Here is a 57198-nt window from a genome sequence, read left to right as displayed (position 1 = left end):
TCGTCAGCACGCTGGGCGAACGGTTATCGCCGATCTGCGCCGCGACGCTGCGGCAAGCGCACGCCTCCGTCGAAAAAGGAAGCGCGCGCGGCAAGATCGTCGTCGAGGGTTGGAACTGATCGCTCGTCTATCGAAAGCAACTCAAGACTGGAATGAACACCATGCCGACCACCATAGCAAAACTGATTGTGCGCACCCTGGCGGATGCCGGTGTCGAACGCATCTGGGGCGTGACAGGCGATAGCCTCAATGCGGTGAACTGGGAACTCAGCGAGGATGGCCGCATCGCCTTCATGCATGTCCGTCACGAGGAAGCGGGCGCGTTCGCGGCCGGCGCCGATGCGGCCGTGACCGGCAAGCTCGGTGTCTGCGCGGGAAGCTGCGGGCCGGGCAGTCTTCACCTCATCAACGGCCTGTTCGATTGCCATCGCAACCGGGTGCCCGTCCTTGCCATTGCCAGCCACATTCCGTCGAGCGAGATTGGGCTCGGCTATTTCCAGGAGACGCATCCGACGGAGCTGTTCCGCGAATGCAGCCACTTCTGCGAGATGGTGACCAACCCGCTGCAAATGCCCGAACTGCTCCATCGCGCAATGCGCGCCGCGCTCGGGCAGCGTGGCGTCGCCGTATTGGTGCTGCCGGGCGATGTCTCCCTGCTTGAAGTCACAGGGGACATCCCTGCATTCGTCCCGCCTACCACCGCGGCACTCGCGCCCGCCGCCGACGATCTCGCGCATGCCGCGCAGATTCTCTCGACTGCGAAGCGTGTCGCCATTCTCGCGGGATCGGGCTGCGCCGGCGCGCATGACGCGCTCGTGGCGCTGGCCGACCGGCTGGCCGCGCCGATCGTCCACGCCTTTCGCGGCAAGGAGCATGTCGAATGGACCAATCCGTTCGACGTCGGCATGACCGGGCTGATCGGCTTTTCCTCGGGCTATCACGCACTCATGGAATGCGACGCGCTGTTGATGCTCGGCACCGACTTCCCCTATCGCAACTTCTACCCTAAACACGCGAAGGTGATTCAGGTCGATCGCGAGCCGGGCGCGCTTGGGCGGCGTGTGCCGCTCAGTCTTGCAGTCACCGCCGACGTCGGCAAGTTTGTGGCCGAACTCGCGCCGTTGATCGACGAGGGCCGCAACCGGGCCTTCCTCGACAAGGCCCGCGAGCACTACACGAGCGCCCGGCGCGGGCTGGACGAGCTCGCCCAGCCGCGCAAAGCCGGCGAGCCGCTCCACCCGCAATTCGTCGCGGCCACGCTGGACAAAGTCGCGGCGGACGACACGATCTTTGCCGCCGACGTCGGCACGCCGGTCATCTGGGCCGCGCGCTATCTCCACATGAACGGAAAGCGGCGCCTGCTCGGCTCGTTCAATCACGGCTCGATGGCGAACGCGATGCCGCAGGCGCTCGGCGCACAGGCGGCATTCCCCGGCCGCCAGGTGGTCTCCTTGTCCGGAGACGGCGGCCTCGCCATGCTGATGGGCGAACTGCTGACCGCGGTTCAACTCAAGTTGCCCATCAAGATCGTGGTCATCAACAACGGCACCCTCGGCTTCGTGGAAATGGAGATGAAGGCGTCCGGCTACCCCGGCACCAATGTCTCGCTCGACAATCCCGACTTTGCCGCCGTCGCGCGAACGATCGGGCTGCACGGCGTGCGTGTCGAGAACTCCGCGGAGCTGGAACCTGCCCTGCGCGAAGCCTTGGCGCACGACGGGCCGGCGCTCGTCGATGTCGTCACCGCACGTCACGAAGTCTCGATACCGCCCACGATCAAGGTCGAGCAGGCCAAAGGCTTCAGCCTCTATATGCTGCGCGCGCTGCTGTCCGGACGCGGCGACGAAATCATCGAACTGGCCAGCACCAACCTTTTCCACTGAGAGGCCCATGATGCGCGTTGCCCTGTTCGTGCCGTGCTACATCGATGCTTTCGAACCGCAGGTCGGCATCGCAACCCTGAACCTGTTGCGCCGTTTCGGCATCGATCCAGACTATCCGTTCGATCAGACCTGCTGTGGACAACCCATGGTCAATTCAGGGTGCCACGCGGAAGCCAAGGCGACCGAGGAACTGTTCGTGCGCAACTTCGCGGGCTTCGACTATGTCGTCGTGCCCTCGGGAAGCTGCACGCACCAGATACGCTGTCACATGACCGCAGTGGAGCAGACGGAAGAAGTACGGCACCTGCGGGAACGGACCTATGAACTCGTCGAATTCCTGCATGACGTGCTCGAGGTCGACGGCTTTCCGTGGGCCGAATTTCCGCACAAGGTCAGCTACCACAACAACTGCAACGCGCTGCGCGGCATCTTCCACGGCAGCATGTCCGAACGGCGCGAGCCGGCGCACTCCAAGCCGCTCGATCTGCTGCGCATGGTGAAAGGACTGGAACTCGTCGAGAAGGCGCGCCCCGACGAATGCTGCGGCTTCGGCGGGACATTCAGCGTATTCGAGCCGGCTGTCTCGGTGAAAATGGGCCAGGACAAGGTGCGCGACCACACGGCTGCCGGCGCCGACTATGTGGTCTCCGCAGACAGTTCGTGCATGCTGCATCAGAAAGGATGTGCTGACCGGCTCGGGCTGCCGCTCAAGTTCCGGCACATCGCGCAGGTGTTGAACGGAGACCGGACATGAGCGCTCAGGAAACACCGCGTCGCGCGGAAGACGGTTCGCCGGCCCTCCTTCACGAGGAACTGCGAACCGGGGACGATCACGGCGCAAGAAGTCCGGCCGGCGAACGCCTGAGTCATGCCGAGGGGACGTCGCGCCCGCTTCAGCCGCCTCCGCACGAGCCGCAGCCGCGCGGCGCCGTGCTCTACCATCGCCGGCCCATCGATCACAACGAGGCGGCGCAGCGCTTCATCGACGCGCCGCGCCACGAAAAAATGCACGACGAGCGCCTCTGGGATCTGCGCCAGAAACGCGATCAGCAGATGCACGCCATTCCCGAATGGGAGGCATTGCGTGAACTCGCCTCCACCATCAAGCAGCACACGCTTGCCCATCTCGGCGACTATCTCGAACAGTTCGAGACGCAGGCGCTTGCCAACGGCATCCACGTTCACTGGGCACGCGACGGCGCCGAGCACAACCGCATCGTCCACGGCATCCTGGCCGACCATGGCGCGAAGCGGTTGATCAAATCCAAGTCGATGTTGACCGAAGAGACGGGCTTGCGCCACTACATGGCGGGTGTCGGTATCGAGGTGGTGGAGACCGATCTCGGCGAGCGCATCCAGCAACTCGACGACGAACCGCCCAGCCATATCGTCGTGCCCGCTGTGCACAAGCTGCGGACCGACGTGGCGGAAGTGTTTGCGAGAACGCTGGGCACCGATCCGGCCAACGACGATGTCCACTATCTTGCGGAGCAGCAGCGCGAGAAGACCCGCCCGCTGATTCTCGATGCCGATGCGGGAATGACCGGCGCCAACTTCGCGGTGGCCGAAACCGGCACCTTCGTGGTGTGCACCAACGAGGGCAATGCCGACCTTTCCGCGAATGTGCCGCCGCTGCACATCGCGTCGATCGGGATCGAGAAGCTGATCCCGCGCGTTGCCGATCTGGGTGTGTTTATCCGCCTGCTATCGCGCTCCGCGCTGGGCTCGCCCATCACGCAATACACTTCGCATTTCCGCGGACCTCGGGACGGCGGCGAAATGCACATCGTGCTGGTCGACAACGGCCGTTCGGCGCGGCTTGGCGAACCCGAATTCTGGCAAAGCCTGAAATGCATTCGCTGCGGCGCGTGCATGAATACCTGCCCGGTCTACCGCCGATCCGGCGGACTGTCCTATGGCGCCACCTATTCAGGGCCGATCGGACTCGTTCTCGATCCGACGTTCGACCGGCGCCGCTATTCCACGCTGCCCTTCGCATCGACGCTCAACGGTTCCTGCACCAATGTCTGCCCGGTGAAGATCAACATTCACGAGCAGATCTTCGCGTGGCGCAAGGTGCTGGCGGAAAGCCATGACATCGGACTGGGCAAGCAGGCGTTGATGAAGGCGGCGGGGACGGTCCTTGCGCATCCCACGCTGTATCGCGCGGCCATTTCGGCCGCCGACAGCGCACTGAAGGTGCTGCCGAGCTTCGCGGTCGCCAATCCCTTCAACACCTGGACCGCGCCGGGGCGCGACATGCCCGAACCACCGAAGGAAACCTTCCACCAATGGTACGAGCGGACCAACGGCGGACGCGAGGACGAGCAATGAGCGCACGAGACGAAATCCTGGCAGCGGTACGAGCCAACCGGCCGCAGGGCGAACATGCGCTGCCCGACTTACCGGCCTTCCCGTTCGATGACGGCGGCGCACTCACCGCGTGCTTCCTCCGAAACCTCGAAGCCATGGGCGGCAATGGCCTCGAGAGCGGCGACATTGCCGATCTCCTGCGGGAGCGCTTTCCCGCCGCGACCACCATCGCCTCCGCGGTTCCTGAATACCGCGGCAATCGCGATCTCACCTCCATTGCCCATCCACGCGACCTTGCCGATGTCGATGTGGCAATCGTACGCGCAAGGTTTGGCGTGGCAGAGACCGGTTCCGTGCTGCTGACCGACGATGCACTGATAACGAATGCGGTGGCCTATCTCGCGCAACATCTGGTCGTTCTGCTCTCTCGAGCCGATATTCTGCCGACGCTTCAGGAAGCCTATCGCCGGGAGGAATTCCAGAAACACCGTTATGCGAGTTTCCACACCGGACCCTCTGCAACGGCTGATATCGAAGGCGTGCTGATCCACGGCGCGCAGGGCGTCAGATCTCTGACAGTGGTACTCAGCAAGCGCGGTAAAGCCGTTCCCTCTGAAATTCGCGTAAACGACTAGGGCTCGCTCTTCCCGTCGGGCTGGGCGGATCGCAGCCCTGACCGCCGCCGCCCCTGCTCTCGCGCGTAGACCGCCGGGGTGCACCCGACATGACGGTGAAATCGCCGTGTGAAATGGCTTTGATCGACAAAGCCCACCGTCAATGCAATTTCCGCGAGCGGCAAGTCAGTGTCGGTAATCAGCGCTTGAGCCCGGCGGATTCGACACTGCTCCACGAAGCTGATGGCCGTGCTGCCGATGCTGCGCTTAAACAGGCGGCTAAAATGAAACCGGCTCACGTTCACTATCGACGCCAGGTCTTCAAGGCTGATCGTTCGATCGAGATTGTCTTCGATAAATTCGGTTAATCGAGCAATTTCGAGCTTGCCGAGTGAACGCTCATGTGAACACTCCACCATCTCGAACGCGTTGTAGCTTCGGAGCATGTGGGCGGCCAGGGCCGTTGATACAGCATCGACGATCAACACCTGAACGGGATGCGCTTTCTTCTCAATCTCTACGAGCAGTGTTTGCGCAAGACGCTCGATCATGGGATCGAGCACCTGAAACACGTTGCGGATTTCCACCTGACCGTTGCCGCGACCCAGCTGCTCTGCCGCTGAAGCGACAAGCGATATCGGCATGCGCAGCCGCGCGGACAATCCTGAATCCCCCTCCCACGTCGAGGGATAACCAGCGGGCATGATATAGGAGGTGCCCGCCGTGATCACGCTCTTATGCACGACTCCGGCGCGACTCTGAACCAGCTTTGCGCTTCCCGAGGGGCAATAACAAATCAGGTGATGATCGAGGCCCGCGTAGCTTTCGGCACACCCGAAGTAGGGTCGATGAAGATCGACCGTCACGCCGTTCCAACCGCGTGCGCGGGTGGTCGCAATCGGCTGCTGGGGTCGTGCGGTCAGGATTTCGTCGATCGATATCAATTTCGGACGGCCTGGCGATTGCAGGATGTTCTCTGCGATGGTGCTACCCACTGGCGATAGACCGCCCATGCCCTCGCGCGGTCGCAGAAGACCTTCCATGGCGGTCGCTCGTACTCCTTGGGACTGCCGCCTTGCGGCCGTGTTTGATGCGAAGCTGCTGACCATCCGTGCCTCCCGTGTCAACACACCGAACTCCGGTTTCCGGCAGCTATCCTGCTGTTTTATTGTGTCACAAATTACAGACTCCGGACAATGAGGCTACCACGCGCGAGCTTTCGCCGCCGTTGGGCGTCAACGCGGCTTGAAATCGACCGGCGGATCGGCCCGATAACCACCGCCGAGCGCCTTCACCAGCGCGATATCTCCGCTAAGACGCTGTCCGTCGATCTCGAGCAGTGCAACCTGCTCGGCGATCACCGGCTCGCGCGCCTCCATGGCCTTCAGCCTGTCAGCGAGTCCGCGCCGGTAGTGTGCTTCGGCGCTGTCGCGCGCAAACGAGACCGCCTGCACCTTCTGCGTTTGCAGTTGCGCTTCGGTATTCAAATCCTGCAGGCGGCTGCCGGTTTTCGCGACGTCGCGTACCGCGTTGAGTACCGCCTGGTCGTATTGCTCGATCAGCAGGTTACTCGCCGTGCGGGCTCCGTTCAGGTTCGCGTTCAGGCGGCCGCCGTCGAAAATCGGCAGGTAGACACCCGGGAGAAGATTGAACTGCTGACTGGCGTGAGTAAACAGCTCGGCGAGATGCAGCGCGTCGACGCCGAAAAACGCCTTGATGTCGAAGCTCGGATAAAACGCGGCTTTCGCGGCGTCGATCCGGTCGAACGAGGCCTGCACGTACCAGCGCATTGCCTGCAGATCGGGCCGGCGCGCGAGCAACTCGTACGACAGCGTCGACGGCAATGCGGCGCGCGACGCCGGCAGGGGTACGGGCTCGATATCGGGCAGGTTGTCCGCGCCTGCGCCGATCAGCGCGCGCAGCGACTCGCGGAACTGCTTGATCTGCGCCCGCGCGTTGACGATGCGCCGCTGCACGGCTAGCTGCTGCGCCCGCGCGTCTTCGACGAAGGTGCGCGACTCGAGGCCACGCGACGCGCGTGCCTCGTGTGCATCGATGGCAAACGCCGCCACCTGCTGTGACTGTTCGAGAAGATCGATCAGCTGGTAAGTGGTCTGGATTCCATAGTAAATCTGCGCGACATCGGTCGAGATCTCGAGCTCGACCGCCGATGTTTCCGCGAGCCGCGCGTTCTGCACGCCGAGCGAGGCCGCGACCTGCGCGCGCTGTTTGCCCCAGATGTCGATGTTCAGGCTTGCGCCAACCCCGACGATGCCCTCGGTGTACCACGGGCCGGAGAAACCCAACGCCGGGTCGTTCATGGCGTACGGCCCAAGGAAACCATTGGCCGATACATGCTCGCGGTCGATCAGGCCAAGCGCGACGACCTGCAGGTTGGAGCCCGCCTTGACGAGTTCGACGTCCGACTTCGCCTGCGCTACGCGCGTGCGCGCGATCACCATCGTTGGCGCATTGGCGAGCGCGCGATCAATCAGCGCGTCGAGCTGTGCGTCGCCGTAACCGCTCCACCAGCGTGCCGACGGCCAGCCGTCGCGCGCGAGGTGAATGTCGTTGGCGAGGCGGATCTCATCAGGCGCAATCGGCACATAGGGCGCGCTATCGTGGTGGATCAACGCGCAGCCGGCCAGTACGCCGACGAGGCCGGCCAGAAGCACGCCGTCGCGCCACAACGAACGCCAACGCGAACGATCCGGTTTAATCATGTTCGGGCAACGTACGCAGGACGCCGACGCGCGGCGCCGCAAGATTCCAGGCCGGCAAACCGGCCACCTCGTCCGCGAGTCGGCGCGCGCCGGCCCAAAGCGATGCCTCGGGCGCGTCGTACGGCCTCACGGGGACCTCGATGCGACGCGGGCGGTCGGCCGCGGGTGGGTTGACCGACAGGTTGTCGGCGTAGTGGTCGAGACACGCGGCAATCTGTTCCTGGACGGCGCGTACCGCGTCGACGGTCTCCCGGGTCACCCGGGCGTCGTACGCATCGAGCGCCTGGTGAAGCGCATCGCCGGCCAGCATGATCTCGCGGCCTTGGGCAAGAACCGTTTGTGCGCGCATCGTCAAGTGCGCCTGCTCGCCTTCCTGCCAGTTCGGCTCGAGGGCGACACGCGCGAGTATCGCCTCGCACTCGTCCAGGGCGGCCCAGGTCCGCAACTGTTGCTGAGCGTAGGACACTGGCCCGCTCGCGGCCGTGCCGTCTCGATCGGCGCGCAACAGAGCGGACACAGGCCGCAGCATCGACGCCAGCTTCAGGCGCAGCGCGTCGCCCTCGCCTTCCCGCCAGAACGCCAACTGGATGAGGGTCGCGACACCCACGCCCAGCAGAATCCCGACCATACGGTCACGGATTTCGGTGAGATTGGTCGTGGGGCCGAATTGACCTAGCACCGCCAGCGAGAAAGTGAATAACAACTGCACGCCGGCATAGCTGATGCGCTCCGATCCGGCCGCAATCCACGCAGCGAGCGCGGCGATCGGCAACGCCATCAACAGCAGCCCGACCACACTGTCGAGTTGAGGAATCACGAACACCACCACGAAGAGCGCAAGCATGGTGCCGCCGAGCGCACCGGCTATGCGCAGCAACGCACGCTGCGTCGACGCGCCGAGGCTCGGCAGCGCGACAATCAGGCAGGTCAGCATGATCGTATGGATGCCTTGCCAATCGGTCGCGTTGTAGAAGACATACGAGATGAGCACCGCGAGCAAGGTTTTCAGCGAAAAGCGTGCATAGGCGGGGTTGGTCCACGCGTCCTGCGCGAGTAGCGGCTCCTCCGCAGACGGCTTGCCGGACGACGCCCCGCGCGCGCCGAAATCGTTCAGGGCATAGAGCGCGCGCTGCATGTCGACCACCGTACCCGCAGCGTCCGGCGATGCCACGCGCTCGATGCCGATGCGGTAAGGCACGTCGGCGGCAAGCGCGGTGGCGAGCATGCGGCAGTTCTCGCGCAGCTCGTACAGCATCGGCCGTTGCGCGGCCGTCAACTGCGGGACGTTGGCCGACAGCTCCTTCGCCCCCAGATAGAGACGCGTCACCGTGGCGATCGACGCAAGGTGCCACGCCTGTGTGTCACGGTAGTGGGTATCGCGCATCGTGGCGAATTTGAGCAGCTTTTGCAGCGTCAGTGCGCCTCTCTGGACATCCTGCAGCGTAATCGGCGCAGGCGCCGGGCCGCCGTCGATCACGTGTGTCAGACAGGCATCGACGACCGTCAGTTGCCGTTCGATCTCTTCCTTCAACTGGCGTGCCGGCTCAGCCGGCAAAAGCAGCGAATTGATCACGAGCGTCAATGCAATCGGATAGTTCACCGCGACCCACACCCACAGCACGGCGCGGATCAGCAACTCGGCCTGGTCCGTCTGGTCGACGAAGGTTTGCACGTAGATGATCACGATCGCGACGATGAAGAACACAACGCCGATCTTCAGCACACGCATCAGATAGACACTGCCGAAGAACAGCACACTGGCAACCACGATGCGGACCAACGGATAGTCGAACGTGAATTTCAGCAGCAGGATGGAGCTGCCGATTGCAAGCGTCGATCCGACGATGAACATCAGACCGACGAGCCGCGTGATCACCACATTCGATTGCGTGACGTAGAACACCACCAGCAGCGACAAAGGCAGTTCGGGAACTTCGAGCGTCAACGACGTGACGATCACAATCGCGCTGGTCAGCAGCGCGCGCAGCATCACGTTGACACGGCCCGGAAACGGCGCGAACTCGGCGCGCAGAAAGTCGCCCACATCGCGTGGCATGTCGAACAAGGCTTCCGTGAATCTCATGTCCGCGCCTCAATGCCGGCCGGCATCGCTGCCGCGCCCGGGATACAGCACGGCGACCGCGGAAGTGCCGATGCGGAACAATTCCGGGTCCGGGTTTTCAACCCGGATTTTGACCGGAAAGCGCTGCGCGACATGAACCCAGTTGAGCGTGCGCTCAATATGCGGCAGACCACCCGGCAACGCGATGCCGCCTTCGTTTGGCAGTACGCCGTAACTGATCGAATCGACCGTGCCGCGAAAGCGTTGGCCCGAGTCGCTCAACAAGTAGACGGTGGCCGGCGTCCCGACGTGGATACCCCTCAACTCGGTCTCGCGGAAATTGGCCACGACATACCATTGGCGGGTATTGATCAGGGTGAACACGGGTTTGAGCGCGGACGCGAATTGCCCGGTCGACGTCTTGAGCGACACCACCCGGCCGTCGAACGGCGCACGCACCGTTGCGAATTCCAGATTCAGTGTGGCAATCGCGATCTCGGCCTCGACTATCGCTCGCTGAGCGACCAGCGCATCGACACCGCTGACCGCCGCCGCGGCCTGCCGCGCCTGCAGTTCGGCGGCGGCGAGTTCGGCCTGCGTCGCTCGTTGCGCCGTGCGGGCAAGATCGACGTCTTGCGCCGACACATACCCTTGCGATAACAGCGGCGCGGTGCGATGCAATGTGTCCGCCGCCTGGGCCGCGGCGGCCCGCGCACGCTCGACCGCGGCACTCGCGGACTGCGCGTTGTATTGCTGCGCGTTGACGGTGCGTTGGGTCAGCGCGATCTGCTTGTCGAGCGCGACGAGGCTCGCCTTGGCGCGCGCCAGTGCGTCCTCGTAGGGACGCGGGTCGATCTGGAACAGCAGGTCGCCTTGCTTGACCGCCTGGTTGTCGCGGACGGCCAGTTCGGCGATGCGCCCGTTGACTTCAGGCACCACGTCGATTGTGTCCGCATAGACGTACGCGTCGTCGGTGCGCGGCTCGCGATCGACGAGGTGGATCACGAAGAGAAGCACCAGTAGGGTCACCGCGACCAGCGCGATGACCAGATATTTTTTGTACGGGGCTGGGTTGGTTGCCGGCGTCGTCATGGTGTATCTGTACTCAGGCGCGTTGCTGGAAGAAGATCAACCAGACAACCAGTGACAGGAGGATGACGAGCGTGGGATAGACCACCGCGGCGGGCCCGAAACGGCGGCTGCCGGGCAATCCTGTCAGAACCAGATAGATCACAACAGTCAGCACAACGCCCGCGACGATACAGAACAGCCAGTCCGGAAAGTAGGCGCCGAGCACGTTGACCGACGGCGACTGCACGCACCCTGTCGCTAGCCAACCAGCGAGGGCAGCGGTGCTGGTCGCGCGTACAGTGCTTTGCCTTCTCGAAACCGGCATGCAATCACTCCAATGTCAAAAGTTACGCTCGGATCGGGGCCTCGTTCGATTTGAACGTGGTCCCGACGAGCTCCTGATGCCTCACCGCCGCAGCAAGGCTGCGTCCTCGCGCCATCCTGACGCGGGGGCGCAAAGCGGCGTCGGGCATCTAGCAGGAGTGACTCTGACATCGCCGGCCGTTGCTGCGGTTAGTACAGCGTGGCCGGACACGACGGTGCCCGGCCACTGAGCGATCTTAGGCCTTGGGCGTCAGACTGCCGGCTCCGTTCGGCGTAGAGATGGTTGTGCAGGTTCCCTTGGGCACCAGCCTGAAGGCGTTGCCCTGATAGTCGACGCTGCTCGTGCCGGCGCAGGTGGTGCCAGCGCCTGCATAGCAGTCGTTCTTGCCTTTCAGCGCGGTGCCGAAACAGGGTTCGACCTTGCCGGATTTGACGAGGGCGGTGTGCTCCGCCTGAATCTTCTTCTGTGCATCGGTGAACTCCTGCGCGCTCGCAGGGGTGACCGAAATGGCAGCAAGGGCGGCTGCGAATGCACCGGCGACGAGAGTGGTGGTTTTGTAATCGGCCATGCGATTTCTCCAACGTTTTTAACAGGGAGCAGCGATCTTGAAGACGTAACGACCGGGCTAATGCTCGTGCGCAGGGTATGGACAAACGGTTACGCCCGGTCCTGACTTGGTGTGCCAGCGAGGGTTAGTCGCAGCAGACTAAGCATACGGAACCGGGGTCGGCGGAAGATTGCACGGTGTTGTGCCGTTTGGTATTAGATTGCGAATAAATCTGCATGCTCTGATACCGGTACGGATGTGCTTGGTCGACCGGAGTAGCCGAGTTGGCGAAAATGTGAATCGCGTCGGCAAGCTCCGGGAGCTTGGGTTTATTCGGGCGGCTGGGCTTGAACGGGTGGGAAAGGTGTCTTCAATGTAACTTCTGAGCGCATCCAGTTTTCAGATCACCGCTGTCCACGCATGTGTCGGTTACCAGTGCATGTCGGCACCGACAGCCGCGCCGCGATCGACAAACTTGATGCGAGTCCGAATCTCCATGTCACCCCACAACGGAGATATTCCCATTCATCCTTTGCGAGAATGCGGTTCAAGATAACGACGAGCAGGCTCCTGTCATAAATGGCATGCGGTGATCCGAGCGTCTGCGATGATCAGACATCGACCGACATCGCCTGCTGCGAGGCAACTAGTTTCGGCGATGGATTACATTTGCAGATGCAGAGGTCATCGCTTAGTGCCACGCGGCGTCTGTCCGGCCCCGTCATCGGGAGTCGCGGACCATCGCATTGAATCTTGCCTGTCGAACTGCACGCCTGGCGCGATACGTCATCGTTCTCATATGCGATGCTCCGGCCATTCAGTCCGGGCGTGGTCGAGCTGGCGAGCACCGTACCATTGGCCGTGGTCCTGTCGCCGTTCAGAATCATGTAACGCTTCATGGCAGCGAATCCGTTTTTCGCCGGCTCATGCCTAGTCTGCGTATTAGACCAGTTACCATTTGCAACTACCCTGCGCCATCACACCGGTATTAAGCAGGAATCCAATCTTTTGATTTTTCTTCTTGCTGGTGTAGACCATGGAGGACACGCCCGTTCCTTGAGTGATCATTTCGTACTCGCCGGACACTTGTCCGCTGAATACCTCGATCCACGTCGTGGCTTCCTGATCTGGTGCATTCTTGTCGAACGTTTCGCTTGCCGCATTGGCGAGCACAAGCGGGATCGGCTGCTTCGCGTTCTGGTATCTGACGAATCCGGCCGAGAATTTGCTGGACGAATCGTAATACGTGCGCATCTCGAAGTTGATCGATTTGGCACCGCCGGAACTGAAGCAAAACGTTTCACTCGTCACTTCCGCATGGGCAGCCAAAGGCAGAGCGAGAAGCGCAACGGCAAATAATGATTTCATAAGCATCCGAAGTTATGGTTTCTGCAATTCAAGGGACGACGTGATCGTATGCTGCGTCGCGTAATATTTCTTCTTGGGATGGGGTGGGTTGCCGACCATCACAGGATGTCCCTGCGCGTCGAGCACCGGTTCCTGCTGACTATTTCGTCGCCACTCGAACGTAAGCGAAACGGTCTGGCCGGGAAAGATGTCGTCGAGCAGTGCATTGCGCAGATACAGGACAGATTGCAGTCGCACTTCGAGGCCATTCAGATTCTCGATGGCGACATAGCCGTTCACGTCCTTGCTTACTGTAATCGCATTGTCCTGACTGACACCGGCATCCATGTGGCTCAGCATATTGGCGCGGTTCGCGACATAGAAGCAGGCGCTATCCACACAATTGTAGGCGTTGTGATGGCCGTCATTGTCGCGCGCGATTAAGGCGTTAGGGTCCCAGCCGAGTGCGGCATATTCGGCTGGTGCACCGCCTGTGGCGAATTTTCTGAAATTCCCATATGCCTGATAGTTGTCGAGATGAGTCAACTGGATGAGGCCACGCCCGTAGTACGGATTATAGGATTTTGTTTCGCCGCGTATTTCGCGGACAAAATGCAGATTACCGGTTTCCGGCACTACATGAGAGAAGAAGTGCAGCAGGCGTTGCCGCGATGCGGACACGCCATATCTTCGCGTGGCCTGATTGAACGGTAACGCCCAAGTACTTGCGCGCGAGTGCGCGTCGTTCCAGGTAGTGGTCGCGGCGTGAAACTGCGTCAGAGTCAGATGGAGAAGGCTGCGCGGGAAGCATCTTGCCATTTCGTCGGCGCTTAACCAGCCGCACTTTCTGAAATGCCGAATGAACTGCAGCGGGTGGAAAAACCACAGATTATCCTCGGCTAGGCCTGTCTTGTCCCAGAACTGGAACTTCTTTAGCAGATCGAGGAAGTCGCTGTAGCCGTTCGGGTTGCTGTTCTTCTGCTTGCCGTAGAAGCCATCCGCATCGTTCAGCTTCGCGTAGCGGGTATCGTTGTGCGCGCTATTCCATTCGGTCGGCGCCTCGCAGATGAATCCGCGCAACTGCGCGCGAACCGCGTCGTTGCCTTTGACGTAATCGCTCAACGCGTCTTCGTCATCGGACTCCTTCGCCTCAGCCGGGGGCGGTGCGACATCGCCGATGATCTTCTTAAGCGCATCGACGTCGCACATGCCATCGTCGCTATCGACGCAGATGGCGCTGCAACCTGTCGTATCTGGTCGACATTCAAGAATGTCAGCCAGACGTATTAGAAGGTCCTACTGAAGACGATCCAGACTGTCTTTTATTTCGCAGCGCAGGTCTCTGGAAAGTTCAGCTTTCAGGTCAATGTCGCTGGTTACACTTTCTGAGGGGTGGCGATGAAAACGCTATATTTGAATTTTACGAACGCTTCGCAGGCGATGGTCGAATGATATTTTGCGAGCGGCCCGGAAGACCTGGTACGGTACTCAAATCAGAGCACCGTGACGACCGACGATCCGATCTGGAAGACTTACTACGATTCGTTTCCCCCGAATATGCAGGAAGGCCTCCCGCTCCGACCGCAAGCTAGTTCATCGAGCCGCCTTCGGGCGGCTTCATGTTGAACTGAGTAGGCGGGTGCATAGGGGGTTCATGAACATAGAGTGCTCACAAGCCATGACTAGAAAAGCCGTGCGGCGGAGGCTGGCTCCGCCGACAAGCGTGCAAATTACGCCGTCGCTTCCTGGTGCTCAAGGAATTGCTTGCGGAACTCCATCGGCTGGGAGATGCCTGGAATAGGCGCTTGCGGATTTCCTGCACCGGCCATCACGATCGATCCGAAATTGAACAAACGACCGAGAACACCTTGATGCACTTGAATACTTTCGATCTTCCGCACACCAATCTCTACGGTGCTGCGCCGAATAAACCCGAATTTTGCAACGATTCGTTTGTTTGTAATTGCCAGTTCAGTTGACTTGTAACGAATGAGCACGCCAAGCAAAACCAGCAAGCCAAGGCCGAACACAGGCAGCAACAGCACACCAGCAATAATATTGGGTGCAAGATGCCAAAGGCTCAACTGGCCCTTGTAGATGATCTGTTCGCCAGAGACAAGATTCTTCTCTACGTAATTCGCCATACTTCCCTCGGATTGTGAGACTTGTTTTAGGAGGGACCGCGGTCATAAGCTCGGTCCAAACCGAGTTAACGGCGTTGACTCGAGATTACTTTAGCTGACAGCCTGATAAGTCGGAGGAAGTCGCTTCCCTCGTCCACCGGTCGACAGCGTGTTTATCGAAGTTTGTACGTGTTACGATCCCCCAAAAAAACGGGAGCACGATGAAATCGCACAGGTGGAAGATTCAATATGCAGCGGGCTTCGGTGCGGGGGTGCTGTTGACGGCACTCGTGAAATTCCCCCCAAATAGCAGTTCCGACTGGGCTGCCTGGGTTCAAGCGATCGGCTCAATCGGCGCTATCGGGATTGCGATATGGGTTTCGCATAAACAGTACCGGGACGCACTGATACTAGAGCAAGAAAGGAAAAAATCCTTGGCCGAACAGGGATCTGCTGAGATTCGCGCCATCGTTGAGGCAGTGCGAGATGAACTAGACGCGTTGTGGGAGGGCTACAATCTGCAAATTGGCCCCCTTTTGCGGTCCCTGCCGGTCGGTAGCCCCTTTAACTTCATTTACCCAGTATTCACCGATGCATTCACTGTATATAACGGTGTCTCGTCGAAGATAGGTCGTATTCCGGAACGAGAACTGAGGCGACTGATCGTCGCGACCTACGCTCATGCGAAAGGTTTGGTGTACTCGTTTCAGTTAAACAATAAGATGCTCACTGACCGACAGCAGATCGATCTGCTGTATCAAGGCAACGACCGCGGACAAAGACTCGCCCAACAAGACCAAATTTTGATCGAGTATGCAGCGATATTGAAAGAGCGAGACACGCAGATTCAAACGCTCGTGGTTGAACTATCGGTACGAATCGATAGCTGGCTTTCTTCCGAATAGGATGACCCTGCGCGCCCCTTCCGCCGCAGTACTAATCAGATCAACGCGCCCAGCGCGAGGCAGTGAACCCGCACGCCACGCGCCGCTAGGGCTTCAACGGTAGAGCGAACGTCCATCGCGTTACGGCCGAGCCTGTCAAGTTTGGTCACGACCAGCACATCCCCTCTTCCATCCGGTCAAACAGCTTGGCGAAGCCCGGTCGCTGGTAGGCGCTAACGCTGCTCGAGATGCTTTCGGTCACTACGCGCCGCTTATCCACGACGAATCCCGCTGCTTCGATCTCGCGGAGCTGGTTCACGGGCGTCTGGTCGGTCGTGCTAACGCGTAGGCAAAAGTGCGCGACATGGCTCGAGCTTCAAATAGTCCGAAATGGATGTACGAATCCCAACATATGTACGAAGCTAGTAAATGCTTATTTTCGGACACACCAAAAGAACGATGTCCGTAAGGGAACGGTTCCGTACAGCCCTCAATAGTAGTCGATGTACCGCACCTTGCCGGGCACGAATGGCGCTGGCCACTCCTTCACCAAGCTCCGGAATAGCCGCCCCATCAGCGCATCGTCAGTGGCTGCCTCAGCGCCAACGTAATCATTGCCCTGCTGGAAGGTCTCATACCGCAGCTTCATGGATGGCTCAGCCTGCTCAAATCCAATGGGGCCAACATCCTCAGGTAGGCAGGTAAGGCACACATCACCCGCGCCCGTGACCCAAAGGACATGATGCCCTTGGGAGTCATCCGCCTGGGCGAACAGGTTACGCAAGTCATCTACCGTAGGGTTCGAAGTCAGATTCATATGGTCTCCTCGTGGGGAGCCAAGAGTATGCCGGATGACCAATCACTTGGCACATCGCCTAACGAGATGCGCGCGCCTGCGTCAGGAATCGCGCGGGTTACCTGATGCGCGTCTAAGGGGCTGCGCGTGAGGTGCCCGTGCGTGGAAACGGGAGGGCCACCGGGGGGAATCTGGCCTTTCGGCCTTGATCACTTCTCGCATTTTGGCTTCTAACATTTAGACCCTGCGGAAACATCTTGAAATGTCACGAAAGCATGGCGTAATATCGTCCACCGCCGCAAATAAATGATCAAGCGCAGAATCTAACTGCAAACACACGTGGCGGTTAAACGAAACCAGAGGGGACCACCTTGAAGAAAATCATCTTCGCCGCGCTGCTTGCTTGCGCCAACTCTGCATATGCCCACAGCTACAGCTATGGTCAGCCAGCTACATCCAACAATTATGGGGGCTCCACGGGCCAACACTACGTGAACAGTTATTCTCGTTCAGACGGTACTGATGTCCAAGGCCACTATCAGACCAACCCGAACGGCACCAAGACTGATAATTGGTCTACTCAAGGTAATCAGAATCCGTACACAGGCCAGTGGGGAACTAAGCCCGCGTACTGAGCGAGGCTCGCTAACTACGAGTAGCCGTCGCAGAATCCAACCGAAGAATTATCCAAGTCTCCACCGGAAAGCCGCTGGGGGCTCTCTTGACATGGGCAACGGACTCACAGTCTCGCGCCCATGGGGCTGACGACAACAACCTTAACTGCCAAACCCTCAAAGAATCTGAAGCGCTATGGACATCATTAGCGGTATCGTCATCGTCGCTCTCGTTCCTCTACTGCTGTTATCGTTCCTTTTTCGAAACAAGCCGGGGTCTGCGTTCGGTCCAAAAGTCTGTTCAAGATGCAATGTTGAACTGCGTGGCTGGCATAGTTCAGGCCGGAAACAGGTCTGGTCTCGTAACGATGCAAGCGGGAACCGTGTTTACTTCTGCGCCCGGTGTAAGAACAAATGAGAAAGGCGTTGCTCTCCTAGGCTGCCGTCATATGCTCACGCTTGGAGACACGGAATCTAGGGACGCGCCTAAAATCGACATCGCGAAACATTCGTGTGTGGTGGGCTTGTGGGGTAAAGATGTGTGCTAAGGCGATTTGACGCTGCGCGCAAAACCCTTTAAAAACAGGGAATTACGGTATATGTACGGTCCTGGCGGAGAGACGGGGATTCGAACCCCGGATAGGTTATTAACCTATACACGCTTTCCAGGCGTGCGACTTAAACCGCTCATCCATCTCTCCGGCGGGGAGCCGAATTATAGCAAACTTCGCGCCCTGCGCCACACCCATCCGCAAACCCGTCTAAGGATGCCGGATGTAGTCCACCAACGCCCTCGTATAGGCATCCGGTTTCCGGTCCATCAGACTCACCCCGATCGCCACCAGAAACCCCGCCGGCACGCCGAACACGCCCGAGCTGATCGGCTCGATCCCGAACCATCTCGCGCCCGCGAAGCCCGTCATCTGCGTGAAGAACGGATACGTCGACACGATGTAGTAAATGCACACCAGCAGCCCCGCCACCATGCCCGCCACCGCACCCAGCCGCGTGGTCCGTTTCCAGAATACGCCCAGCACCAGCACCGGAAACAGACTCGACGCCGCCAGCGAAAACGCCGCGCCCACCAGAAACAGAATATTCCCCGTGTTCAACGACGCCACATACGAGGCAAACAACGCCACCCCCAGCAACAAGATCTTCGAGATCGTCACGCGCCGCTGGCTCGATGCCGTCGGGTCGACCATGTGGTAGTAGACATCGTGCGATAGCGCGTTGGCGATCGTCAGCAGCAAACCGTCCGCGGTCGAGAGCGCCGCCGCCAACGCACCGGCCGCGATCAGCCCGGACATCACGTACGGCAGCCCCGCGATCTCGGGCGCGGCGAGCACCACCATATCCGGCTGCATCTGAATCTCGCTCCAGCGCACAATACCGTCGCCGTTCGTGTCGGCAAGGCTGATCAGACTCGGCTCGACCTTGCGCCACTGCGTGAGCCATTGCGGCAAATCCGAAAAGTGCTGCCCCACCAGATTGGTCAGCATCTCGTACTTGATCAACACCGCCAGCACGGGCACCGTCAGATAGAACAACGCGACGAAGAACAGCGTCCAGCCGACCGAACGTCGTGCGGAGGCCACCGAGGTCGTCGTGTTATAGCGCGTCAGGATATGCGGCAGGCTCGCGGTGCCAAGCGAAAGACACAGCAGCAGCGACAGAAAATTGCGCTCGTGGGTGCGCCGGTCTTCTTCGCTCGTAATGGGAAACGGTTCATGCATCGGCACCGGCGCGGCCGCGCGCATCAGCATTTCATCGCGGCGTTGGGTCCAGACGATCTGTGCGGCGGCGGCATCGCGTGGAAATTGTTCGAGCGCCCGCTCACGTTCCTTGATTTCGCGCAGCGGGCCGTTGTGACGCCGCAAGTCCGCGACTTCCTGGGTGAGGCGCAACTTCTCGTCGACGAACGATTGCGGCAACGTGTCGAGCCGCATCTGCATCAGCGCGGCGCGCTGTCGATAATCGTCGCGTACGGTCTGCTCGAGCGGCGCCTCGCGCACCTGCTTCTCCAGACCTTCGACGCGCGCCATCAAGCGCCCATAGTTGAACTGCGGCACCCAGCCGAGGCCATCCTTATGCGCGATCATCGACACGGGAATCAGAATTGCCGCGATCAGGATGATGTATTGCGCGACCTGGGTCCACGTCACCGCACGCATGCCGCCCAGAAACGAGCACACCAGAATGCCCGCGAGGCCGCAGAAAATGCCGACCGCGAAATCCACGCCGATAAAACGCGTCGCAATCAAGCCGACGCCCTGAATCTGTGCAACGAGATAGACGAACGAGCAGAGAATCGCCGCTAATGCAGCCAGTCCACGCACTGCGTTGCTCGAAAAGCGCGTCCCGAGAAAGTCCGGAATCGTGTAGCGCGCGAGCTTGCGCACGTACGGCGCGAGCAGGAACGCGACGAGGCAATAGCCGCCGGTCCAGCCCATCAGGTAAGCGAGACCGTCATATCCGGTCGCATAGATCGAACCGGCGAGGCCGATGAACGATGCCGCGGACAACCAGTCGGCGGCAGTCGCCATGCCGTTGAAGACGGACGGCACGCGCCGCCCCGCTACGTAGTATTCGACGAGGTCGGACGTGCGCGACAGCAAGCCGATCACCGCGTACACCGCGATCGGCACGAACAGGAACACATAGCCGATCCAGACGCCGGGGCCGGTGGTCCGCTCGATGCGCCACATCACATAGATGAAAAGCAGGAAGCCGAGCGTATAGAGCGCGTATGAGCGGATCAACCGGTTCGTGAGCTTCATCGGCTCAGCTTCCGCGCACTGCGGGTGCGACGGAATCGGCGCTAGCGCCAGTGCTCGCACTGTCGCCGGCATCGGCATCGAAAGCGCGTTGCAGACGGCGATCGGCACGCTGCATCAGCAGGATATAAACGACGATCAACGCGACGTAGATCAGAATCGCTCCTTGCGCACCGAAGTAGAACGGCAACCTGAAGCCGTTGAAGCGCACCGGGTCCAACGCCGGCGCCACCAGCGGCAAAACGAACGACACCACGAAGCCTATCGTCATCAACGTCGCAATCAACACGAGGTTGAAGCGCCAGTATTTCTGATGCGCACGCGCCATCGCTGCCGAGACCGAAGGGGGTTCGGGCGCGGGATTGAGCGTCGCGTGAGAGGAGTGGTGTGGCGCGGCCATGCGCCTATGTATCAAAAAGCCACCGGGCAGGCAATCGGGATTGTCCGCGCGGTGGCTTTAACTGCGTAAGCCAGTGCTCGATAGCTGGGTGCGGTCAAGGGCGCATCATCCTGGCCGCCCTGACCGGAACCGCAGGCAAACCCAGGCTCAGAGCGATTCGCCGAGTTGATCCAGAATCGCCGGGTTCTCCAGCGTGGACACGTCCTGGGTGATGGCCTCGCCCTTCGCCAGCGAGCGCAACAGGCGGCGCATGATCTTGCCCGAACGCGTCTTCGGCAAGTTCTCGCCGAAGCGGATGTCCTTCGGCTTGGCGATCGGCCCGATCTCCTTGGCGACCCAGTTGCGCAGTTCGTTGGCGAGCTTCACCGCTTCTTCGCCTTCAGGACGCGCGCGCTTGAGCACCACGAATGCGCACACGGCTTCGCCGGTGGTCGCATCAGGGCGACCCACCACGGCCGCTTCAGCGACGATCGGGTTCGACACCAGCGCCGACTCGATCTCCATGGTGCCGAGACGGTGACCGGACACATTGAGCACATCGTCGATGCGGCCCATGATCGTGAAATAGCCGGTTTCCTTGTCGCGCACCGCGCCGTCGCCGGCAAGATACAACGTGCCGCCGAGTTCTTCGGGGAAGTAGCTCTTCTTGTAACGGTCCGGATCGCCCCACACATTGCGCAACATTGCCGGCCACGGGCGCTTCACTACCAGAATGCCGCCCTGCCCGTTCGGCACGTCCTGGCCGGTTTCATCGACCACAGCCGCCATGATGCCCGGCAGTGGCAGCGTGCATGAACCCGGCACCAGCGGCGTGGCGCCCGGCAGCGGCGTGATCATATGACCGCCAGTTTCGGTTTGCCACCACGTATCGACGATCGGGCAGCGGCTGCCGCCGACGTTCTCGTAATACCACACCCATGCTTCCGGATTGATCGGCTCGCCGACCGTGCCGATGATGCGCAGCGTCGACAGGTCGTAGCTTTTCGGATGCACTTTATCGTCCGCTTCGGCGGCCTTGATCAGCGAGCGGATCGCGGTCGGTGCGGTGTAGAACAGCGTGACCTTGTGCTTGGCGATCATGTCCCAGAAGCGGCCGGCGTTCGGATAGGTCGGCACGCCTTCGAACACGACCTGGGTGCCGCCAAGCGTCAACGGACCATACGTGATGTAGCTATGGCCGGTGATCCAACCAATGTCGGCCGTACACCAGAACACGTCGGTGGGCTTCCAGTCGAAGGTCCACTTCATGGTCTGCGCGGCCCACAGCAGATAGCCGCCGGTACTGTGCTGCACACCCTTCGGCTTGCCGGTCGACCCCGACGTGTAGAGGATGAAAAGCGGATGCTCGGCGCCGACCCATTCCGGCGCGCATTGATCCGATTCAGCTTGCGTGAGTTCGTGCATCCACAGATCGCGGCTTTCGTTCCATGCGATCTTGCCGCCCGTGCGCTTGTAGACGATCACGCTCTTCACGGCGTCGCAACCGCCCATGGCGATGGCTTCGTCGGCGATGTTCTTCAACGGCAATGCCTTGCCGCCGCGCATCTGTTCGTCGGAGGTGACGAGGGCGACTGCGCCCACGTCGACCAGGCGCTCGTTCAGTGACTTCGAAGAAAAGCCGCCGAACACCACCGAATGCGTTGCGCCGATCCGTGCGCATGCCTGCATCGCGACGATGCCTTCAATCGACATCGGCATGTAGATCACGACGCGATCGCCCTTCTTCACGCCGCGTTTTTTCAGCGCGTTCGCAAAGCGCGACACACGTTGCAGCAGATCCTGATAGGTGACGTTGGTGACGGTGCCGTCGTCGGCTTCGAAGATGATCGCGACGCGCCCGCCATTGCCGGCTTCGACGTGACGGTCGATGCTGTTATACGAGGCGTTCAACTGGCCGTCTTCGAACCACGTGTAGAACGGCGCCTTCGATTCGTCGAGCACTTTGGTGAAAGGCGTGTTCCAGCTTAGCGTCTCGCGAGCGAGGCGCCCCCAGAAACCTTCGTAATCGCGCTCAGCTTCGGCGGCAAGCGCCCGGTACGCATCCATGCCGGAAATCGTTGCACCGGCCGCTGCTTCTGCGGAGGGCGGGAAAACACGGCGTTCCTGAAGAACAGATTCAATCGCAGACATCGACAACCCCTTGGTGAAGATGAAACTTAAAACCTGTGCCGGCGCGCCTGTGACGCGCCCTATCATGATGGCGAGCCGCCATTCGTCATCGAAAGGCGGCTCGCTGTCTCCAACCCTCGCGCAGCGATTGCCAATCACTGCGCCGCGGCCCGTTCGGCTTTCACTTTCCGGCTTCCACTTTCATTTATGCCGCGCTGCAACACAAATGAATGGCCGACGTTCCGCTCTCACGTTCAAACATAAACTTTGCAACTTACCGGTCACTTACGCGAGCCGCGCCGCATAGCGAGCGAAAACCCTTACGCGGTTCAGACCAGGTCACGCACGGCATGCTACGCGCTACGTTCCGTTCATGTGCGCTGATCGACCTGCCGATACAAGCGATTCACGCCGAAACGGGGCTCGCGCAAAGGGATCATGCCCCGCGCACTGGCGCCGCGCCTTTACGCTGGCTTGCACGCCCTCTTACAATGCTAACTGAACTAGCCGTCTGGATTCCAGCTTGAATCGTTACTCCCTGCTTCTCATTACCTCGATGCTGCTGGTTGGCAGCAATGTCGGAATCGGTAAATCGATCGTCGAATTCGTCCCCGTTCCCCTGTTCGCGCTGCTGCGTTTCGTCATTGCCATGGCGGTACTGTGGCCGTTGCTGCGGGTGGCCAAGCTGCGCCGCGTCAAGCGCGATGAATGGCTCAACCTGTTTTTGCAGGCGCTGTTCGGCACCTTCGGGTTCACGCTGCTGATGCTTAACGGCGTGCAGCGCACGAGCGCGGTCGCGGCCGGCGTCATCACCAGCACGATCCCGGCTGTCGTCGCGCTGCTCTCGTGGCTGATTCTCAAAGAGCGTCCGAACGGTCGGACACTCGCCTCGATCGCGCTGGCGATCGTCGGCGTGGTGGTCATCAATCTTGCCCATGTGGACGAGACTGCCGGCGGCGAGACTTCGTTCACCGGCAATCTGATGGTGCTGGGCGCGATGTGCTGCGAATCGCTTTACATCATCCTGTCGCGCCGTTTGACACAGACGCTCGCGCCAATCGACATCTGCGCCTACACGCATATGTTCGGCCTGCTGCTGATGCTGCCGCTCGGCGCCACCGCGCTGCTGCACTTCGACTATCGCGCGGTGCCGGTGAGCGTCTGGACGCTGGTGCTGTGGTACGGGCTGTCGGCGAGCATCTTCTCGTTCTGGCTGTGGATGAAGGGTATTCGCCACGTGCCGGGCAGTCTTGCGGGCGTGTTCAGCGCCGTGCTGCCGGTGGCCGCGGCGATCTACGGCATCGTGTTTCTCGACGAGCGGCCCACGCTCGCGCACGGCATCGCGCTCGCCTGCGTGGTGGCCGGGATCGGGCTGGCGAGCCTGAAGGTCAAGCGGGTGCCGCCGGTGGCTTCCTAAGCGCAGCGGGGCAAGCGCGTGTCACCGGTCGCTTTCTATGCGCAGCGGTCAAGCGGGTGTCACTGGTCGCTTTCTATGCGTAGCGGTCAAGCGAGTGCCACTGGCCGCTTTCTATGCGCAGCGGTCCGCTAACCGCTCGCCGCCTGACAAAGGCGCGCATTGCCATGGTCCGGGCAGCGCGTACCAACCCGCGCTGCCCGCCGCGCCGCAGCAATTTCATTTGACGCTGTACAATAGCGCGCCTGACGCGAGCTTCTCCGGCCTCCCTGGCCGCGTACCGCGCCGTCTGCGCCCTGGTTTGCGTGCCCGATCGTGCGTCTGGTTTTGCGCTTCGGGTCAGCGCATTTAGTTCGTGTTCCGTCACCTGCGTTTCATCTGACTCTTACCTATGTCCGCTCCGCGACCCGACTCAGCCCGTCAGCGCCGCCCGATGCGCCCGCTGCCCGCCATCATCTTCATGAGTCGCTGGCTGCAGGTGCCGCTGTACCTGGGGCTGATCGTCGCGCAAGGCGTGTATGTCGTCCTGTTCCTGAAAGAAGTCTGGCATCTGGTCAGCGCGTCCATGACGCTCGACGAAACCAACATCATGCTGGTGGTGCTCGGCCTGATCGACGTGGTGATGATCTCGAACCTGCTGATCATGGTGATCATCGGCGGGTATGAAACCTTCGTGTCGCGCCTCGGCGTTGAGGGTCATCCGGACGAACCGGAATGGCTCGACCATGTGAACGCCGGCGTGCTGAAGGTCAAATTGTCGATGGCGCTGATCAGCATTTCGTCGATCCATCTGTTGAAGACGTTCATCAGCCCGGATCAGAATTCGACGCACACCATCATGTGGCAGGTGATCATCCACGTCGCTTTCCTTCTCTCGGCGGTGGTCATGGCGCTGGTCGACCGCCTCACCACGCATACGCATCCGAAACATTTTCAGGAATCCGCGGGACTGCATCCGCTGGGTTCGAACGGTTCCACTCCCCTGAAGGCGCACGACTGACCGCACTGCCCTGCGAGTCTGATAACAAGCGCCACTGTCCCCACTGAGCTAGCCATCATGACCGTCATCAAACAGGAAGATCTGATTCAGAGCATTGCTGATTCGCTTCAGTACATCAGCTATTACCACCCGCTCGATTACATCCAGGCCTTGGGCCGCGCTTACGAGCTCGAAGAGAGCCCGGCCGCGAAGGATGCGATCGCGCAGATCCTCACCAACAGCCGCATGTGCGCCGAAGGCAAGCGCCCGATCTGCCAGGACACCGGCATCGTCACGGTGTTCGTGAAGGTCGGCATGGACGTGCGTTGGGACGGTGCGACGATGGGCGTCACCGAGATGATCAACGAAGGCGTGCGCCGCGGATATCTGAACCCGGACAACGTGCTGCGCGCGTCGATCGTGAGCCCGCCGGAAGGCGCGCGCAAGAACACGAAAGACAACACGCCGGCCGTGATCCACTACGAGATCGTGCCGGGCGACAAGGTCGACGTGCAGGTTGCAGCCAAGGGCGGCGGCTCGGAAAACAAATCGAAGTTCGCGATGCTGAACCCGTCGGACTCGATCGTCGACTGGATTCTGAAGACCGTGCCGACCATGGGCGCAGGGTGGTGCCCGCCGGGCATGCTCGGCATCGGCATCGGCGGCACTGCTGAGAAAGCGATGGTGATGGCGAAGGAATCGCTGATGGATCCGATCGACATTCAGGACATCATTGCCCGCGGCCCGCAGGACTGGATCGAAGAACTGCGTATCGAACTGCACGAGAAGGTCAACGCGCTCGGCATCGGCGCGCAAGGTCTTGGCGGTCTCGCCACCGTGCTCGACGTGAAGATCATGGCTGCACCGACGCACGCCGCGAGCAAGCCGATCGCGATCATCCCGAACTGCGCGGCAACGCGTCACGCACACTTCACGCTGGATGGCTCCGGTGTGGCGAAGCTCGAAGCGCCGTCGCTCGACGCATGGCCGAAGGTGCAGTGGGAACCGGACACGGAAAAGAGCCAGCGCGTCGATCTGAACACGCTGACGCCGGAAGAAGTGGCTTCGTGGAAGCCGGGCCAGACGCTGCTGCTGTCGGGCAAGATGTTGACGGGCCGTGACGCGGCCCACAAGCGCATCGCCGACATGCTGGCGAAGGGCGAAAAGCTGCCGGTCGACTTCACGAATCGCGTGATCTATTACGTGGGCCCGGTTGATCCGGTGCGCGACGAAGCCGTCGGCCCGGCAGGCCCGACCACCGCCACGCGCATGGACAAGTTCACCGAGACGATGCTGTCGCAAACCGGTCTCATCTCGATGATCGGCAAGGCCGAACGTGGCCCGGTGGCGATCGAGGCGATCAAGAAGCACAAAGCTGCGTATCTGATGGCTGTGGGCGGCGCCGCTTACCTCGTGTCGAAAGCAATTCGCAGCGCGAAGGTTCTTGCGTTCGAAGACCTCGGCATGGAAGCGATCTACGAGTTCGACGTGCAGGACATGCCGGTAACGGTTGCCGTCGATTCGAACGGCACCTCGGTGCACCAGACCGGCCCGAAGGAATGGCAAGCGAAGATCGGCAAGATTCCGGTCGCAACGGTTTGATCGGGAGTAGCAGCAGCTAAAAAAAGTGCAAGCCGGGGCCTCAAACCCCGGCTTTTTTTATCCTGAAATGAGAACGGTACGCATCACGCAAAAAACCTTGCAAATCAAGGCAAAAAAGTGTGTTTTTGCCTTGGCTTTTTGCCTTTCGCCGTTTATTGTTCTGGGAAATTCAAGTCTCTAATAAGGAAACCCCATGCAAGGCGACAAGAAAGTTATCGAGTATCTGAACGCCCAGCTCAAGAACGAGCTCACCGCCATTAATCAGTACTTCCTGCACGCGCGGATGTACAAGCACTGGGGTCTGGAGAAACTCGGCAAGCACGAATACGACGAATCGATTGGCGAAATGAAGCACGCCGACTGGCTGATCGAACGCGTTTTCATGCTTGACGGCCTGCCGAACCTGCAAGACCTGCACAAGCTGCTGATCGGCGAAGAAACCAAAGAAATCCTCGAATGCGATCTGAAGCTCGAACAGATTTCGCAGAGCACCTGTAAAGAAGCGATCGCATATTGCGAATCGGTTCGCGATTTCATCTCGCGCGAAATCTTCGTGAAGATTCTCGACGACACTGAAGAACACATTGACTGGCTTGAAACGCAACTGGATCTGATCGACAAGGTCGGCATCCAGAACTACCAGCAAACCGCAATGGGTTCGATCGAGTCCTGACCGGACCAGGCTGGAATCGCTCGCGCGCCGGCTCGTGGCTCCGGTCATGCGTCATTTCGTTTGCCGGCTTGTTGGTTGGCTTGGTTACCGGCTGAGCTGCCAACTCTGATTTGCCAACTCATTTGCCGGGATGGGCACAGCGCAAGGCGCCGCGCGGGCGGTATACTTGCGCACTTCCCCGTTTTCGTGAGTTTTCCGTGACCGCTGTGCCGCGCGTGTCCTCATCGCCTATGACCGCAGAATCGCCGTCTTCAAGTGCCCGGATTGCCGCCTCAGGTGGCGGCTCGCGAGCGCCGGTCGGTATATTCGACTCGGGTCTGGGCGGTTTGTCGGTGCTGCGGGCGGTCCGGGCGCAGCTGCCCGGCGAAGCGCTCATCTACGTCGCCGACTCGCTCTACGCCCCCTACGGCGAACGCGACGACGACTTCATCGCCGACCGTACCCTCGCAATCGGGCAATGGCTTGTCAGCCAGGGCGCGAAGGCACTGGTGGTCGCGTGCAACACGGCAACGGCGCAGTCAATCGCGCTGGTCCGCGAAAAACTGGCGATTCCACTCGTGGGGGTTGAGCCCGGCATCAAACCGGCCGCGCTGCAGTCGAAAACGCGTGTCGCCGGCGTGCTCGCCACGCAAGTGACCTTACGCAGCGCCCGCTTTCAGGGGTTACTGGAGCGCTACGCGGCCGATTGCCGTTTTCTTTGCCAGCCGGGCCACGGGCTCGTGCAGGCGGTAGAGCGCTGCGACGTAGGCTCCGCCGAACTGCGCGCGCTACTGCGCAGCTACCTGCAGCCCATGCTCGATGCCGGCGCCGACACCTTGGTGCTCGGCTGCACTCATTACCCGTTTCTCGATGCTGCGATCCGCGATATCGTCGGCGACCGGCTGACGCTGATCGACACGAGCGTGGCCATCGCACGCCAGTTGGAGCGGGTACTCGATCAGCACGGGTTACGCGCCGCCCCGGAGAATACCGGCGCTGTTCTGCCCCGCTTTTATTCGACCGGCGACGGTTCCCATCAGCAACAGCTCGCGGCGACCCTGCTTCAAATCAACGCCGCAGTCGACCAGGTCGTGATCCCCTCGCGCCGCACCGCAGCGCCGGATTCCCAAGCCGCATAAAACCGCTCTCCCGCGTGTTTTTGCGCTGTCGCGTGACCTTTCTGCGCACTTTTTAGGCGTTTTTAGCCCTTTCCGCCACCCGCCCCACTTCCCGCTCCCTAGACGAAACCCTTCTAAGAGTCTGGTTTTGTTACAAAAAATCATGCAGGACGCTTGCCAAACCGGCCAATCAAAATGATAATAGTTCGCATTAACGTTAGCTATGACGCCCTACCATGATTGTCTGTGTCTGCAAGTCTGTTTCTGACCGAAAGATCCGTGCCTCGATCGCGGAAGGCGTCGATTCGTTCGACGAACTCCAGTTCGAACTCGGCGTCGCCTCCTGCTGTGGCAAGTGCGCGGAATCCGTGCGCGACGTCATGATGCAGAACGGCGTGTGCGCGAGCCGTTGCGGCTTCGAGCATCACCCGCAGGCCATGCCGCTGACGTTTTACGAGCGCAAGGCCGCCTGAGGCCGTTTTTGGGTGCGGCCCACGCCGCGCCCAAGCGTGCTCACCGCCTCATTGTTTCACGCGCTGCTTTTTGCGCTGCTTCACGCGTTATCCCACTGCCGTCAGCAAGCCAGTATCCGTACAGCCAGCTACCCGCTCATCCGTTAACAGGAGTTCGAGATGGAATTGCTGATTGGTTTCGTGACTACTTTGTTCATTTCGCTGGTGATCTTCCGAACATGACGATGTCTTGTCTGACGTGCCGCCTCGCCGGCACGTCGCCACGCTAACATGCAGGCCTCGCATACCGTTTCAGCCGGCGCCCCGCCGGCTTCGTCCCCCCGAATGAATTCCCGTGCGTTGACCGCGACTGCCGCGGTCGCGGCGGTTCACGTCGCGTTGCTTGCGGTGATCCTGACGCTGCGTCATGAACCGCTGCAGCCGGTGATCGAGGCGAAAGTGATGACCGCGCAGTTGCTGGCGCCGGCGCCCGTGGCCGCACCTGTCGCAGTGCAGTCGATCGCGTCGCCGCCCAAGCCGACACCGCCGGTTCATATCAAGACAAAGGTCCAGCCCAAGCCGACACCGGCCCCGACACCGTTACCGATCACCTCGACTCCGACACCTGTCGCCGCGCCAGAGCCCACGCCAACGCCTGCCGCACCGGCAGCGCCAGCCGCTCAGGCCGCGCCGGCGATCGGCCGTCCGACCATGGACATCACGGTGCCGAAGAACGTCTCGCACATCGAGTGCAGCATGATCACGCCGGACTACCCCGCGCTGTCGAAGCGCCGCGGCGAAACCGGTACGGCCTATGTGACGTTCGTCATCGGACCGACGGGGAAGGTCGAAAGCATTTCGCTCAAAAAGAGCAGCGGCTTTAGCCGCCTGGACGACGCCGCCATCGCCGCCGCGCATGAGAGCTCGTGCAAGCCCTATCTCGAGAACGGCCAGGCCATTCGGGCCACGGCCACCCAGCCTTACAACTTCAATCTGAACGATTGAGGCAGATTTTAAAAACAAGGAATTGCAATGCAAAACTACGGATTGGCGCACGTGTGGGCGCAAGGGGATTTCGTAACGCGCGGTATCGCGCTCGCGCTGTTGATCATGTCGGTCATGTCATGGAGCGTGATCGTCATCAAAGGCTGGAATGTGATGCGCCTGAAGCGTCTCACGAAGAATGCCGAGCAGCAGTTCTGGCATTCGGACGACCTCGCCGATGGCGTGAAGAAACTCGGCGCCGGAGCGTCGACGCCGCAGGATAATCCGTTCCTGGCACTCGCGCTGTCGGGTCAGGAGGCCGCCGATCACCATCATCAGACACAGCCGCATCTGCACGATCGCATGGACGTATCGGATTGGGTGACGCGCTGCCTGAAGGACACGATGGATGAAAGCGTCGCGCGCATGCAAAGCGGCCTGGCGATTCTCGCCTCGATCGGCAGCACGGCGCCGTTCGTCGGCCTGTTCGGCACGGTGTGGGGCATCTATCACGCGCTGCTGGCAATCGGCGCGAGCGGCCAGTCGTCGATCGATCAGGTCGCGGGCCCGGTCGGCGAAGCGCTGATCATGACCGCGTTCGGCCTGTTCGTCGCGATTCCGGCCGTGCTCGGCTACAACGCACTGACGCGCGCCAACAAGGCGATCGTCGCCAAGCTGAGCCGTTTTGCGCATGGTCTGCACGCATTCTTCGTGACGGGCGCCCGTCTGTCGTCGTCCAAGCGCGGCGACGGCTTGCGCCTCGCGCGCGCTAACTGATCGACGAGGCATTCCGATGGCAATGAGCCCCTTCGCCGGCGACGATGACGACGGCCTGATGAACGAAATCAACATGACGCCGCTCGTCGACGTGATGTTGGTTCTCCTGATCGTCTTCATGGTGACGATTCCGGTGATTCGTCACGCGGTCAAAATCGATCTGCCGCATGCGAGCAGTCAGAAGGAAGACAGCAAGCCCGCGCAAGTGACGGTCGCCGTGGATGCGGACGGCAACGTCTTGTGGGACGACAAGAAGGTCGACGACGCCACACTGCGCGCGAAGATTGCAGAGGCTGCGCAAGCGAATCCGCAACCGGAGCTGCATCTGGATGCGGACCGCAAGGTCGCGTACGAGAAAGTGGCGGAAGTGATGTCGGCCGCGCAAGCCGGCGGTCTCACGAAGATCGGTTTCGTCACGCAGCCCAAAGGCAGATGACGAAAATTGACGGCAGGTGATCCGCACGGCGCGACGCGCCACTGTTAAGCAGCGCCTGCCGAAAAAACAGAAAAGCCCTTGTTTCAAAGGCTAAAAGTAAAAGGCCTTCATCGTCAGATGAAGGCCTTTTTTTGTGCGCACTCGGCGCTTTCGGGCGGCGGGATCATTTACCATCAGAAGATGACTGATAGCTCGAGTCACCGCATGCGACAGCCGTGATCGACACGGACAGCGCGGTCAGCCCTATCAGGCCCACTATCATAGAGGCCATGAGTTTTCGCATAAGAGACTCCTTAGCGAAGGGATTTCACTATAGGCCCGCGAGCGCGCGCATTCAAGCAAACTGTCATTGAAAGTACTCATGACAAGCGGCGCTTAAATGCTAAAAGCGATGTTCCCGCACGTAATAAGTGCTATGACGCGACCGCGAGAGCGGGCTGCGCCGCGTCTTGCGCGGTACGCGTCGGACATTCGCCCATGATGTGCTTACCTTCGTCCGGATCGAGCATCTCGACCAGATAATCGACGAACGCACGTACGGCCGGCACCATTCCCTGCCGCGACACGAATACCGCGTACAACTGCGGCGTCGGAAAGGTCCAGCCCGGCATCACCGGCGACAACTGCCCCGCGCGCAACGCGCTGCCATACATCATCTCCGGCAACGCGGCGATACCCACACCGGACAGCACCGCTTCGCGAATCGTCATCAGATCGGCCGTGACGAGGCGCGGTTCGTGTTCGTGCGCGTGGCGCGTGCCGTCGGGGGCAATCAGATCGAAGACGTGGCGTCCGTCGCCGGTCGGCACGTCGAGCGTTTCGAACCGGCTCAGATCGGCCGGCAACAGCGGCGGCGCATTCTGCTGCAACAGGCTCGGCGCACCGACCAGCAGCTGCTGCGTGCGCCACAGCGGGCGCACGACGATGTTGGCGTTTTCCGGGGGATCGGAGCGCACGCGCAGCGCGATGTCGATCGAATCCTCGAACAGGTCGACCACGCGATTCGTCACCCGCATCACTACACGCACTTCCGGATAGCGATGCATGAATTCCGGCAGGATCTGCGACAGGATGGTCTGCGAAATCGTCACGGGAACGCTCACGCGCACCGTGCCGCGCGGCGACGAACGCAACTGCTGCACGACATTGACGGCCGCCTGTGCTTCGCTCAGCATCGCCTGACAGTGCTGGTAGAAGAGCTGCCCCGCTTCAGTGAGCGCCAGCTTGCGAGTGGAGCGCTGCAGCAAACGCACGCCCAACGACGCCTCCAGCTCGGTCAACCGGCGCGACAGGCGCGACTTGGAAATGCCTAGCACGCGTTCGGCGGCGGAAAAGCCGCCGTGTTCGACGACCTGCGAAAAATACATCAGGTCATTCAGATTGTGTGAATCGATCTTCATCTCATCGTTCCAGTAATAGAACAATCCATTGCGTGACGGTGGCTGGCGCCTAGGAAAACGGTCCCTATAATAGCTCTATGTTTCAAAAATAACGCTATTCCCCATTTTTTAAGGTGACTTTTGATGAGCACGACACGCACGATCGAACGCACGTTTCCCGCCGTTCGCACGACCGAGGGCGGCGGCTTCATCGTCCACCGTCCATTTCCAACCCGCCTGCTGATGGATTTCGATCCGTTCCTGCTGCTCGACGAAATGGGTCCGATCGACTACGCGCCGGGCGAGGCCAAAGGCGCGCCGGATCATCCGCATCGTGGCTTCGAAACGGTCACCTACGTGCTTGAGGGCCAATTCGGTCACAAGGATTCAGCGGGCCATTCGGGAACACTGCATGCCGGCGACGTGCAATGGATGACCGCGGGCGCAGGCGTCGTGCACAGCGAGATGCCGGACCCGTCGTTCGTTCGTACCGGCGGGCGCGTGCACGGCTTGCAGGTGTGGGTGAATCTGCCTCGCCGCGACAAGATGATCGAGCCGCGCTATCAGGAGATGCCGTCGGCCAGCATTCCGGTCGCGACGTCCGCGGACGGCAAGGTGCGCGTCAAGGTGATTGCGGGTGAAGCGCTCGGCGTGAAGGCCGCGATCGAAACGCGCACGCCGATCCTGTATCAGCATTTCTCGCTGCAACCGGGCGCGACGATCCGGCAGCCGGTGCCGGCCGACTATCGCGTGTTCGCTTACAGCCTGTCCGGCAAGGGCTTCTACGGCGAAGGGGACGCGCGCCAGGAAATCGACGCACAGAAGATGGTCGTATTTCAGAACGACGGCGAGTCGGTCACGCTGACAGCCGGCACCGAACCGCTCGAAGTACTGCTGCTCGGTGGCGTGCCGCTGAAGGAACCGGTGGTGCGCTACGGTCCGTTCGTGATGAACACGGAAGACGAAATCCGTCAGGCCGTGATCGATTACCAGGCCGGGCGCATGGGCGCGATCACGCACTGATTGGCCACGTCGGCACGCGCCGCCGCTCGCGGGTAGGTAGCGCGGCGCTCGCCATACGCCACGCGCGCGGCTGCACATGGGCGCGAAGGCCGGTAAATTCGTTCACAATAGCAATTCATGCCGCGCGCCACACCGTCCAACCACGACGGATCGTGGCGCGCGGCGATTTCCGTCCCTGTTCAGGAGCGCGCATGGCAGAGTCCACCGTCACCGCCCACATCGGCTCGACGAATTTCCAGGTCCTTTTCGACGACGGCAAGCACACGTGGCTCGCCGACGAACCCGAATCGCTGGGCGGCGGCGATCGCGGCCCGACGCCCGTCTCGCTGCTGCTGTCGAGCCTCGGCGCCTGTACGTCGATCACGCTGAAGATGTACGCTCAGCGCAAGGGCTGGCCGCTCACCGATGTGCGTGTGACACTGTCGCTCGAAACCGGCGACGCGGGCACGACCATCGACCGCAAGATCATGCTCGAAGGTGAACTGTCCGACGAGCAGCGGGAACGGCTCTTGCAAATTGCCAATGCGTGCCCGGTTCACAAGATCCTCACGCATTCGATCACGATCCGTTCGGGTCTTGCCGTCGCGTAACGCCATGTAGCCTTTGCGTTGGCGTACGCGTCGGCATGTCGGTTCACTGGGTGCGACAATGGCGGGAACCGGCTCAGCCAGGCTGAACGTTGTAAAACGCTTTCATAGGAAGCAGTCGTTTTGAATTTCGAACACCTTATCCAGATCAACGATCCGTTGAATCCGTTTGTCGACTCGATGACCCGCGAGCAGTTATGGGAAGGTCTCGTGCTGCGCGCCGAACAGCCGCAACTTTTCGTGATCGGACTCGACAGTTGCACGATCCTCTCGCGAGAAGGCAGTACGCTCGAGCGTGAGCTGCACTACGGCCAGGCCACCGTGCGCGACCGTGTCACGCTGCAGGATCGCCAGAGCGTGCGCTATGACATTCTGCCGACCGCGGACTATGTCGGCGGTTCGCTGACCATGACGATCGAACAGCCTGACGAACTGCAGTTGTTCTTGCGCTTCGAATACACGACCACCCTGCCCGTGTCCGACGACCAGGACGCCGTGCAGACACAGGAAATCGTGAAGTCGGCGTATCGCGAGAACGATATCGACACCGTGCGGCTGATCCGCCAGTACGTGCAGACGAAGCAGGAACCCGGTTCGCTGCATTGATGCGTCTGCGGGCGGTCCCAACCGCCCCTCCATTCAACTATCGAAAGACGAATCCGATGAATTTCTCTTTCTTGTAAATGGGAATAGTTATCATTTAGAATTAATCCATCGAATCGACCAACAGCTAAACCGAATGACCGATCTCACGCGTTCTTCCACACTCAGCCTGCGCCGTCCGGCGGCCGCGCTGACCAGCCGTCCGAAAGCATCGACGGCGACGGCAACTGCCGCGAAGCCCGCCACGGATCGCACCGGCGGTACAAGCGAGAAGCCGGATCGGGTCGTGCGCAGCGACACGCTGCTGCAAGGACATAGCCACGTCAGCATCCTGCATAACGGCGAGACCTACCAGCTGCGAGCAACGCGCTTAGGCAAGCTGATCCTGACGAAGTAACGGGCCGCAACGAATAGCAGTAAGTACCGGGTATTGTGGGGACCACCTCCTCGAGAGGTGTTAGGCATTAGCCAGCCACGACGGCTTGCACGTGAGAACTAGACCCCTTCGTGCAGACACCAAGCCAGTCGTCGCAGCCAGCCAGGCCGCTTTTTTGGTCCTCACCCAATGCGGATACACGAAACGACGTGTGTCGCATATGCAGAAAATAAAGAAGCCGTGGGATGGTGTCATCTCCACGGCTTTTGTTTTACACGGCGCCCAGCGGACCGACAGCGCGTTGAAGCGTTAACACCTACTTCGAGGCCCAGCCCCAGAACATGAGCCACCATGCGCTATCGACCACAGCCAGCGCCGCGACGAACCATACCATCGCGAGGCCGCGTTGAACGAAGCGTTCGCTATAGCGGCGTGTGACAAGCCAGGCAAGCCACGCACTCCACAGATTGGCAATCACCAGAATCGCGATGCGCAGATCGGACGCCCACCACAACGACAGATGCTCCGCGCGCAGCAGCGACAGCGTGGTCGCCGACAAGCCGAGGAACACACCTGCGCCGGCAATCGGAATCAGCCCTTGCGTCAAATGATGCAGACGCACGCTGCTGAAGCGCCCCAGCATGCGCGTAGCGCCCATCAGCAGCACCAGCAACGCCGTGCCGTACACGAGTGCCGTGGCGAGGATGTAGCCAATCACCATCGTGCCGTCGAGCCACGAGAACACGTCGTTCTGCTCGGGATAATGCGTGAACAGGAACCACGGCGCGTTGGTGTCGAGCGGCCAGGTGATATCGTGATCGACCAGCCAGGTGGCAAGGAACATCTTCAGGTCGACGAACCAGCGCGAAGCGGTCCAGTGGAATGCGCCGATCGCGATGCCGAGCAGGCCGTACAGGATCAACGCGGTGTCCCACGGGTTCGCCTGCCTGTCGCCGAGTTGCACGACTTCCGAGGACGGCGCGCGCCACGTCAGCGCAATCGCGTCGCGATGCCCGCTGCAACGGCCGCACATATGGCAGTCCGACGCGCCTTTCATATTGCGCAGCGGCACCAGCGGCGCGCAGTTGATCGGAATCACGCGATGCCCATGTTCGCCGTTCTTGTACGAACGGCGCCACGCGTCTTCATCGACTTTGTAATGGAACGGCGCGAGACGCGCCAGTAGCGAAAAAACCCCGTTGACGGGGCACAGATACTTGCACCAGACGCGCTTCTCGCGTCCGTACAGCAAGCCGATGATCATCGCCGCGAAAGTCGAGCCGCCTAGCACCAGCAGCACCGCCCTCGGGTACTGATAGACGCTGACCATCTGTCCGTAGATCGTGGTGATGCCGAACGCGACGAACGGCCAGCCGCCCCAGCGCATCCAGCGCGGAATCGCCCAGCCGCGACCGTATTTGCTGGCGAACTCGGCGAGCGCGCCTTCCGGACACAGCACGCCGCACCAGACCCGGCCGAGCATCACCATCGACAGCAGCACGAACGGCCACCAGATGCCCCAGAACACGAACTGCGCGGCAAGCGTCAGGTTGGTCCACAGATGCGCGGTGTCGTCCGGCAGCGGCATCACCGCCGGCACGAGAATCAGGAACGCGTACACCGCGACCACGACCCACTGAATGCCGCGGATCAAACCGCCGTGACGCTGCATCCACTGTCCGGCCACGGCGAGGCGGCCCGGGCGGGTCACGACGGTACTCATGCCGCGCGTCCTGCGGCTTGCTGCGCCGGCTTGCGATTCGCGCGACGCACCAGCAGATAGACGACCGCCCAATACGCCGCATAGGCGATCAGGTTCATCAGCGCCGGATGGGCGCGATAACCGGTGAGTGTCGCGACCAGCGAACCCAAGGTGCTCGAATCGTCGAGGATGGCTGACGAGTTCCACATCTGGTCGATGATCGTCGGCAGGATTTCCTTGTCGATCAGCTTGTCGACACCGGTCTGGAACAGGCCCGCGCCGAGGAACAGCAGCATGATTTCGGTGACGCGGAAGAAGAGCCGCCACGAGAAATACTTGCCGCCCAACTGCAGCACGTAGAAAGTCAGGAATGCGAGACCGAGGCCGATGATCACGGCGAGCACCTGGCTGCCATCCACGTGACCCGATTGGCCAAAGCCGAGACCGTACAGGAAGATCACCGTTTCACTGCCTTCGCGCGCGATCGCCAATGCGACCAGCAACGCGACGCCCCACCAGTTCGAATCGCGCTGACTCTTTTGCAGCGACTGTTCCATGTCGCGCTTGAGGGACCGGCCGTGCTGCTTCATCCACAGCACCATCTGCACGATCAGTACACACGCGACCAGCACCATGGCGGTCTGGAAATAGTCCTGTGCGTCACCGGACAGCACTTCGGTGAAACCGACCAGCGCCGCGCCGAGCGCGACCGCCGCGAGCACACCGGCCGCAACGCCGCCCCACAGGTACGGCAAACCGCGCCGCGCATCGTCATCGCCATTTTTCAACCACGCGTACAGGATGCCGACGACCAGCAAGGCCTCAACACTTTCGCGCCACACGATGAACAGAATCTGACCCATCCAAGCTCTCCCTCTACTTCCCAACTGCTTTGGCGAACGCGCAACCCGGCTGTTCAAGCCATGCGCTCGCACCCCAAGCCATTACTTCGCGACGATCACGCCCTGCGCCTGCTGATGGAAATCGTCGAAGAACTTGTACTCGCCCGGCGAGAGCGGTGCGATCACGACGAACGAATCGCCGCCCGGCGCCAGCACTTTTTCTTTACGCAACTGCACGCTTTCGAATTCGGCCGCGCCCTTGCCGGTGTTGCGTATCGCGATCTTGATGCGCTGCCCTGCCGGCACCTCGATGCGCACCGGATTGAGCTTGCCGTCGTTCATTTCCAGGTTGAAGGTCGGCAGATCCGCTGCGTGCGCGGCCCCCACCGTCAAAGCGGTCATGGCGAGGATGGCGATCTTTCGGTTAATTCTCATTAGCCCTTCCGGAAAACGCGGCGCGGCGGGTTTCATGTCCGCGCGCCGCCTGCTGCATTCAGCCATTCACTCACGCATCGCTTCAGGCGACGCGTGGCGAGCCGCGATGATCCGCGTCTGTGGCGATTAGTAACCGCCCTTCTTGCCGATACCCGCGTACGTGAAGTCGTATTCAAGCGTGATCGGCTTGAACCATGGACCCACGCCGGTTTCCTTGTCGACGTGACGGCCGAACGCCATGTGGCCGGTTTGCATCGGCGCTTCGACCACCAGCTTCAGGTGGTATTTGCCGGGACCTTGCAGCTTGACGTTGTCGCCGTAGTGCGGACCGTCGTTGGCGACCATCGCCATCATGTCGCCCTTCTGGGTCTGATTCGACCCGGCTTTGGTCAGTTCATAACGAACTTGCAGATACGGCATCCAGTCGCCTTCGGCGAAACCGGTCGGATTGTTCTTGACCGCATGGATGTCGGCTTCCAGATGGACGTCCGAATCCGACGCCTTGCGCATCATGCCTTCGGGTTCCATCGTGATCGGCTGCAGATAGACCGCGCCGATTTCCATGCCGCCCTGAATCTGGTGCTTGCCGATCGGGTATTCCGCTGCCGTTGCGGAAAACGCCGCTACTGCCGCCACCGCTACTGCGCCACCACGCACAAATGAAGAAATCCGCATTGAAACTCCTTGTTTTTATCAGACTGGAATCGAACCCATTGGAACAGTGCGATGCGCATGCGTTTTATGCCGCGGCCCCATCCCCACTGACAGGGGCGACAAACCGCAAACAATCGCATTACGAACGTTAATGCGAACCATTCTCAATATTGCTCAAGTTTATCATTGATCGGCAGGGAGAACAAACGAGGAGGTCCCCAAAGCCTTATGGGAGCGGGGCCTTAAGGCAGTGCTAAGGAAAGCGTGGGCGACGGGGTATTGGCGGGGTGCAGTGCGCCGGATAGACAAGGCGCGGCACATTGCCGCGCCCGTTCCTCGACAGGCAGGAAGAATTTATTCCACGCCGGGCACATGGTCGCCGACGTTCGCGCCGAATACGCGCTGCCGCAGCAGCGCCAGCTGATCGCGAGTCTGTGCGGCCTTTTCGAACTCGAGGTTCTTGGCGTGCTCCATCATCTGTTTTTCGAGGCGCTTGAGTTCCTTGGCAAGCTGCTTCTCGGACATGTCCTCGAATTTCGCCCGAGTCTGCTGTTCCTTCAGCTCGGCGCGGGCGTCGTCGACGTTGTACACCCCGTCGATGATGTCGCGAATCCGTTTGACCACGCCGCGCGGCGTAATACCGTGCGCCAGGTTGTAAGCGACCTGCTTGGCGCGCCGCCGCTCGGTTTCGTCGATGGCGCGGCGCATGGAGTCGGTCACCCTGTCCGCATAGAGAATCGCCTTGCCGTTCACGTTGCGCGCCGCCCGGCCGATGGTCTGGATCAGCGAGCGCTCGGCGCGCAAGAAGCCTTCCTTGTCCGCGTCGAGAATCGCGACCAGCGAGACTTCCGGAATATCCAGCCCCTCGCGCAGCAGGTTGATCCCGACCAGCACGTCGAACGTGCCCAGCCGCAGATCGCGGATAATTTCCACCCGCTCCACCGTGTCGATGTCGCTGTGCAGATAACGCACCTTGACGCCATGGTCGGCCAGAAACTCGGTCAACTGCTCGGCCATTCGCTTGGTCAGCACCGTGACCAGCACGCGGTCGCCCACTTTGACGCGCTCATTGATTTCGGCCAGCACGTCGTCGACCTGCGTACGTGCCGGGCGCACCTCGATTTCCGGATCGACGAGGCCGGTGGGGCGCACCAGCTGCTCGGCCACCTGGCCGGCCGTTTTCTTTTCGTAATCGGCCGGCGTGGCCGACACGAACACCACCTGGCGCATCTTGCGCTCGAACTCGTTGAACTTGAGCGGGCGATTGTCGAGCGCCGACGGCAGGCGAAAACCGTAGTCGACCAGATTCTCCTTACGCGCCCGATCGCCGTTGTACATGCCGTTCAGCTGGCCGATCAGCACGTGCGACTCGTCAAGCAGCATCAGCGCGTCGGACGGCAGATAGTCGACCAGGGTCGGCGGCGGCTCGCCGGGCGCCGCGCCCGAGAAGTGCCGCGAGTAATTCTCGATGCCCTTGCAGAAACCCAGCTCCTGCAGCATTTCCAGATCGAAGCGGGTGCGCTGCTCGAGCCGCTGCGCTTCGACGAGCTTTCCGCTGCTGTAGAAGAATTCGAGCCGGTCGCGCAATTCGGTCTTGATCGTTTCGACCGCGCGAATCACGGTGTCGCGCGGCGTCACGTAGTGCGACGACGGGTAGACGGTGAAACGGGTAATCTTCTGCCGCACGCGGCCGGTGAGCGGGTCGAATAGCTGCAGCGTCTCGACCTCGTCGTCGAACAATTCGACGCGCACCGCCATTTCGGCGTGTTCGGCCGGGAAAATATCGATCGTGTCGCCGCGCACGCGGAACGAACCGCGCTGGAAGTCGGCTTCATTGCGGTTGTACTGCATCGCGATCAGACGGGCGATGATGTCGCGCTGGCCGAGCTTGTCGCCGGTACGCAGCGTCAGAATCATCTTGTGATATTCCGACGGGTTGCCGATACCGTAAATTGCCGACACCGTGCCGACGATGATCACGTCGCGCCGTTCCATCAGGCTCTTGGTGGCCGACAGCCGCATCTGCTCGATGTGCTCGTTGATCGACGAATCTTTCTCGATGAACAGGTCGCGCTGCGGCACGTACGCTTCCGGCTGGTAATAGTCGTAGTACGAGACGAAGTACTCGACTGCATTGCGCGGAAAGAACTCGCGAAACTCCGAATAGAGCTGCGCGGCGAGCGTCTTGTTCGGCGCGAACACGATCGCGGGCCGGCCGAGCCGGGCGATGGTGTTGGCCATCGTGAAGGTTTTGCCGGAGCCGGTCACGCCGAGCAGCGTCTGGAACGACAAGCCGTCCTCGACGCCTTCGACAAGCGTGTCGATCGCCGTCGGCTGGTCGCCGGCGGGCGGATACGGCTGGTAAAGCTGGAACGGCGAGCCTTCGAACGTGACGAATTTGGATTCGTCGAGCGTCTCGTCGACTTCAGTCAGATGTTGTTCGGACATGGGGGCGGCACCGGGCCTTGGGCAAAGAACTATTCTAACGGGTTGCGGGAACCCGGGCTGAGCGGGTCTGCGTAGGGGTGGCGGGGAGAAAAGATGCGCGCCAGGCGACCGACACAGAAGCGATTTCCCACTGCTTTGGGGTAGCTGTTCAGGCTTCGCCGGCTTGGGCGCGGGCAGATCCGCCAGGATCACATGACGCCGGGGTGCCTGTTTTTCAAGCAAATAATTCAGCCCGGCAGGCTTTCTCGCCCGAAAAAATGCCCGCAGATTCGCTACAATGCCAAGTTGCGCTCGCTCGCCGATGCCCGCCCTCCGCCTGAATCGTCCGTCAGACGCCTCGGGCCGGGCCGCCCGCGCTCGGAGCCGCCCTCTTCTCACTACTGCTGCCCACCCATCATGTCTCTGTTCTCCGCCGTCGAACTTGCTCCCCGCGACCCGATTCTGGGCCTGAACGAAGCTTTCAACGCCGATGCGCGCGCCACCAAGGTCAACCTTGGCGTTGGTGTGTACTTCAATGAAGAAGGCAAGATTCCGCTGCTGCGCGCCGTGCGCGACGCGGAAAAGGCTCGCGTCGAAGCCGCGCTGCCGCGTGGCTATCTGCCGATCGAAGGCATCGCTGCCTACGACGCTGCCGTGCAGAAACTGCTGCTCGGCAACGACTCGCCGCTGATCGCCGCAGGTCGTGTCGTGACGGCGCAAGCACTGGGCGGCACGGGCGCGCTGAAAATCGGCGCCGATTTCCTGAAACGCCTGAACCCGAACACCAAGGTCGCGATCAGCGATCCGAGCTGGGAAAACCACCGCGCGCTGTTCGAAGGCGCCGGCTTCGAAGTCGTGAACTATCCGTACTACGACGCGCACACGCACGGCGTGAACTTCGAAGGCATGCTGAGCGCGCTGAACAGCTATGCCGCAGGCACGGTTGTCGTGCTGCACGCGTGCTGCCACAACCCGACGGGCGTCGACCTGACTGTCGACCAGTGGAAGCAGATCGTCGAAGTCGTCAAGGCGCGCAATCTGGTGCCGTTCCTCGACATCGCTTACCAGGGTTTCGGCGACAACATCGAATCCGACGCTGCAGCAGTCCGCCTGTTCGCGGCATCGGAACTGAACGTGTTCGTGTCGTCGTCGTTCTCGAAGTCGTTCTCGCTGTACGGCGAACGTGTCGGCGCACTGTCGATCATCACGGCAAGCATGGAAGAGTCGGCTCGCGTTCTGTCGCAACTGAAGCGCGTGATCCGCACGAACTATTCGAACCCGCCGACGCACGGCGGCTCGGTGGTCGCAGCGGTGCTCGCATCGGCTGAACTGCGCGCCACGTGGGAAACGGAACTCGCCGAAATGCGCGACCGTATCCGTGCAATGCGCAATGGCCTGGTTGAGCGTCTGAAGGCAAGCGGCGTGGATCGCGATTTCAGCTTCGTGAACGCACAACGCGGCATGTTCTCGTACTCGGGTCTGACGGCGCCGCAAGTGGACCGCCTGCGTGAAGAGTTCGGTATCTATGCAGTGAGCACGGGCCGCATCTGCGTGGCCGCGCTGAATACGCGCAACCTCGACGTGGTGGCTAACGCGATCGCTCACGTGCTGAAATAAGGCATTTCGGAGCGCGGACGTTTGTTGCGCGCTTTGCCTTACTGAAGCTGCTTAAGCTGCATGTGGAAACGGCGCCCTTTCGGGCGCCGTTTTTATTGGCCGGCTGTTGCTGGGCGTGTGGGTATCACCCGTTCGCCTCGCTGCCGGCACTGCTTCTGTTACCTACGGCCGTTTCAGCGCGAATCCCGATGGATATCGTGCGTAACAAAGCCTGCGTCGTTATCAGGCATGTCGAGCCAATCGGGTTGCGCAAGCGAATGGCGGATATCTTCCAGACCGCTTTGCCAGTGTTCGCGCATCGTCGACAGACCGAACTGGAAGTCTTTGAAATGCCCTTCGTATTCCTTCTGCCGATAGATGAGGTGAATCACGTTGTAGCGTTTCGAACACGACAGATCCTCCGCAAGCTTGCACCACGGATCGTCGCGCTGGTCAGACGGCACGCGGTCGAGCACCTCCTTCAGCACATGCCGGAAGCGCTGCGAGCGTTGCAGCATGTCGGTCACGAGACGGGTGCGGCTCGAATACTGGATGTCTTTCATGCGCCCTTGAACATCGGTGATGTTGTCCGGCACCGGTCCGATCGCGCTCCACAGATCGACCTGGAACGCGAGCGTATCGCGACGCGGCGTGGTCTGAATCACCTCATAGAGCGGCGTGTTCGACATCAGACCGCCGTCCCAGTAGTACTGACCGTCGATTTCGACCGCCGCGAAACCCGGCGGCAACGCACCTGACGCCATGAAATGCTCAGGCCTCAGTTTCGTATGCCTGTTATCGAAGTAGGCGAAATTACCCGTACCGCAATTCACCGCCCCCACCGACACACGCATTTCGCCGGAATTGATGCGGTCGAAATCGCAGAGTGCTTCCAGCGTGGCCTTGAGCGGCGTGGTGTCGTAATAGCTCGCCAGTTGCGGCGGCCCGGAAACGGTGGGCAACGGCGGCGGGAAACGCGGCACAAAAAAGCCCTTTTGCCCTTCCACAATCGCGCCCATCGCCTGGGTCGCAGTGAAGGCCTTACGAACGGCCTCACTGGAATTGAACAGCGCGTGCTCGATAAAGGCCGGCAACGGCGGCCCGAACGCCGGTTGGCAGATCGTCTCCCAGAATTGCAGCAGCCGCTCGACGCGCTTCTCCGGCGGATTGCCGGCAATGATGGCCGTGTTCAACGCGCCAATCGAAATACCGGCGAGCCAGTTCGGCTCGATACCGGCTTCGTAAAGCCCCTGAAAGACACCGGCCTGATAGGCGCCCAACGCTCCGCCGCCTTGCAGCATCAACGCGACGGTTTCGTAGTTCGGCAATTGGCGTTGCCGGCCGGGATGAGCAGCGGGCACCGGACCGGCGCCCGCACCTTCCCCGCCGCCGGGCGCGCCGGCGCGCGCCCGTTTGAGATTGCGTTGCGCCATGCGCGCCTCCTTATTGCATGTACCAGCCGTGGCTCACAATAAAGGACTGGCCCGTCAGCGCCGCAGTCGGGAAAGTGGACAGGAACAGCACCGTCTGCGCAACGTCTTCCACCGTGGTGAAGATGCCGTCGACCGTGCCGCCCAGCATCACGCGCTTGACCACGTCTTCTTCGCTGATGCCGAGCTCCTTGGCCTGCTCGGGAATCTGCTTGTCGACCAGCGGCGTACGCACGAAACCCGGACACACCACATGCGAGCGCACGTTGTGTTTCGCGCCTTCCTTGGCCAGTACGCGTGCGAGCCCCAGCAGCGCGTGCTTGGCCGTCACATAGGCGGACTTGAGCGGCGACGCTTCGTGCGAATGGACCGAACCCATGTAGATCACGATGCCGCCGCGATCGTCTTTGTACATGTGCTTGAGCGCGGCCTTGGTGGTGAGGAAGGCGCCGTCCACATGGATCGCCTGCATCTTCTTCCAGTCGGAAAACGAATAGTTTTCGATCGGATTGACGATCTGGATGCCGGCGTTGGAAATCAGAATGTCGATCGAGCCGAACTCAGCCGCGACTTTATCGATGCCCTGGTTGACGGCATCTTCGTTCGTGACGTCCATCGCCACGCCGATTGCCTTGCCGCCGCCCTGTTTGATTTCTTCAGCGACCGCGTTCGCGCCGTCCTGGTTCAGATCGGCGATCGCGACCGCCGCGCCCGCGGCGGAAAGCGTGAGCGCAATCTGCTTGCCGATGCCGCTCGCGGCGCCGGTAACCACGGCAACCTTGCCATTCAGATTCGTGTTCAGTGACGACATCCAGAACCTCCATGCAGTTGATGAGCAATGAGACCACGGACCGCAGGCGGCGTGAAGTCAGCCAAACGGCATAGACCGTTCGGCCGAATGCTGCACTGCGGCCAACGCTGCTATTGTGCATGAACCGTGTGAACTTCATTCGTAAACCGCGCATCGAGTTTTATCTCTTTAAACTGGATGTCTCAGCGGGATTCCGGCGGCATCACCACCAAGGAGGCATGCATGAATTATCGACGTCTGGGCCGATCCGGCCTGCAAGTCAGCGAACTGTCCATCGGCTCATGGGTCACCTACGGCAATCAGGTGGATCACCGCGCGGCGCGCGAGTCGCTTGCGGCCGCGCGCGATGCGGGAGTCAACTTCTTCGACAATGCCGAGGTGTACGCCGCCGGCCAGTCCGAAGAAATCATGGGCCAGGCGCTCAAGGAACTGGCGTGGCCGCGCGTAAGCTATGTGGTATCGACGAAATTCTTCTGGGGGCTCAACGAAGCGCCGAACCAGTACCACACGCTGAACCGCAAATATTTGCTGAACGCGATCGACTCGTCGCTCAAACGCCTGCAGCTCGATTATGTCGATCTGGTGTTCTGTCATCGTCCTGACCCAAACACGCCGGTCGAGGAAACCGTCTGGGCCATGAGCGACATGATCACGCGCGGCAAAGCCCTGTACTGGGGCACGTCGGAATGGAGCGCCGACGAAATCCGCGCGGCATACGAGATCGCAGAGCGGCATCATCTGCACAAACCGGTCATGGAACAACCGCAGTACAACCTGTTTCACCGCAAGCGCGTCGAACAGGAATACAAGCGGCTTTACGAGGATATCGGCCTTGGGCTGACCACGTGGAGCCCACTCGCATCCGGCCTGCTCACTGGCAAGTACCGCGACGGCGTCCCTGCCGATAGCCGCGCTCAACTGCAAGGTTACGACTGGCTGCGCAAGCAGCTCACTGATGCCGGCAAGAACAATGTGGTCGGCAAGCTGGGTGAAGTGGCCGACGAGCTGGGTTGCACGGTCGGCCAGTTGGCGATTGCGTGGATTCTGAAGAATCCGAATGTGAGCACGGTGATCACCGGCGCGTCACGCGTCGACCAGATCGGTGAGAACATGAAATCCGCCGAGGTGGCCGGGCGGATCACGCCGGAGATCAAGCAGCGGATCGAGGAGATCATCGGCGACGCCTACGACTGAGCGGTCGGGTCGGTCGGTCGGCCGGTCGGCCGGTCGGTCGGGTCGGGTCGGGTCGGTCGGGTCGGGTCGGGTCGATCGGATTGGATGACCCGACCGGTCCGCGGAGCACGGCCCGCGCACCCTCGGAGCTGTGTTACGCGCAACGCACTGCGGAGTGCGGCGCGTCGTCGCGTACAATACGCGACCGCGCTGCACTTCAGCTGTGCTGCCGCCCTGCACTCGCATTGCCGAATCCGCCGTGGACCGGCACGCCCTCTTTCAGCGTCTCCACATCATGCTCAGCTACCGCCACGCCTTTCATGCAGGCAATCACGCCGACGTTCTGAAACACGCCGTCGTGTTGCAGCTACTGCGCTACCTCGGCCAGAAGGACAAAGCCTACTGGTATATCGACACGCACGCGGGCGCCGGCGTCTATTCGCTGAAAGAAGGCTACGCGACGAAAACCGGCGAATTCCAGACCGGCATCGCCAAGCTCTGGGAGCGTAACGATCTGCCGCCGATCTTCGCCGACTACGTCGACGAAGTGAGCGCGCTGAATCCGGACGGCCAGCTGCGTTTCTACCCGGGTTCACCTTATATCGCGTGGCGGCAGTTGCGGGAACAGGACCGCATGCGCCTGTTCGAACTGCACACCACTGAAATCGACGTGCTGCGCCATAACTTCCGCGACGCGGGCCGCCGCGCGATGCTTTATGCGGGCGACGGTTTCGACGGCATTCTCGCGTTGCTGCCGCCGGCGCCGCGCCGCGCGCTGGTGCTGCTCGACCCGTCGTACGAAGACAAGCGCGACTACACGCGTACGCTGCGCTGCGTCGAAGAAAGTCTGAAGCGTTTTCCGACCGGCACCTACGCGGTCTGGTATCCGCAGGTTAGACGCCTTGAATCGCAGCGCTTCCCCGATCAGTTGAAGAAGCTGCAGGAGCGCAACTGGCTGCATGTGAGCCTGACCGTCAGCAATCCGCCGGCCGACGGCTTCGGGTTGTTCGGCAGCGGCATGTTCATTCTGAATCCGCCGTATACGCTGGCAAAAACGTTGAAGGATCAGATGCCCTGGCTGGTCCAGGCACTAGGCGAGGACAAGGCCGCGCAGTTCAAGGTCGAATATCGCGGCGATTGAGCTTCGTGGCAGGGCTCTGTATGCACGTAAGAAGCGGGGCCGCCGCTCGAAGTGTCGACAGATGGAAAAGAACTACAGGGAGATATCGCGCCAGAGACGCTTATTGCGCACGAAGCGCGGGACGAGGTTGCGATTGTGGCGACGGCGTACCGCCGCCGACAGGCACCGGGACGTAAGGCGCGACAACGATCGGTATCGACGAATTCGGCGCCAGCTCCGTAGGTGTTGCGATAGGCTGCGCGCCTACGATCGGCTGCCGTGAGAGCGGCGCAGTCTGCAGCACGGTGCCGCTCTGGCCATCACTGATACCGCTCTGCGAGTCGAGTATCACGGGCTTGCGGCCGGCGTCGCTGCTCGATGCGGCGAACGTCGCCGGGATGGCAAAAACCGCGGTCAGCGAGGCTGCGACGGTCATGGCCAGGACGGATTTGAGCGAGCGGACAGGAGGCATGGGCGGACCGGTTGAGTTTGAGAATGCCGGATTGCACAGAAAGCGCTTTACCTTACCGCGCCGGCCGCCGTCAGGCTAGTCGTTATTGGCCATGAGTCGCCTTGAAGCGCCACTTGCCGTGAATTCTCGTGGTCCAGATGTGACAAAGCCCCGTCTATACGGGGCTCAACACTTTGCTGCGATGGCCGCGCCCGAGCGCCGCCGGGTCAAACGTGATGCAGTTGAAACTTACAGCGAGTAGCCATTGGTTTCGAGCGAGCGGATGCGCTGTTCGAGCTGAACGATATCCGACGACGACGCCAGGTAGGCTTCACGACGGCTGCGTTCTGCAGTTTCAAACCAGGTGCTCAGCTTTTCAAGTACGTATGCAAACATGATGTTCTCCAAGGATCAGATTGAATCCCCGGTGAGTTTTGCATCAGGGATTTCCCGTAAAAGGGTTAACCCGGATTATAGCCCTATGGTGCAACCTTGCTAGTGAAATGCCCGCATGACGTGCATTCCGTTTTGGAATGGTGCACGCCTATGGTGCGCTTAAGTCATTGATTTATCTAAATTCAAGATGACTTTTTCGCGATGGCTGATATTACCCCATATAAATTTGCACCATCTAGGTGCTTTTTGGTGATCGGTTGCGACAAATCCCCCTGACGGTTGCACCTTCGTGCTTTCAAATCGGATGACACCCCTGCCCCGACACCAGATCGGTGTCGGCGAGCCGCTCGATAATCGGGCAATCCGGGCGTTCGTCGCCGTGGCAATGATCCGCCAGATGCGCCAATGTGTCGCGCATGTCGGTTAGTTCGTTGATACGGCGATCGAGTTCCGCGACGTGCTCCAGCGCAATCGCCTTCACTTCGGCGCTGGCGCGCGACCGGTCGTGCCACAGCGCCAGCAGGCGGCGAATATCCTCGACCAGAAAACCAAGACGACGCGCCTGCCGGATGAAACGCAGCGAATGAACCTCTTGCGGTCCGTATACACGATAGCCGGCACTCGTGCGCGCCTTTGCCGCCAGCAAGCCCACGCTTTCGTAGTAGCGAATCATCTTCGCCGTGACGCCCGACGCGCGGGCCGCTTCTCCGATATTCATGACTGTTCCCCAGTGTATGCGTACGATCGTACACCTTCCCATAGTGGGAAGGTCAGCCACTCAATTGCGTATCGGCAGGCATAATTCAATCATCGCAACATTCATCTTTTCGAGGCAATCCCGATGACGATCGAATTCCAGGTAGAAGGCATGAGCTGCCAGCATTGCGTGGCTGCGGTGACGAACGCGATCCGTGAACACGATGGTGCCGCTCAGGTCCAGGTCGATCTGGCATCCGGCCGCGTGGCGGTCGAATCGGCGCAACCGGCTGACACACTGAAGGCTGCAATCGACGAGGCCGGTTACACGGTGACCCGCGTGACCAGCGGCCCAACCCACTAGGCGAGCGACCGTCATGTTCAAAGTTGCCGTCATTGGCGCTTCCGGGCTGCTCGGCCGGGCTCTCGTCGACGAACTGGCACAGCGGACCAGTTGGCACGTTGTCGCCACGGCATTCAGCCGGCCAAAGCCGAACATGGTCGCGCTGGATATTCGCGATGCGCGGGCAGTCGAGCAATTTGTCGAACGCGAAGCACCGGACGCACTCGTGATTGCTGCTGCAGAGCGTCGGCCCGATGTGTGCGAGCACGATCCGGCGCTCGCCCGGGCGTTGAACGTCGACGCGGTACGTACGTTGGCCGCGGCGGCAAAGCGGCGCGGCGCATGGACGCTCTCGATCTCAACCGATTACGTGTTCGACGGCACCCATCCGCCGTATCGGCACGATTCCGCGCCCACACCGCTCAATGCCTATGGCCGCAGCAAACTCGACGGCGAACGGGCGCTGACGGAATCCACCGATCTCGGCTGCGTGTTGCGTTTGCCGTTGCTGTACGGGCCGATCGTCGATTGGACAGAATCGGCGATAACGAGTCTCGTGCCGGCAATTGCCGCGTCGGCTTCACGCGAGGGCAAGGCTGCGGTCATGGATGCATGGGCGATTCGTTACCCGACCTTTACGCCGGACGTCGCGTTCGTGATCCGGCAAATGCTCGAACGGCACGCGTGTGGCGATGCAATCCGCGGCATCGTGCAATGGTCGGGGGATGAGCCAATGAACAAGTATGAAATCGCTGTGCGGCTGGCCGAAGCGCTGCAACTCGATGCACAACTGACGCCACAGCACACGCCCACCGACGCGACACCGCGCCCGCATAACTGCCATCTGGCTTCGGACCGGCTCGAGGCGCTGGGCATTGGCCGCCGCACGCCATTCGACGTGGCGATTCGGCAAGTGCTGGCCGAATTTCCGTGGCGAGGTGAGATGGCTGCGTAGCTTCCCGGCAGTGAGTTTAACCACGGCAGTGCTTCGGTGTTTTCGTGGCGACGCAAAAACGCCGACGTAGCGCCCCGGCAGCCAGTTTGACCACGGCAGTACTTCCGTGTTTTCGTGACGACGCAAAACACTGGCGTAGCACCCGGCAGCGAGTTTGATCACGGCAAGTGTCGCCTGCGTTTCCGTATCCGATGACACTTCGGCTTGGCGCGGGGCCTGCAAGTTGATCGCGACAAATACTGCTTCCGTTTCCGTAGGCCGCTGGCATGTCGGCATGGAGCCCATGCACGCAAGCCAGGCTGCGGCAGACCAGCATCAGTGAAAATCGCGGCTCGCCGTAGCCAGTTCGCCGAGCCATTCACTGTAATCTTCGAGTCGATGCGCGACGAGATGGATCACCTCGCCCTTCTGTTTCCGTTTCGCATTGCCCGCTTGATTTGCGCTCACCGTATTGCCGGCGCTATCACCGCCGGTAGAAACGCCATCGTCACGCTGCAAGACGCCATACACCGCTAGCAACGATGCCCCCAGCAGCACCTTGCGCTGCTTTTCCACTAGCGCCGGCCAGACGATCACATTGATCGACCCGGTTTCGTCTTCGATGGAAACGAACACGGTGCCGTTTGCCGTGCCCGGCCGCTGCCGCACGGTGACGATGCCGCAAGCCCGCGCCAGCGTGCCATGCCGACACTCCGCGAGTTCGGCCGCCGTGCGAAAACGCAGCCTGGCAAGACGCTCGCGCAATAGCGCGAGCGGATGACGATTGAGCGTGAGGCCGATGCTCGCGTAATCGTCGACGATCTCACGACTTTCGGTTGCCTGAGGCAACACCAACGGCGCTTCGGCGATCGGTGCATCGCGCAGCAGCTTGGGCACCGCGTGCTGCGCGGTCACCGCCCACCACGCTTCGCGCCGATGCCCCGCAATGCTAACCAGTGCGTTCGCCGCAGCCAGCGCTTCGAGATCTCGCCGCGTCAATGCCGCACGACGCGTCAGATCGTCGACGTCGGTAAACGGCGCGGCGCTGCGAGCCGCCATGATGCGTTCAGCAGCGACCTGTGAAAGACCTTTGATCAGATGCATGCCGATGCGCACTGCCGGCCCGCGTGCACCATAGGTTTTCGACGATTGAAATACGCGTGCGGTCAGTTGTTTTGCCGCACGTCGAATCGTCCGGGCCACGGTGAAGCGACGCAACGACAGATCACGGAATTGCTGTGCGGCCAATACGCCCTGCTGACGACGCAAACAGGTCTCGCTCGATGAAATCCGCTGTCCTTCGTGGCCGCGTCGTTCGAAGGTTGACTCCCAATCGCTCAAAGTTACATCGGGCGGCAATGCCTGGACGCCGTGACGTCTGGCATCCTGCACGAGTTGCGATGGTGAATAAAATCCCAACGGCTGACTGTTCAGCAACCCCGCCAGAAAAGCGGCCGGTTCATAGCGTTTCAACCATGCGCTGAGATAGACGAGCAAGGCAAAACTCGCCGCATGGCTTTCAGGAAAACCATATTCGCCGAAGCCTTCGATCTGTTTGCAGATGCGCGCGATGAACTCGGGTTCATAGTCTCGCTTGAGCATGCGCTCGGTCAGATCCTGCTGATACTGCGCCAGATTGCCGGTGCGCCGCCATGCGGCCATCGCGCGCCGCAATTGATCGGCCTGCTCACCAGTGTAGAGCGCCGCAACCATCGCGAGGTGCATCACCTGCTCCTGGAAAATCGGCACCCCGAGCGTTCGCTCGAGCACGGGCCGCAACTCCTCCTTCGCGTAGTCCACCGCTTCCAGACCCTGCTTGCGGCGCAGATACGGATGCACCATGCCGCCCTGGATGGGGCCGGGCCGAACGATCGCGACTTCGATCACAAGATCGTAGTACTTGTTCGGTTTCAGCCGCGGCAGCATGCTTTGCTGCGCACGCGATTCGATCTGGAATACACCGATCGTATCGGCATGACCGCACATTTCGTAGACGGCTCGATCTTCGCGCGGAATATCCTGCATCCTGAATGTCGGCAAGCCGCGCCGCAAGGCGACGAACTCCAACGCGCGCCGGATAGCCGACAACATGCCAAGCGCCAGCACGTCGACTTTTAGCAGGCTGAGCGCATCGATATCGTCCTTGTCCCACTCGATCACGCTGCGATCCTTCATCGTCGCGTTCTCGATCGGCACGAGTCGCGACAGCTTGTCTTTCGCGATCACAAAGCCGCCGACGTGTTGCGACAGATGACGCGGAAAGTTGCGCAACTCTTGAGTGAGGCGAATCAGATTCCGCGTGATGTGCGAGCTGGCGGCGAAACCCGCTTCGGCCAGATATTTGGCGACCGCGTCCGTGCCATCCCACCACTGCTGCGATTTACTGATCCGCTCGATCAAGGACGCTTCGAGGCCCAATGCCTTGCCGACGTCCTTCAGCGCACTACGTGCGTGATAGGTGATCAGCGTTGCAGTGAGCGCAGCGCGATGACGGCCGTATTTCCCATAGATATATTGAATCACCTCTTCCCGACGCTGATGCTCAAAATCGATATCAATATCAGGCGGTTCGTTACGCGCGCGCGAGATGAACCGTTCGATCAGCATGTTCATGCTCGCCGGATCGATTTCCGTCACATGCAGGCAGTAGCACACGATTGAATTGGCCGCCGAACCACGGCCTTGGCACAGTATGTTTCTGGAGCGCGCGAAGCTCACGATATCCTGCACCGTCAGAAAGTACTTTTCGTATTTCAGGTCGGCGATCAGTTGCAGCTCTTTTTCGATCTGATTAATTCGTTTGAGATCCAGCCCTTCCGACCATCGCTCCATCGCGCCGGCCATAACCAGTTTGCGCAGATAGCTCGATGGCGATTCACCGGCGGGCACCAGCTCTTTCGGATACTCGTACTTGAGTTCGTCGAGCGAGAAGCGACACAGGGCTGCGATACGCAGCGTTTCTTCGAGCGTGTCACGCGGATACAGTTTGCCGAGCCGCACGCGAGTGCGCATATGCCGTTCGGCATTGGGCTCGAGCGCCTGACCGCACGCCGATAGCGGTGTGACGAGGCCAATCGCGGTCAGGGTGTCCTGCAACGGCTTGCGTGATCGCACATGCATCAGGACGCCTCCTGCTGCGACCAAAGGTAAGCCACTCGTTTTTGAGATCATTCGCAATGCGTCGATCTGAAGATCGTCGCTGCCGGTTTGCCAGAGTTCGAGTGCAATCCATGAACGTTGCGGCGCGAACGATGCCAGCCAGTGCGCACATCGCAATGTGTGCGAGAGCGTCGCCGTGCGCCGCGGCACGAGGATCAGGAGGCAATCGGGCAAGGCTTTGAGATGTTCGAGATGGGGTAGCGAGTCGGTGAAGTCGGACGGACTGAGGCGATAGCTGCCTTTGTCCGCACGCGAACGGGCGAGCGTAATCAGCTCGGAGAGATTGCCGTAGCCATTGCGGTTGGTTGCGAGTGCAACCAGTGTGCAGAACGGGGCGCCTGCATCGTCGGTCAGATTGAGTTCGCTGCCGATGATGAGGTGAGGGATTGGTTTTAGTGCTTCTTGCTGGGTGGTTTCTGGTTGGGTGGTTTCTGGTTGGGTGGTTTCTGGTTGGGTGGTTTCTGGTTGGGTGGTTTCTGGTTGGGTGGTTTCTGGCTGGAGCTCCGCTGGCTTTGTAACCGCCGGCTCTGCTGCTTCGTCTAAAGACGCTCCTACCTGAACGGCATTCGCCTTGTCTGCGCGCTCCTTCTGCTGGCGGTTCCGCTCCTGTTTGATTTCCCTCACCGCCGTGTGCGCGCGGACGACGCCCGCGAGCGAGCATTCATCGGTGATCGCGAGCGCGCTATAGCCGCACGACATCGCCTGCTCGACCAGTTCACGCGGGTGCGACGCACCACGCAAAAACGAGAAATTAGTCAGGCAATGCAGTTCCGCATACGGCGGCAATTGGGCCGCAAGCGCCTGCTCCGACAAGAATGGTGGCCGAAAATTTGCCATGATGCTCAGCCGAATAAACCCTGCAAATACCACCCGCCGCCAAGACGTTCTCGATACACCCAGAACATATGGCCACGATCGTCTGCTGCAACGTAGTAATCCCGCTCAACAAGGTTACCGTCCCACCACCCTGCTTCAATCCGTTCGGTGCGTGTAAGCATTTTCAGCGGTCGACGGTAGACCGGTCGCTGGTCACGCATCATCAGGCGCAGCGGTTTGTCCAGTATCCAGACGGGGCGAGGCTGCGATGGCAACGCACTGTCGGGCAGATCGAGGGAGGCTTGGGCCGGTTGTGTTACGAATAGGCGGCCGCTTTTAGCGTCACTCGCTTTTTCGGGTTGTCGGGATAGGTGCACTGAGTGTTCTGTGCGTTCTGTGCGTTCTGTGCGTTCTGTGCGTTCTGTGCGTTCTGTGCGTTCTGTGCGTTCTGTCTGTTCTGTCTGTTCTGTCTGTTCTGTCTGTTCCGTCTGCTCCTTCTGCTCCTTCTGCTCCTTCTGCTCCTTCTGCTCCTTCTGCTCCTTCTGTGTCGCGGCATCATCGTCTACGCGCACACTCTCCAATGCAGTGTGCTGCAACTCATCGGTCAGCCAGGTTTTATCCGCTTTGATTTTTGTCCTGGTTTTCGCAGACGAACGCTTCTTGCGCGAAAACGCTTGCGCCTGGTAAGCCTCGACACGCATTGCCCGCTCAGGCCGATAATCATCCTGCACCGACATCTGCAGCACGTTCTCCGGCCCCAACCGCGCACTCAAGCGTTCGAGCAGGCGTGCGATCGAATCGCCGTCGGATTCGGGCATGGGAAACAAGGTGTCCGAACGCCCTGCATACTCGCCGATCTGATCCGCCACCAGCTTCAACTCGATCACGGGCGCCACCAGAACCGTCTGATTCAACTTCTCACGCAACAGCCAGATCAGGTGCTCGGCATCACGCGACGGTACGGCCCATGCGACTTTCAGACTCGACGTCTTCGATGCATGACGGGAGGCCAATTCATGTTCGAGCAACAACGTATAACCACTGAGCGCGGCATGATGTGCGCTCAACCAGCCGGCCAGTTGCACAATCAGCCGGCGTGCAGCGAACAGTAGTGCATCGGCGTTATCGACCCGCGACGGCAACTCCAGTTGCGCATGAAACGATGCCGGCGCGCGGAACGATTCGCGCGGGTCCGGACGCGTACCATACGCTTGCGCCAGCAGGTCCAGAATGCCGCTGCCGAAACGTCTCACGACGCCCGACCTTGGCAATTGCCGCAAATCGGCCAGCGTCGCGCAACCGACATGCGTAAACGCATCGCGATGCGCCTGCGAAACTGGCAACAACAGCACGGATAAGCGGTCGAGAACCCGCGCAAGCGACGTTTCCTTGATCACATGCCAACGATGCCCCTGCCGATCGGCGTGCGCCTGAGCCAGCAACCACGCGCCCCAGGCTGTCGGTGCGCACGCGATGCGCGCCGTATAGCCGAATTCAGCCACCGTCGAGGACACCCGCGACAACAACGCGCGCAAGCCGCCAAACAATCGCAAGCCGGAGCCGACTTCCAGCAATAAAGTGTGCGCGTGCCCGAGCGACACTTTCGGTGTGTACGTCAGCAAAGCGAGCGCCATCGCTTCGAACGCCTGAGTTTCGCGGGCCGTGTCTGCGGCAAGCATTTTGAGACCGGGTGCCAGCGCCAATGCGTACGAGCGCGATTGACCCGCTTGCACCCCCGCACGCAACGCCTCGAAATCCGGCATCAGAATGTGCACGTGATCGGCCAGCGCATAGCAACGCATCTCGGTGACGCTGCCGGCATCGGGAAGTTGGCTTGTCTCTCCGGATTCACACCGCTTCAGCTTCGCGAGCGAACCATCCTGGAGCGGTTCGAGAGGCTTCACCGCTTCCAGCGACAAGAGTGGCAATGTGACTGCGATCCACAACATGTTTGATCTCTCGCCCTTGATTTCTGCCGACTCCGTTTTCCGGCAACAAGACGCTTTGTAACGGCAAAATGAGACGCAGAGGTTCCGCTAGCGGTGGGCCTCGGCGTTTGAAGATGTCGATCGAGATACCAATCTCCTGCAACCATTGACGACGGTTGATCGTCTGCGCATTGGCTGGCAAAAGCGGCTCGCAAATCATTCGTAATGGCGCAGGCGAAGATTGCGTGGCTGCCTCCACAGGTCGGATCAAAAATGCTAGCGATGCCGACTCCTGAGCCGCCACCTGCAGACGCCGAACCTTATCGGCGCGCGCATTCGGCAGCCATACCAGCACTGCGCCGATGCCATCTTGCTTCAATGCCTGAACTGCGGCCCACGGGGTCTGGTCTTCGCTACAACGCACCCACAAGACGCGCTCAACATCGATACCCCACGCCCTCAATGCTGAAGCACAAGGCTGGTAAGGGGGTGCCACGAGCATGACGTGCCGTTCGGCTTGTACCGTAAGATGCCTGAGCGCGCAGGCCAGCAGGCGCAGTTCGCCGACTCCTCCATGCTCAATCAATAACTCCGTCAGGCCGCCGGCCGACCAGCCCTGTCCGGGCAACAGTTGATCCAGCGCGGCATAGCCGCTGGAAATCACCCGCGAATCCGCCTCGGCCAGTTCATTGCCCTGCCACACCTGACGCCGCAATTGCGACGACAACACCGTCGTCGCCAGGTGAATCGCTACTGCCATAGACACGCTCGTTCAATAGGGAATACTCCGCCCTGCCCGGCAGCGGGCACGCAAGGGACGACGAGTCTTCACTGTATATTTATACAGTATTCCGAGGCGAATGTTAAGGCAGGGAGATGCGAGGAAACGTGCGGAGGGTGGAAATAAAAAGGGATGGTGAGCCGTTTTTGTTGCAGGTTTTTCGCCTGTGGGAGAGTTGCCCTTTGGCGCTACCGCTAAGCAAACAGGACTCGAGTTGACGTGCTGGAGGAGGGATGAGAAGAGCAGAGAGCCCACGCATGGACGCTGCGGATATGAGCAAGCGCTGCGGATTACGTGAACGTGTTCCGGCTCCGGAGTGAGGCAAGAGAACACTGGCACCACATCGGCGCTGATCATGCGACGGCGATGTTTCAGGTCCAGTCATAGTGAGGACGGACAGACGCTCGGACAAAATCGCGGCGTGAGTGTGCCACCGTAGTCGTGATGGCATTGGCTGGAAGCGAATGCCTCGTTTTGTGTGTGTGTTTCTTGCGGGCGTTTGCGATCGCGTAAACGCAGAAACCCCACCTTTAT

General features: G+C 60.8%; 53 protein-coding genes, 1 tRNA gene and 1 pseudogene (1 of these 55 only partly in view). 25 read left to right on the top strand and 30 right to left on the bottom strand.

The window, feature by feature from the left end; genetic code table 11:
• The 5 genes in view from PQQ95_RS33225 to PQQ95_RS33205 are tightly spaced (at most 42 nt apart) and all read left to right on the top strand, a layout consistent with a single transcriptional unit that may run on beyond the window.
• Positions 1 to 119, top strand: the final stretch of a protein-coding gene (locus tag PQQ95_RS33225; protein WP_408445734.1) for a zinc-binding alcohol dehydrogenase family protein. It extends 892 nt beyond the left edge of the window; the window shows 119 of its 1011 coding nt (coding positions 893-1011); the start codon falls outside the window, past its left edge; the stop codon is at positions 117 to 119.
• 42 nt (positions 120 to 161) lie between these two features.
• Positions 162 to 1883 (top strand): ubiquinone-dependent pyruvate dehydrogenase, encoded by a 1722-nt coding sequence (gene poxB / locus PQQ95_RS33220; protein WP_408445785.1) that lies wholly within the window; start codon positions 162 to 164, stop codon positions 1881 to 1883.
• Between the two features lie 10 nt (positions 1884 to 1893).
• Positions 1894 to 2637 carry a (Fe-S)-binding protein gene (locus tag PQQ95_RS33215; RefSeq protein ID WP_408445782.1) on the top strand — a complete coding sequence of 248 codons (744 nt, stop codon included), beginning with the start codon at positions 1894 to 1896 and terminating at the stop codon, positions 2635 to 2637.
• Positions 2634 to 4217: a lactate utilization protein B gene (locus PQQ95_RS33210; RefSeq protein ID WP_408445731.1), complete on the top strand. Its 1584-nt coding sequence runs from the start codon at positions 2634 to 2636 to the stop codon at positions 4215 to 4217. Before PQQ95_RS33215 ends, PQQ95_RS33210 begins: the two co-directional genes overlap by 4 nt.
• Entirely contained in the window at positions 4214 to 4831 is a 618-nt protein-coding gene (locus PQQ95_RS33205; protein WP_408445728.1) for a LutC/YkgG family protein, read from the top strand. Before PQQ95_RS33210 ends, PQQ95_RS33205 begins: the two co-directional genes overlap by 4 nt.
• Here the strand turns inward: PQQ95_RS33205 and PQQ95_RS33200 are convergent.
• The 10 genes from PQQ95_RS33200 to PQQ95_RS33155 form a co-directional block, all read right to left on the bottom strand.
• The gene (locus tag PQQ95_RS33200) at positions 4828 to 5853 is read right to left on the bottom strand and encodes a helix-turn-helix domain-containing protein (RefSeq protein WP_408445726.1); all 1026 of its coding nucleotides are present in this window, start codon (positions 5851 to 5853) and stop codon (positions 4828 to 4830) included. The genes PQQ95_RS33205 and PQQ95_RS33200 overlap by 4 nt on opposite strands.
• Positions 5854 to 6045: 192 nt before the next feature.
• Positions 6046 to 7533 (bottom strand): MdtP family multidrug efflux transporter outer membrane subunit, encoded by a 1488-nt coding sequence (locus PQQ95_RS33195; RefSeq protein WP_408445724.1) that lies wholly within the window; start codon positions 7531 to 7533, stop codon positions 6046 to 6048.
• Positions 7526 to 9616 (bottom strand): FUSC family protein, encoded by a 2091-nt coding sequence (locus PQQ95_RS33190; protein WP_408445721.1) that lies wholly within the window; start codon positions 9614 to 9616, stop codon positions 7526 to 7528. Before PQQ95_RS33190 ends, PQQ95_RS33195 begins: the two co-directional genes overlap by 8 nt.
• A gap of 9 nt (positions 9617 to 9625) precedes the next feature.
• On the bottom strand, positions 9626 to 10687 hold the full coding sequence (gene mdtN / locus PQQ95_RS33185; RefSeq protein ID WP_408445719.1) for a multidrug transporter subunit MdtN: 1062 nt from the start codon (positions 10685 to 10687) through the stop codon (positions 9626 to 9628).
• A 13-nt stretch (positions 10688 to 10700) separates the two neighbouring features.
• The gene (locus PQQ95_RS33180) at positions 10701 to 10913 is read right to left on the bottom strand and encodes a YtcA family lipoprotein (protein ID WP_408445716.1); all 213 of its coding nucleotides are present in this window, start codon (positions 10911 to 10913) and stop codon (positions 10701 to 10703) included.
• 313 nt (positions 10914 to 11226) lie between these two features.
• On the bottom strand, positions 11227 to 11559 hold the full coding sequence (locus tag PQQ95_RS33175; protein WP_408445714.1) for a BufA1 family periplasmic bufferin-type metallophore: 333 nt from the start codon (positions 11557 to 11559) through the stop codon (positions 11227 to 11229).
• Positions 11560 to 12149: 590 nt separating this feature from the next.
• Complete coding sequence (locus PQQ95_RS33170) at positions 12150 to 12437, bottom strand: PAAR domain-containing protein (RefSeq protein ID WP_408445711.1); 288 nt, start codon at positions 12435 to 12437, stop codon at positions 12150 to 12152.
• 52 nt (positions 12438 to 12489) lie between these two features.
• Positions 12490 to 12906: a hypothetical protein gene (locus tag PQQ95_RS33165; protein WP_408445708.1), complete on the bottom strand. Its 417-nt coding sequence runs from the start codon at positions 12904 to 12906 to the stop codon at positions 12490 to 12492.
• A gap of 12 nt (positions 12907 to 12918) precedes the next feature.
• Complete coding sequence (locus PQQ95_RS33160; RefSeq protein ID WP_408445706.1) at positions 12919 to 14094, bottom strand: hypothetical protein; 1176 nt, start codon at positions 14092 to 14094, stop codon at positions 12919 to 12921.
• A gap of 521 nt (positions 14095 to 14615) precedes the next feature.
• The gene (locus PQQ95_RS33155; RefSeq protein ID WP_408445704.1) at positions 14616 to 15029 is read right to left on the bottom strand and encodes a PH domain-containing protein; all 414 of its coding nucleotides are present in this window, start codon (positions 15027 to 15029) and stop codon (positions 14616 to 14618) included.
• A gap of 200 nt (positions 15030 to 15229) precedes the next feature.
• Between PQQ95_RS33155 and PQQ95_RS33150 the strand changes: the two genes are divergently transcribed.
• The gene (locus tag PQQ95_RS33150) at positions 15230 to 15913 is read left to right on the top strand and encodes a hypothetical protein (RefSeq protein WP_408445702.1); all 684 of its coding nucleotides are present in this window, start codon (positions 15230 to 15232) and stop codon (positions 15911 to 15913) included.
• 41 nt (positions 15914 to 15954) lie between these two features.
• Here PQQ95_RS33150 and PQQ95_RS33145 read toward each other — a convergent pair.
• A pseudogene (locus PQQ95_RS33145) lies at positions 15955 to 16258 on the bottom strand (recombinase family protein); the annotation flags it as partial.
• A 124-nt stretch (positions 16259 to 16382) separates the two neighbouring features.
• A complete protein-coding gene (locus PQQ95_RS33140; protein WP_408445699.1) occupies positions 16383 to 16709 on the bottom strand; it encodes a hypothetical protein in 327 nt (108 codons plus the stop codon).
• A 350-nt stretch (positions 16710 to 17059) separates the two neighbouring features.
• On the opposite strand from PQQ95_RS33140, the gene PQQ95_RS33135 reads away from it, so the two are divergent.
• Positions 17060 to 17323, top strand: coding sequence for a hypothetical protein (locus PQQ95_RS33135; protein WP_408445697.1), 264 nt, complete (start codon positions 17060 to 17062; stop codon positions 17321 to 17323).
• 589 nt (positions 17324 to 17912) lie between these two features.
• Here the strand turns inward: PQQ95_RS33135 and PQQ95_RS33130 are convergent.
• From PQQ95_RS33130 to acs, 4 genes are all read right to left on the bottom strand, one after another.
• Positions 17913 to 18003: transfer RNA gene (locus PQQ95_RS33130), tRNA-Ser, on the bottom strand.
• Positions 18004 to 18063: 60 nt separating this feature from the next.
• Positions 18064 to 20082 carry a sodium:solute symporter family protein gene (locus PQQ95_RS33125; RefSeq protein WP_408445694.1) on the bottom strand — a complete coding sequence of 673 codons (2019 nt, stop codon included), beginning with the start codon at positions 20080 to 20082 and terminating at the stop codon, positions 18064 to 18066.
• 4 nt (positions 20083 to 20086) lie between these two features.
• Positions 20087 to 20479, bottom strand: a complete 393-nt coding sequence (locus PQQ95_RS33120; RefSeq protein WP_408445691.1) for a DUF4212 domain-containing protein — start codon at positions 20477 to 20479, stop codon at positions 20087 to 20089.
• Between the two features lie 147 nt (positions 20480 to 20626).
• Entirely contained in the window at positions 20627 to 22609 is a 1983-nt protein-coding gene (gene acs, locus PQQ95_RS33115) for an acetate--CoA ligase (RefSeq protein WP_408445689.1), read from the bottom strand.
• A 502-nt stretch (positions 22610 to 23111) separates the two neighbouring features.
• On the opposite strand from acs, the gene PQQ95_RS33110 reads away from it, so the two are divergent.
• The 9 genes from PQQ95_RS33110 to PQQ95_RS33070 all read left to right on the top strand — a co-directional run bounded on the left by PQQ95_RS33110 (position 23112) and on the right by PQQ95_RS33070 (position 31002).
• Entirely contained in the window at positions 23112 to 24005 is an 894-nt protein-coding gene (locus PQQ95_RS33110) for a DMT family transporter (protein ID WP_408445686.1), read from the top strand.
• Positions 24006 to 24393: 388 nt separating this feature from the next.
• A complete protein-coding gene (locus tag PQQ95_RS33105) occupies positions 24394 to 25002 on the top strand; it encodes a TIGR00645 family protein (RefSeq protein WP_408445683.1) in 609 nt (202 codons plus the stop codon).
• Positions 25003 to 25059: 57 nt separating this feature from the next.
• A complete protein-coding gene (locus PQQ95_RS33100; protein WP_408445681.1) occupies positions 25060 to 26583 on the top strand; it encodes a fumarate hydratase in 1524 nt (507 codons plus the stop codon).
• A gap of 193 nt (positions 26584 to 26776) precedes the next feature.
• Complete coding sequence (bfr, locus tag PQQ95_RS33095; protein ID WP_408445678.1) at positions 26777 to 27256, top strand: bacterioferritin; 480 nt, start codon at positions 26777 to 26779, stop codon at positions 27254 to 27256.
• Between the two features lie 230 nt (positions 27257 to 27486).
• Positions 27487 to 28374, top strand: coding sequence for a glutamate racemase (gene murI, locus PQQ95_RS33090; protein WP_408445676.1), 888 nt, complete (start codon positions 27487 to 27489; stop codon positions 28372 to 28374).
• Positions 28375 to 28589: 215 nt separating this feature from the next.
• Positions 28590 to 28826 carry a (2Fe-2S)-binding protein gene (locus tag PQQ95_RS33085; protein WP_408445673.1) on the top strand — a complete coding sequence of 79 codons (237 nt, stop codon included), beginning with the start codon at positions 28590 to 28592 and terminating at the stop codon, positions 28824 to 28826.
• Positions 28827 to 29096: 270 nt separating this feature from the next.
• Entirely contained in the window at positions 29097 to 29810 is a 714-nt protein-coding gene (locus PQQ95_RS33080; protein ID WP_408445671.1) for an energy transducer TonB, read from the top strand.
• A 27-nt stretch (positions 29811 to 29837) separates the two neighbouring features.
• Complete coding sequence (locus PQQ95_RS33075) at positions 29838 to 30566, top strand: MotA/TolQ/ExbB proton channel family protein (protein WP_256456267.1); 729 nt, start codon at positions 29838 to 29840, stop codon at positions 30564 to 30566.
• Between the two features lie 16 nt (positions 30567 to 30582).
• Entirely contained in the window at positions 30583 to 31002 is a 420-nt protein-coding gene (locus tag PQQ95_RS33070) for an ExbD/TolR family protein (protein WP_408445668.1), read from the top strand.
• 413 nt (positions 31003 to 31415) lie between these two features.
• On the opposite strand, the gene PQQ95_RS33065 is transcribed toward PQQ95_RS33070, so the two are convergent.
• Positions 31416 to 32402, bottom strand: coding sequence for a LysR family transcriptional regulator (locus tag PQQ95_RS33065; RefSeq protein ID WP_408445665.1), 987 nt, complete (start codon positions 32400 to 32402; stop codon positions 31416 to 31418).
• 123 nt (positions 32403 to 32525) lie between these two features.
• Here PQQ95_RS33065 and PQQ95_RS33060 point away from each other — a divergent pair, with 123 nt between their 5' ends.
• The 4 genes from PQQ95_RS33060 to hemP all read left to right on the top strand — a co-directional run bounded on the left by PQQ95_RS33060 (position 32526) and on the right by hemP (position 34991).
• Complete coding sequence (locus PQQ95_RS33060; protein WP_408445662.1) at positions 32526 to 33404, top strand: pirin family protein; 879 nt, start codon at positions 32526 to 32528, stop codon at positions 33402 to 33404.
• Positions 33405 to 33595: 191 nt separating this feature from the next.
• Positions 33596 to 33994 (top strand): OsmC family protein, encoded by a 399-nt coding sequence (locus PQQ95_RS33055; protein ID WP_408445661.1) that lies wholly within the window; start codon positions 33596 to 33598, stop codon positions 33992 to 33994.
• A 120-nt stretch (positions 33995 to 34114) separates the two neighbouring features.
• Positions 34115 to 34597, top strand: a complete 483-nt coding sequence (locus PQQ95_RS33050; RefSeq protein ID WP_408445658.1) for an SRPBCC family protein — start codon at positions 34115 to 34117, stop codon at positions 34595 to 34597.
• A gap of 133 nt (positions 34598 to 34730) precedes the next feature.
• Positions 34731 to 34991, top strand: coding sequence for a hemin uptake protein HemP (hemP, locus tag PQQ95_RS33045; protein WP_408445655.1), 261 nt, complete (start codon positions 34731 to 34733; stop codon positions 34989 to 34991).
• A gap of 295 nt (positions 34992 to 35286) precedes the next feature.
• Here the strand turns inward: hemP and PQQ95_RS33040 are convergent, their stop codons facing one another.
• From PQQ95_RS33040 to uvrB, 5 genes are all read right to left on the bottom strand, one after another.
• Positions 35287 to 36693, bottom strand: a complete 1407-nt coding sequence (locus PQQ95_RS33040) for a 4Fe-4S binding protein (RefSeq protein WP_408445652.1) — start codon at positions 36691 to 36693, stop codon at positions 35287 to 35289.
• A complete protein-coding gene (locus PQQ95_RS33035; RefSeq protein ID WP_408445649.1) occupies positions 36690 to 37535 on the bottom strand; it encodes an FTR1 family iron permease in 846 nt (281 codons plus the stop codon). Before PQQ95_RS33035 ends, PQQ95_RS33040 begins: the two co-directional genes overlap by 4 nt.
• 81 nt (positions 37536 to 37616) lie before the next feature.
• Positions 37617 to 37949, bottom strand: a complete 333-nt coding sequence (locus tag PQQ95_RS33030; RefSeq protein ID WP_408445646.1) for a cupredoxin domain-containing protein — start codon at positions 37947 to 37949, stop codon at positions 37617 to 37619.
• A 126-nt stretch (positions 37950 to 38075) separates the two neighbouring features.
• On the bottom strand, positions 38076 to 38624 hold the full coding sequence (locus tag PQQ95_RS33025; protein ID WP_408445644.1) for an iron transporter: 549 nt from the start codon (positions 38622 to 38624) through the stop codon (positions 38076 to 38078).
• A 333-nt stretch (positions 38625 to 38957) separates the two neighbouring features.
• Positions 38958 to 41051: an excinuclease ABC subunit UvrB gene (gene uvrB, locus PQQ95_RS33020; RefSeq protein WP_408445641.1), complete on the bottom strand. Its 2094-nt coding sequence runs from the start codon at positions 41049 to 41051 to the stop codon at positions 38958 to 38960.
• Positions 41052 to 41447: 396 nt separating this feature from the next.
• Between uvrB and PQQ95_RS33015 the strand changes: the two genes are divergently transcribed.
• Entirely contained in the window at positions 41448 to 42647 is a 1200-nt protein-coding gene (locus PQQ95_RS33015) for an amino acid aminotransferase (RefSeq protein ID WP_408445639.1), read from the top strand.
• Between the two features lie 173 nt (positions 42648 to 42820).
• On the opposite strand, the gene PQQ95_RS33010 is transcribed toward PQQ95_RS33015, so the two are convergent.
• Together PQQ95_RS33010 and PQQ95_RS33005 are read right to left on the bottom strand one after the other, a co-directional pair.
• Positions 42821 to 44059, bottom strand: coding sequence for a DUF3734 domain-containing protein (locus tag PQQ95_RS33010; protein ID WP_408445636.1), 1239 nt, complete (start codon positions 44057 to 44059; stop codon positions 42821 to 42823).
• A 10-nt stretch (positions 44060 to 44069) separates the two neighbouring features.
• The gene (locus tag PQQ95_RS33005) at positions 44070 to 44867 is read right to left on the bottom strand and encodes a 3-hydroxybutyrate dehydrogenase (protein ID WP_172315976.1); all 798 of its coding nucleotides are present in this window, start codon (positions 44865 to 44867) and stop codon (positions 44070 to 44072) included.
• Positions 44868 to 45089: 222 nt separating this feature from the next.
• On the opposite strand from PQQ95_RS33005, the gene PQQ95_RS33000 reads away from it, so the two are divergent.
• Both PQQ95_RS33000 and PQQ95_RS32995 read left to right on the top strand, forming a co-directional pair.
• Positions 45090 to 46061 carry a potassium channel beta subunit family protein gene (locus PQQ95_RS33000; protein ID WP_408445633.1) on the top strand — a complete coding sequence of 324 codons (972 nt, stop codon included), beginning with the start codon at positions 45090 to 45092 and terminating at the stop codon, positions 46059 to 46061.
• A 274-nt stretch (positions 46062 to 46335) separates the two neighbouring features.
• Positions 46336 to 47181, top strand: coding sequence for a 23S rRNA (adenine(2030)-N(6))-methyltransferase RlmJ (locus tag PQQ95_RS32995; RefSeq protein WP_408445632.1), 846 nt, complete (start codon positions 46336 to 46338; stop codon positions 47179 to 47181).
• Between the two features lie 100 nt (positions 47182 to 47281).
• Here the strand turns inward: PQQ95_RS32995 and PQQ95_RS32990 are convergent, their stop codons facing one another.
• The 3 genes from PQQ95_RS32990 to cueR form a co-directional block, all read right to left on the bottom strand.
• Positions 47282 to 47632 carry a hypothetical protein gene (locus PQQ95_RS32990; protein ID WP_408445629.1) on the bottom strand — a complete coding sequence of 117 codons (351 nt, stop codon included), beginning with the start codon at positions 47630 to 47632 and terminating at the stop codon, positions 47282 to 47284.
• Between the two features lie 228 nt (positions 47633 to 47860).
• Entirely contained in the window at positions 47861 to 48007 is a 147-nt protein-coding gene (locus tag PQQ95_RS32985) for a DUF3563 family protein (RefSeq protein WP_074284875.1), read from the bottom strand.
• 295 nt (positions 48008 to 48302) lie between these two features.
• On the bottom strand, positions 48303 to 48725 hold the full coding sequence (cueR, locus tag PQQ95_RS32980; RefSeq protein WP_408445628.1) for a Cu(I)-responsive transcriptional regulator: 423 nt from the start codon (positions 48723 to 48725) through the stop codon (positions 48303 to 48305).
• A 123-nt stretch (positions 48726 to 48848) separates the two neighbouring features.
• Here cueR and PQQ95_RS32975 point away from each other — a divergent pair, with 123 nt between their 5' ends.
• Positions 48849 to 49067, top strand: a complete 219-nt coding sequence (locus PQQ95_RS32975; protein ID WP_408445625.1) for a heavy-metal-associated domain-containing protein — start codon at positions 48849 to 48851, stop codon at positions 49065 to 49067.
• A gap of 13 nt (positions 49068 to 49080) precedes the next feature.
• Positions 49081 to 50001, top strand: a complete 921-nt coding sequence (locus PQQ95_RS32970; protein ID WP_408445623.1) for a dTDP-4-dehydrorhamnose reductase family protein — start codon at positions 49081 to 49083, stop codon at positions 49999 to 50001.
• Between the two features lie 315 nt (positions 50002 to 50316).
• Here the strand turns inward: PQQ95_RS32970 and PQQ95_RS32965 are convergent, their stop codons facing one another.
• Genes PQQ95_RS32965 through imuA form a run of 3 tightly spaced genes read right to left on the bottom strand, consistent with a single transcriptional unit; the run spans position 50317 to position 56643 of the window.
• Entirely contained in the window at positions 50317 to 53976 is a 3660-nt protein-coding gene (locus PQQ95_RS32965) for an error-prone DNA polymerase (RefSeq protein WP_408445621.1), read from the bottom strand.
• Between the two features lie 5 nt (positions 53977 to 53981).
• On the bottom strand, positions 53982 to 55904 hold the full coding sequence (locus tag PQQ95_RS32960) for a Y-family DNA polymerase (protein ID WP_408445618.1): 1923 nt from the start codon (positions 55902 to 55904) through the stop codon (positions 53982 to 53984).
• The gene (gene imuA, locus PQQ95_RS32955) at positions 55804 to 56643 is read right to left on the bottom strand and encodes a translesion DNA synthesis-associated protein ImuA (RefSeq protein ID WP_408445616.1); all 840 of its coding nucleotides are present in this window, start codon (positions 56641 to 56643) and stop codon (positions 55804 to 55806) included. The genes PQQ95_RS32960 and imuA overlap by 101 nt, the downstream gene beginning before the upstream one ends.
• Positions 56644 to 57198: the final 555 nt, after the last annotated feature.

Source organism: Paraburkholderia caffeinilytica, from assembly GCF_046030355.1.
Lineage (GTDB): Bacteria > Pseudomonadota > Gammaproteobacteria > Burkholderiales > Burkholderiaceae > Paraburkholderia > Paraburkholderia caffeinilytica_B.
The sequence above is the reverse complement of the archived record's forward strand: the minus strand, read 5'-3'. Positions and strand labels throughout refer to the sequence as shown.

Excerpts from the sequence above, each read along its gene's own strand:
- poxB (WP_408445785.1), top strand. The coding sequence starts at position 162 with ATGCCGACCACCATAGCAAAACTGATTGTGCGCACCCTGGCGGATGCC.
- PQQ95_RS33215 (WP_408445782.1), top strand. The coding sequence starts at position 1,894 with ATGCGCGTTGCCCTGTTCGTGCCGTGCTACATCGATGCTTTCGAACCG.
- PQQ95_RS33210 (WP_408445731.1), top strand. The coding sequence starts at position 2,634 with ATGAGCGCTCAGGAAACACCGCGTCGCGCGGAAGACGGTTCGCCGGCC.
- PQQ95_RS33205 (WP_408445728.1), top strand. The coding sequence starts at position 4,214 with ATGAGCGCACGAGACGAAATCCTGGCAGCGGTACGAGCCAACCGGCCG.
- PQQ95_RS33200 (WP_408445726.1), bottom strand. The coding sequence starts at position 5,853 with ATGGAAGGTCTTCTGCGACCGCGCGAGGGCATGGGCGGTCTATCGCCA.
- PQQ95_RS33195 (WP_408445724.1), bottom strand. The coding sequence starts at position 7,533 with ATGATTAAACCGGATCGTTCGCGTTGGCGTTCGTTGTGGCGCGACGGC.
- PQQ95_RS33190 (WP_408445721.1), bottom strand. The coding sequence starts at position 9,616 with ATGAGATTCACGGAAGCCTTGTTCGACATGCCACGCGATGTGGGCGAC.
- mdtN (WP_408445719.1), bottom strand. The coding sequence starts at position 10,687 with ATGACGACGCCGGCAACCAACCCAGCCCCGTACAAAAAATATCTGGTC.
- PQQ95_RS33175 (WP_408445714.1), bottom strand. The coding sequence starts at position 11,559 with ATGGCCGATTACAAAACCACCACTCTCGTCGCCGGTGCATTCGCAGCC.
- PQQ95_RS33170 (WP_408445711.1), bottom strand. The coding sequence starts at position 12,437 with ATGAAGCGTTACATGATTCTGAACGGCGACAGGACCACGGCCAATGGT.
- PQQ95_RS33165 (WP_408445708.1), bottom strand. The coding sequence starts at position 12,906 with ATGAAATCATTATTTGCCGTTGCGCTTCTCGCTCTGCCTTTGGCTGCC.
- PQQ95_RS33160 (WP_408445706.1), bottom strand. The coding sequence starts at position 14,094 with ATGTGCGACGTCGATGCGCTTAAGAAGATCATCGGCGATGTCGCACCG.
- PQQ95_RS33155 (WP_408445704.1), bottom strand. The coding sequence starts at position 15,029 with ATGGCGAATTACGTAGAGAAGAATCTTGTCTCTGGCGAACAGATCATC.
- PQQ95_RS33150 (WP_408445702.1), top strand. The coding sequence starts at position 15,230 with ATGAAATCGCACAGGTGGAAGATTCAATATGCAGCGGGCTTCGGTGCG.
- PQQ95_RS33140 (WP_408445699.1), bottom strand. The coding sequence starts at position 16,709 with ATGAATCTGACTTCGAACCCTACGGTAGATGACTTGCGTAACCTGTTC.
- PQQ95_RS33125 (WP_408445694.1), bottom strand. The coding sequence starts at position 20,082 with ATGAAGCTCACGAACCGGTTGATCCGCTCATACGCGCTCTATACGCTC.
- PQQ95_RS33120 (WP_408445691.1), bottom strand. The coding sequence starts at position 20,479 with ATGGCCGCGCCACACCACTCCTCTCACGCGACGCTCAATCCCGCGCCC.
- acs (WP_408445689.1), bottom strand. The coding sequence starts at position 22,609 with ATGTCTGCGATTGAATCTGTTCTTCAGGAACGCCGTGTTTTCCCGCCC.
- PQQ95_RS33105 (WP_408445683.1), top strand. The coding sequence starts at position 24,394 with ATGTCCGCTCCGCGACCCGACTCAGCCCGTCAGCGCCGCCCGATGCGC.
- PQQ95_RS33100 (WP_408445681.1), top strand. The coding sequence starts at position 25,060 with ATGACCGTCATCAAACAGGAAGATCTGATTCAGAGCATTGCTGATTCG.
- bfr (WP_408445678.1), top strand. The coding sequence starts at position 26,777 with ATGCAAGGCGACAAGAAAGTTATCGAGTATCTGAACGCCCAGCTCAAG.
- murI (WP_408445676.1), top strand. The coding sequence starts at position 27,487 with ATGACCGCAGAATCGCCGTCTTCAAGTGCCCGGATTGCCGCCTCAGGT.
- PQQ95_RS33085 (WP_408445673.1), top strand. The coding sequence starts at position 28,590 with ATGATTGTCTGTGTCTGCAAGTCTGTTTCTGACCGAAAGATCCGTGCC.
- PQQ95_RS33080 (WP_408445671.1), top strand. The coding sequence starts at position 29,097 with ATGCAGGCCTCGCATACCGTTTCAGCCGGCGCCCCGCCGGCTTCGTCC.
- PQQ95_RS33075 (WP_256456267.1), top strand. The coding sequence starts at position 29,838 with ATGCAAAACTACGGATTGGCGCACGTGTGGGCGCAAGGGGATTTCGTA.
- PQQ95_RS33070 (WP_408445668.1), top strand. The coding sequence starts at position 30,583 with ATGGCAATGAGCCCCTTCGCCGGCGACGATGACGACGGCCTGATGAAC.
- PQQ95_RS33065 (WP_408445665.1), bottom strand. The coding sequence starts at position 32,402 with ATGAAGATCGATTCACACAATCTGAATGACCTGATGTATTTTTCGCAG.
- PQQ95_RS33060 (WP_408445662.1), top strand. The coding sequence starts at position 32,526 with ATGAGCACGACACGCACGATCGAACGCACGTTTCCCGCCGTTCGCACG.
- PQQ95_RS33055 (WP_408445661.1), top strand. The coding sequence starts at position 33,596 with ATGGCAGAGTCCACCGTCACCGCCCACATCGGCTCGACGAATTTCCAG.
- hemP (WP_408445655.1), top strand. The coding sequence starts at position 34,731 with ATGACCGATCTCACGCGTTCTTCCACACTCAGCCTGCGCCGTCCGGCG.
- PQQ95_RS33040 (WP_408445652.1), bottom strand. The coding sequence starts at position 36,693 with ATGAGTACCGTCGTGACCCGCCCGGGCCGCCTCGCCGTGGCCGGACAG.
- PQQ95_RS33035 (WP_408445649.1), bottom strand. The coding sequence starts at position 37,535 with ATGGGTCAGATTCTGTTCATCGTGTGGCGCGAAAGTGTTGAGGCCTTG.
- PQQ95_RS33030 (WP_408445646.1), bottom strand. The coding sequence starts at position 37,949 with ATGAGAATTAACCGAAAGATCGCCATCCTCGCCATGACCGCTTTGACG.
- PQQ95_RS33025 (WP_408445644.1), bottom strand. The coding sequence starts at position 38,624 with ATGCGGATTTCTTCATTTGTGCGTGGTGGCGCAGTAGCGGTGGCGGCA.
- uvrB (WP_408445641.1), bottom strand. The coding sequence starts at position 41,051 with ATGTCCGAACAACATCTGACTGAAGTCGACGAGACGCTCGACGAATCC.
- PQQ95_RS33015 (WP_408445639.1), top strand. The coding sequence starts at position 41,448 with ATGTCTCTGTTCTCCGCCGTCGAACTTGCTCCCCGCGACCCGATTCTG.
- PQQ95_RS33010 (WP_408445636.1), bottom strand. The coding sequence starts at position 44,059 with ATGGCGCAACGCAATCTCAAACGGGCGCGCGCCGGCGCGCCCGGCGGC.
- PQQ95_RS33005 (WP_172315976.1), bottom strand. The coding sequence starts at position 44,867 with ATGTCGTCACTGAACACGAATCTGAATGGCAAGGTTGCCGTGGTTACC.
- PQQ95_RS33000 (WP_408445633.1), top strand. The coding sequence starts at position 45,090 with ATGAATTATCGACGTCTGGGCCGATCCGGCCTGCAAGTCAGCGAACTG.
- PQQ95_RS32995 (WP_408445632.1), top strand. The coding sequence starts at position 46,336 with ATGCTCAGCTACCGCCACGCCTTTCATGCAGGCAATCACGCCGACGTT.
- PQQ95_RS32990 (WP_408445629.1), bottom strand. The coding sequence starts at position 47,632 with ATGCCTCCTGTCCGCTCGCTCAAATCCGTCCTGGCCATGACCGTCGCA.
- PQQ95_RS32985 (WP_074284875.1), bottom strand. The coding sequence starts at position 48,007 with ATGTTTGCATACGTACTTGAAAAGCTGAGCACCTGGTTTGAAACTGCA.
- cueR (WP_408445628.1), bottom strand. The coding sequence starts at position 48,725 with ATGAATATCGGAGAAGCGGCCCGCGCGTCGGGCGTCACGGCGAAGATG.
- PQQ95_RS32975 (WP_408445625.1), top strand. The coding sequence starts at position 48,849 with ATGACGATCGAATTCCAGGTAGAAGGCATGAGCTGCCAGCATTGCGTG.
- PQQ95_RS32970 (WP_408445623.1), top strand. The coding sequence starts at position 49,081 with ATGTTCAAAGTTGCCGTCATTGGCGCTTCCGGGCTGCTCGGCCGGGCT.
- PQQ95_RS32965 (WP_408445621.1), bottom strand. The coding sequence starts at position 53,976 with ATGGCAAATTTTCGGCCACCATTCTTGTCGGAGCAGGCGCTTGCGGCC.
- PQQ95_RS32960 (WP_408445618.1), bottom strand. The coding sequence starts at position 55,904 with ATGTTGTGGATCGCAGTCACATTGCCACTCTTGTCGCTGGAAGCGGTG.
- imuA (WP_408445616.1), bottom strand. The coding sequence starts at position 56,643 with ATGGCAGTAGCGATTCACCTGGCGACGACGGTGTTGTCGTCGCAATTG.